The 43,590-nt window shown below is 57.8% G+C and carries 42 protein-coding genes and 2 tRNA genes; 23 read left to right on the top strand and 21 right to left on the bottom strand.

Annotated elements, in window-relative coordinates; all coding sequences use genetic code 11:
* Window positions 1–302: 302 nt before the first annotated feature.
* Window positions 303–845 carry a hypoxanthine phosphoribosyltransferase gene (gene hpt / locus AC2FIR_RS22090; protein WP_170616748.1) on the bottom strand — a complete coding sequence of 181 codons (543 nt, stop codon included), beginning with the start codon at window positions 843–845 and terminating at the stop codon, window positions 303–305.
* A gap of 72 nt (window positions 846–917) precedes the next feature.
* Between hpt and AC2FIR_RS22095 the strand changes: the two genes are divergently transcribed.
* Both AC2FIR_RS22095 and AC2FIR_RS22100 read left to right on the top strand, forming a co-directional pair.
* Complete coding sequence (locus AC2FIR_RS22095) at window positions 918–1,364, top strand: type II toxin-antitoxin system RatA family toxin (protein ID WP_170616917.1); 447 nt, start codon at window positions 918–920, stop codon at window positions 1,362–1,364.
* A gap of 51 nt (window positions 1,365–1,415) precedes the next feature.
* Window positions 1,416–2,711, top strand: a complete 1,296-nt coding sequence (locus AC2FIR_RS22100; RefSeq protein ID WP_496747296.1) for an MmgE/PrpD family protein — start codon at window positions 1,416–1,418, stop codon at window positions 2,709–2,711.
* Here AC2FIR_RS22100 and pyrC read toward each other — a convergent pair.
* Entirely contained in the window at window positions 2,708–3,745 is a 1,038-nt protein-coding gene (gene pyrC, locus AC2FIR_RS22105; RefSeq protein WP_496763171.1) for a dihydroorotase, read from the bottom strand. The two genes, AC2FIR_RS22100 and pyrC, sit on opposite strands and share 4 nt — an antisense overlap.
* A 133-nt stretch (window positions 3,746–3,878) precedes the next feature.
* On the opposite strand from pyrC, the gene AC2FIR_RS22110 reads away from it, so the two are divergent.
* Both AC2FIR_RS22110 and AC2FIR_RS22115 read left to right on the top strand, forming a co-directional pair.
* Complete coding sequence (locus AC2FIR_RS22110; protein ID WP_496747293.1) at window positions 3,879–4,787, top strand: AAA family ATPase; 909 nt, start codon at window positions 3,879–3,881, stop codon at window positions 4,785–4,787.
* A gap of 58 nt (window positions 4,788–4,845) precedes the next feature.
* Window positions 4,846–6,108, top strand: a complete 1,263-nt coding sequence (locus tag AC2FIR_RS22115; RefSeq protein ID WP_496763176.1) for a vWA domain-containing protein — start codon at window positions 4,846–4,848, stop codon at window positions 6,106–6,108.
* Here the strand turns inward: AC2FIR_RS22115 and AC2FIR_RS22120 are convergent.
* Window positions 6,105–6,605 carry a hypothetical protein gene (locus AC2FIR_RS22120; RefSeq protein WP_170616759.1) on the bottom strand — a complete coding sequence of 167 codons (501 nt, stop codon included), beginning with the start codon at window positions 6,603–6,605 and terminating at the stop codon, window positions 6,105–6,107. The genes AC2FIR_RS22115 and AC2FIR_RS22120 overlap by 4 nt on opposite strands.
* A gap of 242 nt (window positions 6,606–6,847) precedes the next feature.
* On the opposite strand from AC2FIR_RS22120, the gene AC2FIR_RS22125 reads away from it, so the two are divergent.
* The 5 genes from AC2FIR_RS22125 to AC2FIR_RS22145 all read left to right on the top strand — a co-directional run bounded on the left by AC2FIR_RS22125 (window position 6,848) and on the right by AC2FIR_RS22145 (window position 12,753).
* Window positions 6,848–7,816, top strand: a complete 969-nt coding sequence (locus tag AC2FIR_RS22125; protein ID WP_496763179.1) for an XdhC family protein — start codon at window positions 6,848–6,850, stop codon at window positions 7,814–7,816.
* Window positions 7,813–8,814 (top strand): molybdopterin-binding protein, encoded by a 1,002-nt coding sequence (locus tag AC2FIR_RS22130; protein WP_496747289.1) that lies wholly within the window; start codon window positions 7,813–7,815, stop codon window positions 8,812–8,814. The genes AC2FIR_RS22125 and AC2FIR_RS22130 overlap by 4 nt, the downstream gene beginning before the upstream one ends.
* A gap of 151 nt (window positions 8,815–8,965) precedes the next feature.
* Window positions 8,966–9,451: a (2Fe-2S)-binding protein gene (locus tag AC2FIR_RS22135; protein WP_170806253.1), complete on the top strand. Its 486-nt coding sequence runs from the start codon at window positions 8,966–8,968 to the stop codon at window positions 9,449–9,451.
* A 54-nt stretch (window positions 9,452–9,505) separates the two neighbouring features.
* A complete protein-coding gene (locus tag AC2FIR_RS22140; RefSeq protein WP_496747287.1) occupies window positions 9,506–11,866 on the top strand; it encodes a xanthine dehydrogenase family protein molybdopterin-binding subunit in 2,361 nt (786 codons plus the stop codon).
* Between the two features lie 95 nt (window positions 11,867–11,961).
* On the top strand, window positions 11,962–12,753 hold the full coding sequence (locus AC2FIR_RS22145) for an FAD binding domain-containing protein (protein ID WP_496747286.1): 792 nt from the start codon (window positions 11,962–11,964) through the stop codon (window positions 12,751–12,753).
* 31 nt (window positions 12,754–12,784) lie between these two features.
* Here the strand turns inward: AC2FIR_RS22145 and AC2FIR_RS22150 are convergent, their stop codons facing one another.
* Window positions 12,785–13,696, bottom strand: coding sequence for a MurR/RpiR family transcriptional regulator (locus AC2FIR_RS22150; RefSeq protein WP_496747284.1), 912 nt, complete (start codon window positions 13,694–13,696; stop codon window positions 12,785–12,787).
* A gap of 97 nt (window positions 13,697–13,793) precedes the next feature.
* Here AC2FIR_RS22150 and AC2FIR_RS22155 point away from each other — a divergent pair, with 97 nt between their 5' ends.
* Together AC2FIR_RS22155 and AC2FIR_RS22160 are read left to right on the top strand one after the other, a co-directional pair.
* A complete protein-coding gene (locus AC2FIR_RS22155) occupies window positions 13,794–14,564 on the top strand; it encodes a beta-keto acid cleavage family enzyme (RefSeq protein WP_496747283.1) in 771 nt (256 codons plus the stop codon).
* The gene (locus tag AC2FIR_RS22160; RefSeq protein WP_496747282.1) at window positions 14,561–15,883 is read left to right on the top strand and encodes an aspartate aminotransferase family protein; all 1,323 of its coding nucleotides are present in this window, start codon (window positions 14,561–14,563) and stop codon (window positions 15,881–15,883) included. Before AC2FIR_RS22155 ends, AC2FIR_RS22160 begins: the two co-directional genes overlap by 4 nt.
* A gap of 16 nt (window positions 15,884–15,899) precedes the next feature.
* Here AC2FIR_RS22160 and AC2FIR_RS22165 read toward each other — a convergent pair whose 3' ends face one another.
* From AC2FIR_RS22165 to cobA, 8 genes are all read right to left on the bottom strand, one after another.
* A complete protein-coding gene (locus AC2FIR_RS22165; RefSeq protein WP_496747280.1) occupies window positions 15,900–17,009 on the bottom strand; it encodes an aromatic ring-hydroxylating oxygenase subunit alpha in 1,110 nt (369 codons plus the stop codon).
* Window positions 17,010–17,249: 240 nt separating this feature from the next.
* Window positions 17,250–17,840, bottom strand: a complete 591-nt coding sequence (gene infC, locus AC2FIR_RS22170; protein ID WP_480440513.1) for a translation initiation factor IF-3 — start codon at window positions 17,838–17,840, stop codon at window positions 17,250–17,252.
* A 116-nt stretch (window positions 17,841–17,956) separates the two neighbouring features.
* Window positions 17,957–18,790 (bottom strand): ferredoxin--NADP reductase, encoded by an 834-nt coding sequence (locus AC2FIR_RS22175; protein WP_170616777.1) that lies wholly within the window; start codon window positions 18,788–18,790, stop codon window positions 17,957–17,959.
* Window positions 18,791–18,898: 108 nt separating this feature from the next.
* Complete coding sequence (locus tag AC2FIR_RS22180; protein ID WP_170616778.1) at window positions 18,899–19,306, bottom strand: DUF934 domain-containing protein; 408 nt, start codon at window positions 19,304–19,306, stop codon at window positions 18,899–18,901.
* Window positions 19,303–20,064 (bottom strand): phosphoadenylyl-sulfate reductase, encoded by a 762-nt coding sequence (locus AC2FIR_RS22185; RefSeq protein ID WP_496747279.1) that lies wholly within the window; start codon window positions 20,062–20,064, stop codon window positions 19,303–19,305. Before AC2FIR_RS22185 ends, AC2FIR_RS22180 begins: the two co-directional genes overlap by 4 nt.
* Window positions 20,054–21,718, bottom strand: coding sequence for a nitrite/sulfite reductase (locus AC2FIR_RS22190; RefSeq protein WP_496747278.1), 1,665 nt, complete (start codon window positions 21,716–21,718; stop codon window positions 20,054–20,056). Before AC2FIR_RS22190 ends, AC2FIR_RS22185 begins: the two co-directional genes overlap by 11 nt.
* Window positions 21,719–21,784: 66 nt before the next feature.
* On the bottom strand, window positions 21,785–22,099 hold the full coding sequence (locus tag AC2FIR_RS22195; protein WP_170676885.1) for a DUF2849 domain-containing protein: 315 nt from the start codon (window positions 22,097–22,099) through the stop codon (window positions 21,785–21,787).
* On the bottom strand, window positions 22,099–22,875 hold the full coding sequence (gene cobA / locus AC2FIR_RS22200) for a uroporphyrinogen-III C-methyltransferase (RefSeq protein WP_496763183.1): 777 nt from the start codon (window positions 22,873–22,875) through the stop codon (window positions 22,099–22,101). Before cobA ends, AC2FIR_RS22195 begins: the two co-directional genes overlap by 1 nt.
* A 144-nt stretch (window positions 22,876–23,019) precedes the next feature.
* On the opposite strand from cobA, the gene AC2FIR_RS22205 reads away from it, so the two are divergent.
* Window positions 23,020–23,499 carry an Lrp/AsnC family transcriptional regulator gene (locus AC2FIR_RS22205; protein ID WP_170616790.1) on the top strand — a complete coding sequence of 160 codons (480 nt, stop codon included), beginning with the start codon at window positions 23,020–23,022 and terminating at the stop codon, window positions 23,497–23,499.
* Window positions 23,500–23,653: 154 nt separating this feature from the next.
* On the opposite strand, the gene AC2FIR_RS22210 is transcribed toward AC2FIR_RS22205, so the two are convergent.
* A complete protein-coding gene (locus AC2FIR_RS22210; RefSeq protein ID WP_496747334.1) occupies window positions 23,654–24,829 on the bottom strand; it encodes a cytochrome P450 in 1,176 nt (391 codons plus the stop codon).
* Window positions 24,830–24,876: 47 nt separating this feature from the next.
* Between AC2FIR_RS22210 and AC2FIR_RS22215 the strand changes: the two genes are divergently transcribed.
* The 6 genes from AC2FIR_RS22215 to AC2FIR_RS22240 all read left to right on the top strand — a co-directional run bounded on the left by AC2FIR_RS22215 (window position 24,877) and on the right by AC2FIR_RS22240 (window position 31,841).
* Complete coding sequence (locus tag AC2FIR_RS22215; RefSeq protein ID WP_496747275.1) at window positions 24,877–26,610, top strand: sensor histidine kinase; 1,734 nt, start codon at window positions 24,877–24,879, stop codon at window positions 26,608–26,610.
* Window positions 26,607–27,836 (top strand): sigma-54-dependent transcriptional regulator, encoded by a 1,230-nt coding sequence (locus AC2FIR_RS22220; RefSeq protein ID WP_496747273.1) that lies wholly within the window; start codon window positions 26,607–26,609, stop codon window positions 27,834–27,836. Before AC2FIR_RS22215 ends, AC2FIR_RS22220 begins: the two co-directional genes overlap by 4 nt.
* 371 nt (window positions 27,837–28,207) lie before the next feature.
* Window positions 28,208–29,209: a DctP family TRAP transporter solute-binding subunit gene (locus AC2FIR_RS22225; RefSeq protein ID WP_170616796.1), complete on the top strand. Its 1,002-nt coding sequence runs from the start codon at window positions 28,208–28,210 to the stop codon at window positions 29,207–29,209.
* Between the two features lie 112 nt (window positions 29,210–29,321).
* On the top strand, window positions 29,322–29,999 hold the full coding sequence (locus tag AC2FIR_RS22230) for a TRAP transporter small permease (RefSeq protein ID WP_480523892.1): 678 nt from the start codon (window positions 29,322–29,324) through the stop codon (window positions 29,997–29,999).
* Complete coding sequence (locus AC2FIR_RS22235; protein ID WP_496747271.1) at window positions 29,999–31,375, top strand: TRAP transporter large permease; 1,377 nt, start codon at window positions 29,999–30,001, stop codon at window positions 31,373–31,375. Before AC2FIR_RS22230 ends, AC2FIR_RS22235 begins: the two co-directional genes overlap by 1 nt.
* Window positions 31,376–31,529: 154 nt before the next feature.
* Window positions 31,530–31,841, top strand: a complete 312-nt coding sequence (locus AC2FIR_RS22240) for a DMT family transporter (RefSeq protein WP_496747269.1) — start codon at window positions 31,530–31,532, stop codon at window positions 31,839–31,841.
* Here the strand turns inward: AC2FIR_RS22240 and tpiA are convergent, their stop codons facing one another.
* Complete coding sequence (tpiA, locus tag AC2FIR_RS22245; RefSeq protein ID WP_496747267.1) at window positions 31,842–32,591, bottom strand: triose-phosphate isomerase; 750 nt, start codon at window positions 32,589–32,591, stop codon at window positions 31,842–31,844.
* A gap of 196 nt (window positions 32,592–32,787) precedes the next feature.
* Complete coding sequence (locus AC2FIR_RS22250) at window positions 32,788–33,153, bottom strand: HesB/IscA family protein (RefSeq protein ID WP_170616808.1); 366 nt, start codon at window positions 33,151–33,153, stop codon at window positions 32,788–32,790.
* A 213-nt stretch (window positions 33,154–33,366) separates the two neighbouring features.
* Here AC2FIR_RS22250 and AC2FIR_RS22255 point away from each other — a divergent pair, with 213 nt between their 5' ends.
* A complete protein-coding gene (locus tag AC2FIR_RS22255) occupies window positions 33,367–33,705 on the top strand; it encodes a hypothetical protein (protein ID WP_496763186.1) in 339 nt (112 codons plus the stop codon).
* Between the two features lie 236 nt (window positions 33,706–33,941).
* On the opposite strand, the gene AC2FIR_RS22260 is transcribed toward AC2FIR_RS22255, so the two are convergent.
* The 3 genes from AC2FIR_RS22260 to AC2FIR_RS22270 all read right to left on the bottom strand — a co-directional run bounded on the left by AC2FIR_RS22260 (window position 33,942) and on the right by AC2FIR_RS22270 (window position 35,568).
* Window positions 33,942–34,304 (bottom strand): SUF system Fe-S cluster assembly protein, encoded by a 363-nt coding sequence (locus AC2FIR_RS22260; RefSeq protein WP_170616812.1) that lies wholly within the window; start codon window positions 34,302–34,304, stop codon window positions 33,942–33,944.
* A gap of 95 nt (window positions 34,305–34,399) precedes the next feature.
* Window positions 34,400–34,678, bottom strand: a complete 279-nt coding sequence (locus AC2FIR_RS22265) for an NfeD family protein (RefSeq protein WP_170616814.1) — start codon at window positions 34,676–34,678, stop codon at window positions 34,400–34,402.
* Window positions 34,678–35,568 carry an SPFH domain-containing protein gene (locus AC2FIR_RS22270; protein WP_170616816.1) on the bottom strand — a complete coding sequence of 297 codons (891 nt, stop codon included), beginning with the start codon at window positions 35,566–35,568 and terminating at the stop codon, window positions 34,678–34,680. Before AC2FIR_RS22270 ends, AC2FIR_RS22265 begins: the two co-directional genes overlap by 1 nt.
* 174 nt (window positions 35,569–35,742) lie before the next feature.
* On the opposite strand from AC2FIR_RS22270, the gene AC2FIR_RS22275 reads away from it, so the two are divergent.
* The 3 genes from AC2FIR_RS22275 to lon all read left to right on the top strand — a co-directional run bounded on the left by AC2FIR_RS22275 (window position 35,743) and on the right by lon (window position 40,471).
* Complete coding sequence (locus tag AC2FIR_RS22275) at window positions 35,743–36,654, top strand: nucleoside hydrolase (RefSeq protein ID WP_496747264.1); 912 nt, start codon at window positions 35,743–35,745, stop codon at window positions 36,652–36,654.
* Window positions 36,655–36,718: 64 nt separating this feature from the next.
* Window positions 36,719–37,849, top strand: coding sequence for a tRNA guanosine(34) transglycosylase Tgt (gene tgt / locus AC2FIR_RS22280; protein ID WP_496747262.1), 1,131 nt, complete (start codon window positions 36,719–36,721; stop codon window positions 37,847–37,849).
* Window positions 37,850–38,062: 213 nt separating this feature from the next.
* Window positions 38,063–40,471, top strand: coding sequence for an endopeptidase La (gene lon / locus AC2FIR_RS22285; protein WP_496747261.1), 2,409 nt, complete (start codon window positions 38,063–38,065; stop codon window positions 40,469–40,471).
* A 98-nt stretch (window positions 40,472–40,569) separates the two neighbouring features.
* Here the strand turns inward: lon and AC2FIR_RS22290 are convergent, their stop codons facing one another.
* From AC2FIR_RS22290 to AC2FIR_RS22300, 3 genes are all read right to left on the bottom strand, one after another.
* On the bottom strand, window positions 40,570–42,156 hold the full coding sequence (locus tag AC2FIR_RS22290; RefSeq protein ID WP_496747260.1) for an APC family permease: 1,587 nt from the start codon (window positions 42,154–42,156) through the stop codon (window positions 40,570–40,572).
* Between the two features lie 278 nt (window positions 42,157–42,434).
* Complete coding sequence (locus AC2FIR_RS22295; protein WP_496747258.1) at window positions 42,435–43,055, bottom strand: hypothetical protein; 621 nt, start codon at window positions 43,053–43,055, stop codon at window positions 42,435–42,437.
* A gap of 161 nt (window positions 43,056–43,216) precedes the next feature.
* Window positions 43,217–43,291 (bottom strand) — tRNA-Val (locus AC2FIR_RS22300).
* Window positions 43,292–43,513: 222 nt separating this feature from the next.
* Here AC2FIR_RS22300 and AC2FIR_RS22305 point away from each other — a divergent pair.
* Window positions 43,514–43,590: transfer RNA gene (locus AC2FIR_RS22305), tRNA-Asp, on the top strand.

Raw genomic sequence — 43,590 nt, forward strand, 5'->3', positions numbered from 1 at the left:
GTCACCAACACCATGATTTATATCGGAAATAACACGATCACGACAGCGGAAACAGCGACTTACTTGGGGAATGTGGGCTGAGGGTAGTCTGCGGTTGAGCACATTGTCCATTGATATTCGGTTGCTTGAATTTATTGACTTTTCGTACAGTAGACATTTCAGGGGTTAGTCACGGACTACCTGACCAACAAGCCAAGCACGCAATACAGCGATTGAAAGACCCTGAAATATTACGCCGAATACTCGCTTGTAGGCCCCACCTGAACTGCGCAGAACACGGCGAGGGTCCGTACGGTCCTCGGTCAGTTCTCGACAAAACGAACCTTGCCGATGAAAGGCAGGTTGCGGTTACGCTGTGCGTAGTCGATTCCGTATCCCACGACAAATTCATCCGGAATTTCGAACCCGATCCAGTCCGAGCGGAAGTCAACCTCGCGCCGGCTGGGCTTGTCCAGCAAAGCAATAGATTTCAGTCGTTTGGGTTTCCGGCTCAGCAGCAGGTGGGTGACATGGTTCAGGGTGTGGCCCGTGTCGACGATGTCTTCGACAACCAACACGTCCCGGCCTTCAATTGCGCCGCGCAAGTCTTTGAGAATGCGTACTTCCCGGCTGCTTTCCATCGAGTCTCCATACGAGGATGCCTCGAGAAAATCGACCTCGATCGGCAAGTCCAGTTCCCGCACCAGGTCGGCGATGAACACGAAGCTGCCGCGCAGCAAGCCAACAACGACAAGTTTGTCCGTACCGCCAAACTCATCGGTGATCTCGCGACAGAGCTCTTCGATCCGCGCGGCAATCGCCTTGGCTGAGATCATCTCATCTATCACATATGCGCGGTCGCTCATTGCTGCCCCCTTGATCTTTGGCGCGCAACATACGACATGACGCGCCATTGTCACCTGCAAATACCGGACGCCATGCCCATTCATTCGGAAAACCGCCACCTGCCTTACACCGCTCAGCAGATGTATGATCTGGTTGCCGATGTGGCCAAATATCCGGAATTCCTGCCATGGTGTGCCGCGGCGCGGGTCCGCAAGACCTTTGCTGTTGGAGAAGCGCAGGTGATGGAGGCCGATCTGGTCATCTCTTTCAAAGTCTTTCGCGAGCGTTTTGGTAGCCGCGTGACTTTGTTTGCGGATCAGAAAAGGATCGATACCGAATACCTGGATGGTCCGTTCAAATACATGAAGTCCGACTGGCAGTTCGAGGACGCCCCGGATGGCGGCTGCAATATCGCTTTCCATGTGGACTTCGAATTCAAGAATGCCATCCTGCAAGGCATCATTGGCGTTGTATTCAACGAAGCAATGCAGCGGATCGTGCGCGCGTTCGAAGCCCGGGCCGCCGAACTTTACGGCTAGTGTCCCAATCCTGAGGCTTTACCGGAGACGGGCGCACGCTAGACTGCGCTCATGACTGATTTCACTACCAAGATTGCCGCTTTCGCCGCTGGCCCCGTTTCGACCTCATCCCAGACCCGGATCGTAACATCCCTGTCCGTGCTCGACTGGATCGCGGTAGGGCGGGCGGGCGCGGACGAACCTGTGTCGAAAATCGTCCGCGCAATGGTTCTGGCCGAGGCCGGCCTACAACAGGCCCGCTTGTTCGGCGGCGGTTCGGCGCCCTTGCGCGCGGCCGCGTTGGTCAACGGTACGGTCTCACATGCGCTGGATTACGACGACACGCATTTTGCCCATATCGGACACCCTTCGGTGGTTGTTGTGCCTGCTGCGTTGGCCTTGGCAGAATGGGACGACCGCATTGTCGTCGACCTTCTTGAGGCCGCGCTGGTTGGTATGGAGGTCTCCATCCGCATCGGGCTGTGGCTGGGACGCGGTCATTATCAAGCTGGGTTTCACCAGACCGCAACGGCGGGCGCGTTTGGTGCGGCCGTTGCCGCCGGGCGGATATTGGGCTTCGATGCCGGGCAAATGGAAAGAGCCCTGGGGCTTACTGCGACACGCGCCGCCGGGCTTAAGGCGCAGTTTGGAACCATGGGTAAACCATATAACGCCGGTATGGCATCATCTACCGGAGTCGAGGCGGCGCTGCTCGTTCAGCGCGGGTTCGAACCGAACTCTGCCGCGCTTGAAGGGCAGTACGGGTTTGGCGCCACTCATCACGGAGAGGGCGACATCGTCTCTGCACTCGATGGTTTGGGCGATGAATGGCTGTTCGAGTCCGTCAGCCACAAGTTCCATGCCTGCTGCCACGGGTTGCACGCCGCGCTGGAAGCGGCGCGTGACCTTGACATCGCGGAACCCGAAGTGGCCGAGATCAAGATCAAGACGCACCCGCGCTGGATGAGCGTGTGTAACCAGATGTCGCCGGACACCGGATTGGGTGCCAAGTTTTCCTATCGAACGGTGATTGCGATGCAGGCGCTGGGATTCGATACCGCATTGCCGGAAAGCTATTCGGCCAGAACCTGCGCCGACCCGCGCATTGTGTCCCTGCGAAACCGGATTTCAGTCGATGCCGATGACAGCCTGTCTGAAACGCAAGCGCAGATATCTCTTCTGCGCCGCGATGGCGTCCGGCGTAAGGCGAAGCATGATCTGCTGACGCCCATGGCTCTGTCGGACCGCGAAGACCGCGTCCGCGGCAAGGCCGCCAAACTTATCGGACACGAAGACGCGGACGCGGTCTGGTCGATGCTGCGCACCGGGGGCCGCGCCCGCGAATTGCCAATCAATCCTGTAGGTTAATCAACCCGCCAGTGCAGCGGGAAGCCCGGGTCGAACACGGTCACAGGGCCATCCCCTGTCTCAATTTTGGACGGGTAGGTCACCGCGTCACCCTTCGTCAGGGTGAGGCTGTCCTCATTCACAGGCAAGCCATAGAATGCCGGACCGTTGAGCGAGGCAAACCCTTCCAGCTTGTCCAGCGCGTTTTCACGCTCGAACATTTCCGCCAGCAGCGACATGGTGTTTGTCGCCGTGAAACACCCGGCGCAGCCGCAGGCCATTTCCTTGTTAGCATCCGTATGCGGCGCGCTGTCCGTGCCCAGGAAATACCGCGCATCGCCCGAGGTCGCTGCGGCCAGCAATGCAAGGCGGTGTTCTTCCCGTTTTGCGACAGGAAGACAATAATAATGTGGTTTGATGCCGCCAACCAGAATGTGGTTGCGATTGATGATCAGGTGATGCGCCGTAATCGTTGCGCCCAGTCCGGCCTCATTCGATTTGACATAATCGACACCGTCTTTCGTCGTAATATGCTCCATCACAACACGCAGTTCGGGCGTCGCCTTGCGGATCGGATCCAGAACGCGGTCGATGAACACAGCCTCACGGTCGAAAATATCGATCTCTGCATCGGTTACTTCGCCGTGCACACAAAGCGGCAAACCGATGCTCGCCATTTTTTCCAGTACATGGCGGACCTTGTCGAAATCGCGCACGCCCGAGGCAGAATTCGTCGTCGCGCCTGCCGGGTACAGCTTGACAGCCTTGATCAGACCGCTGGCATGGGCGGCGGCCAGATCATCCGGGTCCGTATCTTCAGTCAGATACAACGTCATCAACGGCTCGAAACTCATTCCTTCCGGCAGCGCGGCCAGAATACGCTCCCGATAGGCTGCGGCCTGTGCGCCGGTGACGACAGGGGGCACAAGGTTCGGCATGATGATGGCGCGCGCAAAATGGCGTGCTGTTTCGGGCAAAACGGCCTGCAACATAGCGCCATCGCGCAGATGCAGATGCCAGTCGTCGGGGCGGCGGATCGTGATGCTGTCTGTCATGTGCCCCGGCTAGCACAAGGGTCGCAATCGTGAAAGACCTTGTCGAACCATCTGATCGCAGTAAGTCCAGAAAGACCGGTGGGGTTGACGCAAGACCGGCACCATGCCCTTGTGTGCGAAAGGAGATTGGCTGATGAACCACCCCCAATCCATTGATGCGGTTCAGAAGATGTTGGGCGCGCAGGGATACGTCTGCGGCCGGTCTCTGGCGACCGTTGTGTTTTTGTCTCTCAAACTGGGTCGCCCGCTGTTTCTGGAAGGCGAGGCCGGGGTCGGCAAAACCGAGATCGCCAAGGCGCTGGCTTCCGGTCTGGGGCGGCGGCTCATCCGGTTGCAGTGCTACGAGGGGCTGGATGCCGCATCGGCCGTTTACGAGTGGAACTTTCCTGCGCAAATGGTAGCAATCCGGACGGCCGAAGCGGCAGGTGATGCCGACAGATCCGCCCTGCAGGCCGAACTGTTTTCCAAAGACTACCTCGTGGAACGCCCCTTGCTGCAGGCCATGCAGCCCGATGAAAACGGCGCGCCTGTACTTCTGATTGACGAACTGGACCGGACGGACGAGCCATTCGAAGCCTTTCTGCTGGAAGCCCTCAGTGATTTTCAGGTGACGATCCCGGAGCTCGGTACGATCAAAGCGCCGGAACCGCCAATTGTGATCGTCACGTCGAACCGAACGCGCGAGGTCCACGACGCGCTCAAACGACGGTGCCTGTATCATTGGGTCGACTATCCGGATTTCGACCGTGAAATCGAAATCCTGCATGCCCGCGCGCCCGAGGCTGCCGACGCCCTCAGTCGTGAAATTGTGGCCTTTGTCCAGCATCTGCGGACCGAGGACCTGTTCAAGAAGCCCGGCGTCGCCGAAACGATCGACTGGGCCAAGTGCCTGTTGGCGCTGGATGTCATCAATCTCAGCCCCGAAGTGATCGGCGACACACTGGGCGCAATCCTGAAATACCAGGACGATATCCAGAAACTGCAGGGGTCCGAGGCGAAACGCATTCTGGATCAGGCCAAAGCCTCACTCGAACCGGCGTGATGCTTCATCTTTTCCGAAATACTCCAGGGGTATGGGGGCAGCGCCCCCATGCATTGTGATGGCCGAGCAACTGCCGATCGACATTCCCGATGATCCCAAACTGGCGCAGAATATCACCCATTTTGCCCGCGCTCTGCGCAAGGCCGGGTTGCCGATAGGAACCGGCCGCGTCATTGATGCCATCCGCGCCGTTGAAGCCGCCGGTTTTACCCGCAAGCAGGATTTCTACTGGACCCTCCACGCCTGTTTCGTCAGTCGTCCGGAACACCGCACCGTGTTTGCACAGGTGTTTCGCCTGTATTGGCGGGATCCACGCTATCTCGAACACATGATGTCCATGATGCTGCCGGCCATTCGCGGTGTTCAGGAGGAGCGCAAAGCGGATGCAGCCGAAAAGCGGGCAGCCGAGGCCCTGCTGGGTAGTGTCGAAAAGGATCTGCCGGAAGTCGAGGATCAGGGTGAGGAAACCGAACTCGACATTGATGCCTCTCAGACTGCGTCGTCCGAAGAACGACTGCGAAATCTGGATTTCGAACAGATGAGCACCGACGAAATCGCACAGGCCAAACGGATGCTGTCGCGCTTGTCTCTGCCGGTCAAACCCATTGCTTCACGCCGTGGTCAGGTCAGCCATCTGGGTCATCGTATCGACCGGGCCCGAACGTTGCGGGCCGCGATGCGGCAGGGTGGGGACATGCGGGACATCGCCCGGCAACGGCCCAGACCGCGCTGGCCCAACCTTGTCGTTCTTTGCGATATATCGGGCTCGATGAGTCAATACAGCCGGATCATCCTGCATTTTCTGCACACCGTCTCGAATGCGCGCGGCGCGGGCTGGGCCAGGGTTCATGCTTTCACTGTCGGAACCCGACTGACGAATATCACCAGACACCTGCATCAGCGCGATGTCGATGCAGCGCTGGCCGCCGCCGGGGCCGAGGCGCAGGACTGGGAAGGAGGAACCCGTATCGGGGAATGCCTTCACGCTTTCAATCGGGACTGGTCCCGACGGGTCATGGGGCAGGGCGCGGTGGTTCTGCTGATCTCAGACGGGCTGGATCGCGGTGAGCCGGATGCACTGGCGAAGGAAATTGAGAGGCTGCATCTCTCTGCAAGGCGCCTGATCTGGCTGAACCCCCTGCTGCGATGGGATGGCTTTGCACCCAAAGCCAAGGGAATTGCGGCCATGCTGCCCCATGTCGACAGCTTCCGGGCGGGTCATTCCATCGCTTCGCTTGAGGAACTGGCCCAGGTCATATCGCGGACCGACGACAATGGTGAGAAAGCGCGGCTGATGACCGCGCTTTCAGAGCAGTCTTAGCCTAGCTGCTTTTCATTGCACTCTCGTGCCATTTCCATGGCTTTGTAGGTGCCCGTCAGATCGACGGTAAAGGCGAATTCCTTTTCCGGAAAAACGACCATGACCTTCTGTTTGGCCAGATCGTCGGCGAATTGCGGGTTGTCCGACAGGACATAGCCACCGGAATAACCCTTGGTGATGTTCCCTTTCATGCCAGTACCTTCGCCGACATACAGGTTGTCACCCAGCATGATTGCGACCGCACCTTTTTCACCGCGTTTGATATCGGTTTTTTCCTTGGTGAATATGCCGACGTAGCCAACCCCGCGGTCTTCGGTCAGCCCCATCTGAACCACGTTTTCAGCGCTGTCCACGGCTTCAATCAGACAGGACTTCTTTTCCTTGTCCACAAAGACTTTCCAGCCCTCGACTTCTCCATACCGTTCGAATGTATCAGCCCATACAGCAGTCGAGGCCATCAGCCCCAATGCGGTCCCCAGTGAAAGAATACGTTTCAATTTTCTCTCCGATTCAAAAAAAAGTGGCAGAGCATCAGGCAACTTGCCAGATGCGGGGTCAGGCTAAAACCTGCGCCCAAAACAATCAATCCTAGGGTTTTTTGAATATGATGAAGCCGTCAGGTTGCCCCAAGGATCCGTTCGTCTTCCAGCAATGGGTTTCTTGCTGACCTCGCCGCAGGGCTGACTTTTCATTGCAGCAAACCTGCCTATGTTGGAACGGGAAACGCCAGGAGGTTTCGATGGATCGATTCGACAATAGCCCGGAGACAGCACTGAACTGGTTCCGCAAGGGCCGTGGCGCGGCCCTGGCGACCGTTGTCGATACCTGGGGCAGTGCGCCGCGACGGGTCGGATCGCAGCTTGTGATCGGGGGCGATGGCCGGATCGAAGGGTCGGTCTCCGGTGGATGTGTCGAGGGTGCAGTAATCGTCGAAGCAATGGAAGCCATCGATGAAGGCGAGGCGCGCCTGCTGGAATTCGGTGTCAGCGACGAGGACGCCTTTGCCGTCGGTCTGGCCTGTGGCGGCACGATACGTGTTCTGGTCGAGCCTGTCGGCACGGTTCTGACGGAAAACATGCTGACCAATCTGGTTGCGGCGCGCGCAGCGCGTGAAGCCGTCGCGTATGAAGTCAATATCGACACAGGGCACCGGGCTTTACGCCGGAACGCGTATCACGAGAGGCTCCGCATGGACCGGTCCGGTTTTGAAGCGGACGGCAAGACCTTTGTGGCTGTCCACAACCCTCCGCTGCGGCTGATCATCGTGGGTGCGGTCCACATTGCGCAGGCGCTTGTGCCAATGGCGCGGATCGCCGGGTATGATCCTGCAATCATTGATCCGCGAGAAGCCTTCGCATCCAGCGCGCGGTTTCCCGGTGAAACCATTCTGACGGAATGGCCAGACGAGGCGGTCGCTCAACTGGGGCTGGATGCGCGGACCGCAGTGGTTTTGCTGACCCACGATCCCAAACTGGATGATCCGGCGTTGCAGGCCGCGTTGCAGGCTGATGTGTTCTATATAGGCGCACTTGGTTCTACACGCACACACGCCAAACGAGTGGACCGGATGAAGCAGGCTGGTTTTACAAATGCGCAGATTGCCAGAATCCACGGTCCGATCGGACTGGATATCGGCGCTGCGGATCCTTCGGAAATAGCGGTTGCCATACTGGCGCAAATGACCGCCGTATTGCGGGGCAAGGCGTGAAATTCGGGCCGGTTCTGGTGCCCGAAGCAGAAGGGGCGGTACTTGCGCACTCGGTTCAGGCTGGCACAGTCAAACTGCGCAAAGGCGTGATCCTGTCGCGTGAACACCTTGAACAACTGACACAAGCCGGCCATTCCGAGGTTATCGTGGCCGGGCTGGAACCCGGGGATTGCCACGAGGACGAAGCCGCCCGAATGCTGGCCGAGGCTCTGGCGCCAGACCCGGCCGCTGCCGGTCTTCGGGTAACGCAGCCATTTACCGGGCGCGTCAACCTGCTGGCGGACGGGCCCGGCGTCGTGGTTCTGGATACGGATGCTCTGCGGCAGTTCAATCTGGTCAATCCAATGATAACGGTCGCCACTGTCCCCCAGCACCAGCAGATGGAAGCCGGTGGGATGGTCGCAACGATCAAGGTGATCTCGTATGCGGTTCCCGGCGGTGACGTCTTGCAGGCATCGCGACTGGCCGAGAACTCGATCCGGCTGGCCGTACCCGTCCACCGCACAGCCGGATTGATCGTGACCGACATTCCCGGCGGTCCACCGAATGAAAAGGGTATTGCTTCGATGCGTGGGCGTGTCGAAGCGCTTGGGATGGAGTTGAACGATATCCGCATCGTGCCGCATCGAACGCCAGATCTGGCCGAAGCCATTGCCGCCATGCAAGAGGATATCGTGATGATTCTGACAGGGTCTGCGACATCGGATCCCGCCGACGTGGCCCCCGAAGCCGTGCGCTCGGCTGGGGGTCAGGTGGACAGGTTTGGTATGCCGGTCGATCCCGGCAACTTGCTGTTTCTTGGTAGCTTGTCGGATCGTCCCGTCATTGGACTGCCGGGATGTGCGCGTGCGCCTGCCTTGAACGGGGCCGACTGGGTGTTGTCCCGCGTGGCCTGCGGCATCCCGGTGACCAGTGCGGATATCGCCGGGATGGGGGTTGGCGGATTGCTCAAGGAAATTCCGACAAGACCGCAGCCCCGGGCCAGAAAGAAGGTGTGACGTAGGGGCATTTTGCCCGGTCGCCATTGCGGGCTAAGCTGTTGTGTTTGGCCAATCCCCCTGTTCGTGCACCTGCCAAAGATTTTTGTTCTCAAACGAAAATTCCCGTGTTTAACTCGGCACAAGCAAAAAAACGAAATGGGAGGAACTTATGACACAGGTCTCAATGACCGTGAACGGAAAACCCGTGAGCGGTGATGTCGAAGGCCGGACCTTGTTGTCCAGCTTTCTGCGCGATCACCTGTCGCTGACCGGGACACATGTTGGTTGCGACACCGCGCAGTGCGGCGCGTGCGTCGTTCACGTGAACGGGGACGCGGTGAAATCCTGCAACATGCTGGCGCTTGAGGCGGACGGTGCCGACGTCGGCACGATTGAGGGGCAGGCCAACCCGGACGGTTCGCTGAACGTGATCCAGCAGGCGTTTCAGGATCACCATGGCCTTCAGTGCGGCTTTTGCACGCCCGGCATGGTGATGAGTGCCGCCGCGCTGCTGAAAGATAACCCGCGTCCGACCGAGGCCGAGATCCGGAAATATCTGGAAGGCAACCTGTGCCGCTGCACCGGGTATCACAACATCGTCAAGGCGATCATGGCCGCATCGGGCCAGGACGTTTCCAGCATCGCCGCCGAATAAAGCGGTCGCAAAGAATTTTCAGCGAAAATTCTTTCCCAGGGAGGAGAACAAGCAATGCCCAAAGACAGTGGCATCGGAGCCAGTTCCAAGCGGCGCGAGGACGTGCGCTTTCTGACCGGAGCGGGCAATTACACCGACGACATCAACGTACGTGGACAGGCCTATGTACATTTTCTGCGGTCCGACATCGCACATGGCCGGATCAAATCCATAGACACATCTGCGGCGGAAGCCATGCCAGGTGTGGTCAAAGTGTTCACCGGTAAGGACTTCGAAGGCGTGGGCGGGATGCCCTGCGGCTGGGAAGTCACCGACAAACACGGCGCACCCATGCAGGAGCCGCCGCACCCCATTCTGGCGCAGGGCAAAGTGCGTCACGTTGGCGATCCCATCGCCGCCGTTGTGGCCGATAGCCTTGAACAGGCGCGCGACGCGGCCGAGGCAATCGACGTGGAAATCGATGAATTGCCAGCCGTTATGGATATGAAGGCCGCAGCGCAAGATGGCGCGACGCTGGTTCATGACGACCTCAAGAACAACATCTGCTATGACTGGCAGCTGGGCGAAGCGGACGACGCCAAGGTCAACGAGGTCTTTGCCAACGCGGCTCATGTGACCTCGCTGGATCTGGTCAACAACCGTCTGGTCGCCAACCCGATGGAGCCGCGCGTGGCCGTGGCCGAGTACAGCCGCGCGACCGAAGAGTATACTCTGTACACGACGTCGCAGAACCCGCACGTGATCCGTCTGCTGATGTGTGCCTTTGTTTTGGGTCTGCCCGAACACAAGGTCCGCGTGGTGGCCCCGGATGTGGGTGGCGGCTTTGGCACCAAGATCTTCCACTATGCCGAAGAAGCGTTCTGTACCTTTGCGGCAAAAGCCTGCGGGCGTCCGGTCAAGTGGACCGCCAGCCGGTCCGAGGCATTCATGTCGGATGCGCAGGGTCGGGATCACGTCAGCAAGATCGAGCTGGCGCTGGATGCGGACAATAATTTTGTCGGCCTGCGGACCAACACCTATGCCAATCTGGGCGCGTATCTGTCGACCTTCTCCAGCTCGGTTCCGACCTGGCTGCACGGCACACTGATGGCGGGCAACTACAAGACGCCGGTCATTCAGGTAAACGTGAAAGCGATGTTCACCAACACGGTGCCGGTGGATGCCTATCGCGGTGCAGGCCGCCCCGAGGCGACCTTCCAGTTGGAGCGCGTCGTGGACAAGGCCGCACGTGAGCTGGGCGTCGATCCGATTGCACTGCGCCGTCAGAACTTCATCACTCAGTTCCCCTATGACACGCCGGTGGCGCTGACTTATGACACTGGAAACTACAACGGGACGATGGACAAGCTTGAGGCCGCTGCCGATTTGGCGGGCTTTGCTGCACGTCGGTCGGCGAGTGAGGCCAAAGGCAAGCTACGCGGTCTTGGGATCAACTGCTATATCGAGGCCTGCGGCATCGCGCCCTCTAACATCGTTGGGATGCTGGGGGCCCGCGCGGGTCTCTATGACGCTGCGACGGTGCGCGTGAACGCGACTGGGTCGATCAGCGTCATGGTCGGTGCGCACAGCCACGGGCAGGGGCATGAAACCGCCTTCCCGCAGGTCGTGGCGGACATGATCGGCATCGACGAGTCGATGGTCGAGATCGTGCATGGGGATACGTCCAAGATCCCGTTCGGGATGGGCACCTACGGCTCACGTTCGCTTGCGGTCTGTGGGTCGGCCATGGTCAAGGCGACCGAGAAGGTGATCGATAAGGCGAAAAAGATCGCTGCACATCTGCTTGAAGCGTCCGAGGCCGATATCGAGCTGAAGGATGGTCAGTTCAGTGTCGCGGGCACCGATAAATCGGTTGCCTGGGGGGATGTGACCCTGACGGCATATGTCCCGCACAACTATCCGCTGGAGGTCGAGCCGGGGCTTGAGGAAACCGCCTTCTATGACCCTGCCAATTTCACCTTCCCGGCAGGTGCTTATGCCTGTGAGGTCGAGGTTGATCCGGACACCGGTCAGGTCAGCATCGAGAAATTCACGGCCGCGGATGATTTTGGCAATATCGTCAATCCGATGATCGTTGACGGCCAGGTCCATGGCGGTATCGGTCAGGGCATCGGTCAGGCCCTGCTGGAGAACTGCGCCTATGACGAGAACGGCCAGTTGCTGAGTGCGTCCTTCATGGATTACGCCATGCCGCGTGCCGATGATGTGCCATTCTATGGTGTCGACCATTCCAGCCAGACGCCGTGCACGCATAACCCATTGGGTGTGAAGGGCTGTGGCGAAGCGGGCGCGATCGGATCGCCGCCGGCAGTTGTCAATGCGGTGCTGGATGCGCTGAATTCGGGCGGGAAGGCGGTGGACCACATCGACATGCCGGTCAGCCCGTCGCGCGTCTGGGCAGCCATGAACGGCTGAGTTGAGAAGGTGGACCGGGGGCCAGCCCCCGGACCCCCGGAGTATTTCCAAAAAGATGAAGGGCCGGGAAACGCCCTTCGGAAAGGAAAAGCGAAATGTACAGTTTCGAGTTTGAAAAACCCTCGACCATAGCCGATGCGGTTGCCGCGTTGGCGGCCGAGGATGCACAGGCGTTGGGAGGAGGGCAGACCCTTATCCCGACGCTGAAACAGCGACTGGCGGCGCCATCATCCCTGGTATCCCTGAGCGGAATTGCCGAGATGAAGGGTGTTTGCATTGAAGACGATGGCTCGGTTGCGATCGGTGGGGCGACGACTCATGCCTCGGTGGCGCGTGATGCGGCGGGGTCGTACCCGGCACTGGCGGCGCTGGCTGATCAGATCGGCGATCCGGCAGTGCGCAACCGCGGCACAATTGGCGGGTCGGTGGCAAACAATGATCCTGCAGCCTGTTATCCTGCGGGTGTTCTGGGATCAGGTGCGACCATCGTTACCAATACACGCCAGATTGCGGCAGATGACTTTTTTCAGGGCATGTTCACCACTGCGCTGGATGAAGGTGAAATCATTACGTCTGTCCGCTTTCCGGTGCCACAGGCGGCGAGTTACCAGAAGTTTCTGCAACCGGCGTCGCGTTTTGCGTTGGTGGGTGTGTTTCTTGCCCGTTTCGCTGACGGTGTTCGGGTTGCCGTAACCGGGGCCAGCGAAGATGGCGTGTTTCGATGGGGTGAGGCTGAGCAGGCCCTGAACAAGGAGTTCCGGCCGGATGCGTTGATGGACCTGAGGGTCAACCCCGCGAACATGATTGGGGACTTGCATGGCAGCAAGGAGTATCGCGCACATCTGGTGAACGTGATGACCAGACGGGCTGTCGAAGCGACGATGTAAACAGCTCAATGAACAGGGGCAGGCCCCGGGTTTACCGGGGGCTGTTCTTTTGACGCACTCTGGGCGGTTTTGAAGGGCGCCAGTAAGCGCCGGTTTCCTCACGAGCCCTTTGATATTCTTCCACGCGAATTCGTGCGGCGTCGCCGCCGGCGTCAAAGAGATGACCAAGCAAGCATTCCAGAACGGCCATTGCGCCCGAAAAGCTTGAGAAGTGGTGCAGGGATCGGGTGCTGACTGCCAGGACAACGTCGGGTTTGACGCCCGGGGCGATGACGTCACTGTCCGACAAAAGTATGATCTTCATTCCCATGTCGCGGGCATACCGCATGGCCTGAATCGTGTCCGCTGAATAAGGTTGGACGGTTATCGCGAACAGACAATCCTGCGTGTCCCCTTCGATCAGATCATCAATCGCGGAGCCCATTTGCCGAGGGATAAGCTGCATTCCGGGTTGTGCCATGCGTCCGGCGTAGCAAAAATAAGACGCCAGTGCATGGCTGGCCCGTGTGGCCGTCACAAAGCAACGCTTTGCATTGGATATGATGTCCGTGGCCATCTGCATTTTCTTGGGGTCTATCTGCCGCAACGAACGGGTGACGACGTTCAACTCATTCCGTGCAAATTGGGATTGAGCCGTAGCGAATTGCCCTTCTTGTCTGAGGCTGGACAGCCAGTCCTGTCCCAACTGTTCCTCTCGGTCTGTGGCCAGAGCGTGCCGAAATGGCTGACGAAAGGCGTCAAAGCCGTCAAAGCCCAGCCTCTGTGCTAATCGGACCAGAACGTTGGAACTGACGCCGATCTTTTGGGCGGTAACTCGAACCGGGTCGATACCGAAATCTGCTGGATGATCGATAATGTATTTTGCGGCTGCCTGAAGCTGTGTCGGCAGGTCATCGATGGTGCGGCGTAGGCGGTTGGTCAGTTGGGTTGGAGATTCAGTCATACGAAAAGAAAAACATATGTAATGAAAATGGCAAGTTGAAAACATTCGGTCGACAGGTAAATGGGGTGCAGGAACGCGGCTGGGGTTGGAGCAGGGAATGCAACGTCCGGAAAATGAAACAATCAGACCTTACGTAATGGTCGCGCCCAATGGCGCGCGGCGCGGTCACACTGATCATCCGAAGCTGCCTGTTTCGCTGGATGAAATATCGGCCAACGCCCGATCCTGTTTTGATGCCGGTGCACAGGGGCTGCATTTGCATGTCCGTGACGATCAAGGTGCCCATTCTTTGGATGCTGGGCGATACCGAGAAGCGATTGCCGAGTTGAGCCGCACTGTGCCGGAGATGGACATTCAGATCACAACCGAGGCCGCGGGCGTTTTTGATGTCGCGGCGCAGTTTGAATGTGTGAAGCAAGTCCAACCTGGCTGGGCTTCGATTTCCGTCCGTGAAACTGCCCGCGCGCCGGAGCTTGCGGAGCGGCTATATGGACTTTGTGCGGAACAGGGTACACGGGTTCAGCACATCCTTTATGATGCAGAAGATGCGGCTTTGCTGGACCAGTGGCGGGACAAAGGGATTGTGCGACAGGAGCAGGCGGATCGCCTGCTGGTTCTGGGCCGCTACACAACAGGTGGAGAATCGACACCTGAAGATATTGATGGTTTCCCGCAAAATCCGGCGCCGTGGATGATCTGTGCCTTTGGGAAACAGGAACATATGTGCCTTGCCGAAGCCGCAAAGCGAGGCGGTGATGTGCGGGTTGGTTTCGAAAACAGCCTGACCGACGCACAAGGTCGAACATGGACAGACAATGCGGCATCGGTAGCAGCGCTGGTCGCAAAAATTGAGAGGATTTTGATATGAGCCATGTATTTCCACGTCACACCAAGGCCGAACTGCCGGTCGCAGCAGGCGGTGACGGATGTTACCTGATTGACGCTGACGGGCGGCGCTATCTGGATTGCGGGGATGCGGCGGTTTCCTGTCTGGGGCACTCCAACCCGGCCGTGATCAAGGCGGTACAGGAACAGGTTGAAAAGATCGCCTTTGCCCATACAGGCTTCATGACCTCGGAACCGGCAGAGGAATTGGCGGATTTGCTGATCGAACACGCGCCGGGTGATCTGGACCGGGTGTACTTCGTTTCCGGGGGGTCTGAGGCCACCGAAGCCGCGATCAAGCTGGCGCGCCAGTATTATCTTGAAATCGGTCAGCCCGAACGCCGGCATGTGATCGCTAGGCGGCAGAGCTATCACGGCAACACTCTGGGTGCGTTGTCGGCAGGTGGAAACGCGTGGCGGCGGGCGCAGTTCGCGCCGATGCTGATCGAGATGACCCATATCGCGCCCTGTTTCGAATACGCTGAAAAACCCGATGGCGAGAGTAGCTTTGACTATGGTCAGCGCGTCGCCAATGAGTTGGAAACCGAGATTCTACGGCTTGGTCCCGATACCGTGATGGCTTTCATGGCAGAGCCGGTTGTAGGCGCGACATTGGGTGCAGTTCCTGCGGTTGAGGGGTATTTTAAACGCATTCGTGAGATCTGCGACAAGTATGGCGTGTTGTTGATTCTGGACGAAGTGATGTGTGGCATGGGCCGGACAGGGCATCTGTTTGCCTGCACCCATGATGGGGTGGCGCCGGACATCCTGTGCATTGCCAAGGGTCTGGGCGCGGGGTATCAGCCGATCGGTGCGATGCTGTGTTCCGGTGCAATTTATGATGCGATCCGGGATGGGTCCGGGTTCTTTCAGCATGGACACACCTACATCGGGCACCCGGTTGCGACGGCTGCTGCCTTGGCTGTTGTAAGGGAGCTGACTAACCGCGATTTGCCGACCCGAGCTGGCGTGATGGGTGAAAAGCTGCAATCAGCGCTTGAGGCTGCGTTTGGACAGCATCCGAATATTGGCGATATCCGCGGCCGGGGGTTGTTCCGCGGGGTGGAACTGGTGGCCGATCGGGAAAGCCGCACGCCTTTTGACCCTGCGCTGGGTGTCGCGGGAAAGATCAAGAAGGCCGCTTTGGCCGAAGGGCTGATCTGTTACCCTATGTCCGGAACGCGCGACGGCAGGAAAGGTGACCACGTCCTGCTGGCACCACCCTTTATCATCGAGGACGAGCAGATTGACGAACTGGTCGCAAAACTAAGCAAAGCCATCCAGGTTTCGCTGCCGGCCTGATCAAGTCAGAGAATTCTCAGAGGGCCGTATCTTCCATGGCTCTCTGGTAATGCGCATTGAACGCCATGATCGGGTGTTCTGATTGCGATGAACACGCGTCATCGACCACCAGTGCCCCAAACCCGATCGCGCCACTTTCCAACCCTTTTTGAACCGAATCCACAATCGGGCCATCTTCGGCAAAGGTGGTGTTGCGGTGTTGCAGGATGATCTCTTGTTCAACGGCGTTCGGTTCGGATTCGGGCAACCACCAGTCAACTTCGATCTTTGTTTTGTTCACACTGACCGGGGTCCAGCGATAGGTGTTCACAATCCCGCCGGGGTAAACTTGCAGGGCAAAAAGCGGAAAGAACCACCATGTCAGGAACTTGTCCGTGCGCGCTTCGGGGTCGGCGACGTAGCTGTAGGATTTCTGGCTGTCCGGGCGGGCCGGGCTGGCATGGCGAATGCCGTAATCATGGCCGCGTGTCCGGTATTGATCCGGATCGACCACACCAGTTGTCAGAGTCTTGTGAACCACAGCGCAGTGATAGCATTCGTTGAAATTCTCGGCGACCACTTTCCAGTTCGCGCTGGCCAACCGTTCCGTCCGGTCCGCTCGTTTATAGTTGGGAAGGTTGGGCGCGTATTCAGCGATTTCGCCAAACGCGCTTTCGGCCAGTTCGGCCATTGGCCGGGCGTCCGGGTCCAGGTTCAGCAGAATGAGTCCGAAGAACAGTTCAACCTGAACCGGGCGCAGCTTGTACTGGCTTTTGTCAAAGCCCGGAAACGCGGTGGCATTCGGCGCGGCGCGCAACTGTCCGGTCGTGTCATAGGTCCATGCGTGATAGGGGCACGTCATCTTTTTGGTGCAACCCTTGCCATTCAGCAATTCATGGCCGCGATGAACGCAGACGTTGTAAAAGGCTCGGATTTCGCTGTCCTGGCCCCGAATCACGATCACTGAGACGCCGCTGATGTCTTCGACAACATAGTCACCGAAGTTGGGGATGTCGGTTACATGGCCTACCAAATGCCAGGACCGCCTGAATATCCGGGTGCGTTCTTGGGAAAAAACGGTCTCATCGCAATAGGCCTGCGTCGGCAGCGATTGATAAACGCCGCCCGCGAATGACATTTCACCCATCGCTACCTCCCCTTTATCCGGCATTTCACGCTTAACCGCATCGCGATTCCGCGCATTCCAGTTTGCGCCAGCGCGCCGTCGAAATCAGAGTGCCTGAAATCGACCCATGGTCGCTTTCAGACCTCTAAGATGTGCGGACGGGGACAGGTGTATACAAATCGCGAGGATTGAATTTTTGGTGAACAAAAAAACCCTGCCAGAGCAACTCTGACAGGGTTCGGAATTGGTTATTTGCAAGGCTTATTTCTGCGGAAGCGGGCCGATCATCATGATCATCTGACGGCCTTCCATCTTCGGCATGTTCTCGACCTTGCCGATTTCCTTGATGTCTTCGGCAACACGCTCCAACAGTTCGCGACCCAGGTTCTGGTGCGCCATCTCACGGCCACGGAAGCGCAGGGTGACTTTGACCTTGTCGCCCTTTTCCAGAAACTTGACGACGTTCTTCATCTTGACGTCGTAATCATGCGTGTCGGTGTTGGGCCGGAACTTGACCTCTTTCACCTCGATGATTTTCTGCTTCTTGCGGGCTTCGCTTTCGCGTTTCTGCTGTTCGTACTTGAACTTGCCGAAATCCATGATTTTGCAAACCGGAGGATTGGCATTGGGCGAGATCTCGACCAGATCAAGTCCGGCATCAGCGGCCATCTGCATAGCTTTGGCGGGATGAACCACCCCTACGTTATCACCGTCAGCGCCGATCAGGCGGATTTCAGGGGCACGGATCTTTTCATTGACGCGCGGTCCGGTGTCTCTCTGCGGCGGCGCGTTGTGGGGTCTGCGGGCTATGGGTTCATTCCTTTGATGATTGCAGAATTTCGAGACCGGAATTTAGACCGGTGCGAAAGGCGTTTCAAGCAGCATAAAGGCCGGAAAACACGAAAAACCCGCCTTTGTTGGCGGGATTGAGCTGGCCGGGTTGTCAATTACCCGGCCAGCCCCAAAGATCAGCCGACAAAGGCTTTTTCGATGACGAATTCCTTGGGGTCGGAATTTGCGCCTTCGCGCAGTCCAAACTCTTCCAGAATTTCCTTGATATCGAGGTTGAAAGCCAGGCTGCCGCAAACCATCGCGCGGTCGGTTTCGGGTTTGATTCCGCCATCGATGCCCAGATCGGCAAATACGGTGCCGTCTTTCAGCAGGTTGGTGATGCGGCCCATCTTGGGGCTCTCTTCCCGGGTGGTGGTCGGGTAGTAGCGGATCTTGTCTGCAAAACCTTCGCCGATCAGTTCTGCCAGCAGTTCGTCCTGGCGGATGCTTTCGATCAGCTGGCGGCCGTACTCCAGTTCAGCCACTTCACGGCAGGTGTGCGTGATGATGACCTCATCATAATCCTCATAGGTCTGCGGCTCGCGCAGCAGCGAAGCGAAGGGCGCGAAACCAGTGCCGGTGGCAAAGAACCACAGGCGTTTGCCGGGCAGCAGCGCGTCGTGCACCAGGGTACCAACGGGCTTGGGGCGAAGGATGATCTGGTCGCCGGGTTTGATGTGTTGCAGCTTCGAGGTCAGCGGACCGTCCTGCACCTTGATCGAGTAGAACTCGAGTTCCTCGTCCCACGAAGGCGAGGCGATGGAATAGGCGCGCAGCAGCGGCTTTCCGTTATCGCCCAACAACCCGATCATCACGAATTCGCCCGAACGGAACCGCAGCGAGGCAGGGCGCGACACCTTGAAAGAAAACAGGCTGTCGGTCCAGTGTTTCACGTCAATTACAGTTTGCGCGTCCGGCAGGACGGGGGCCTTTACGGCAGTTACTTCGCTCACGGGCTTCATCTCTGTCATCGTTTACCTGCCGGTCTGCTAAACCGACATCTCCGTTTAATCGTTGATCCAAGTCAGGAAAAGGGGACAGATTGCCCCCTTTCTGTCACAAGCTGGCGATGTGCGGCCTTAACCGCGCAGGCGGGCCTGATAGTTGTTCTCATTCCAGTTGGCGCGGGCAAGCCACTGATCTTCGGGCTGACGGGTGGCAAGGCCATCATCAATCTCGACCTCGTCAAAGCCACTGCGCCGCGCCATCGCGTATTGGTCTGCCAGAACGTGCCCCTTGGCGCGCAGACGCCCGGTATAGCCTTTCAGGCGCAGGGTGCGGGCGATGGTAAAGCCGCGGCCATCTGCGAAGGACGGGAAATCGACCCGCACCAGTTCGGCTCGGCCAAGACGATCGTAGAGTTCATCCGGGTCGGTGTCTGAACTTACATCCAGGGCAACCACGTCATTGGCGGCATCATCCAGCGAAACAAAGCCGTCGGTCCAATCATCGGGGGAAAACCCCTGATCCGTTACGATTACATTCATTGCTTTTCTCCAACACGCACCATCTTGCCGTCGACAAAATGGATGCCGCATTCTTCCTTGTTCTGATCGCGCCAGCGTCCGGCGCGGGGGTCTTCGCCCTCTTTGACCGGCGAGGTGCAGGGCGCACAGCCGATCGAAGGATATCCTTTTGCCACCAGCGGATGCCGGGGCAGGCGGTTTTCGTCCATGTAGGCGCGCACATCTTCAGATGCCCAATGCGCCAGCGGGTTGACCTTGATCCGGCCTGTTCCGTCCTCGACCTCGAAAAAGTCGAGCGCGGCGCGGGTGCCGGCCTGAAACCGTTTGCGCCCGGTGATCCAGCCGCAATAGCCCATAAGAGCCTTTTGCAGCGGGAATGTCTTGCGTAGGTTGCAGCACGCATCTGTGTCGCGCAGGCGCAAGGCGCCATAGGGGTCATCGCGCAGGATGTCTTCATCGTCCGCCCTGACGATCCGAACGTTTCTCAGTCCAAGACGCTCGCTGACCTCCTGCTGATATTCCAGCGTTTCGGTGAACAGCATCTGAGTGTCGATGAACAGGACAGGCGTTGCCTTGTCGACAACAGCCGCCATGTGCAGCAACACCACCGATTCCGCCCCAAAGCTTGACACAAGGGCAAGCTCATCGATCTCTTCAATCGCGCCATGCATCACGTCGTGTGCACTGTGGTGGCGGAATCGGGCGTTGAGGTCCTCGACCCGTTCAGTCAGTTCACTTCGGTCTTTACCCAGTTCCGTCTGGATCAGGTCAAGCGGCATTGGCCTGTGCCTCGGGGTAAAGCGCCGCCTTGAACGGCGCCATGCCAACGCGGCGGTATGTTTCCAGGAACGTCTCCTCTGCGCTTTCACGCTGGTTCAAGTAGGTTTCAACGATGCGTTCCACGGCGGGGACGATCTCATCGTAAGCAAAGCCCGGACCAGTTCGATCGCCGATGGCCGCGCTTTCGGTGGCATCACCGCCCAGAGTGATCTGGTAGTTTTCGACGCCGGCACGATCCAAACCCAGGATGCCAATATGACCCACGTGGTGGTGACCACAAGCGTTGATGCAGCCCGAGATCTTGATCTTCAGGTGGCCGATATCATGCTCGAGCTTCAACTCGTCGAAGCGGGTTGCAATCTCTTGCGCTACCGGGATGGAACGAGCGGTCGCCAGCGCACAGTAGTCCATGCCGGGGCAGGCGATGATGTCGCTGATCAGGCCAATATTGGCGGTGGCCAGTTCGTGTTCCTTCAGCTTCGCGTGGACCGCAGGCAGGTCCGATTTATGGACATGCGGCAGGATCACGTTCTGCTCATGGCTGATGCGCAGTTCGTCATAGGCGAACTCTTCGGCCATATCGGCCATGACCCGCATCTGCTCGGCCGTTGCATCGCCCGGCGTCTGGCCGTGCTTCTTGATCGAGATGGTGACAATCGCGTGGTCTGCGTTCTTGTGCGACGCGATGTTGGTATCGACCCACGAGCGGAAGACCGGATCGTTGGTGTAGGCGGATTCAAACGACGCAACCGAACCCTCTCGGAAGGCAGGGGCAGCGAAGTGGGTCTTGATTTCGTCCAGCAGCGACATGTCGGCGCCTTTGAACTGGGGGCGGACCTTCAGGAAGCGCTCGTTCACCTTAGCGCGGATAGCGTCGATGCCATGCTCATGCACGGTGATCTTGATACGCGCCTTGTATTTGTTGTCGCGGCGGCCGATCTGGTTCCACACGGAAACGGTGGCTTCGAGATAAGCCAGCAAGTCGTCGAAGGCGACGAATTCGGACAGTTCCTTGCCAATCATCGGCGTACGGCCCAGACCGCCACCCACGATAACGCGGGCACCCAGAACGCCGTCACGCTCGACCAGTTGCAGGCCGATGTCATGCGCCTTGATCACGGCGCGGTCGTTTTCCGAGCCGGTGATGGCGATCTTGAACTTGCGGGGCATGAACTGGAATTCCGGGTGGTCGGTCGACCACTGACGCAGCAGTTCGGCATAGGGGCGCGGGTCGGCGACCTCATCCGCGGCGGCACCGGCGAAATGGTCGGCGGTCACGTTGCGGATGGTGTTGCCCGAGGTCTGGATGGCGTGCATGCCAACCTCGGCGAGCGCATCCAGCATATCTGGCACGTCGTTCAGCTTTGGCCAGTTGTACTGGATGTTCTGACGGGTGGTGAAGTGGCCATAGCCCTTGTCCCACTTTTCGGCCAGTAGGGCCAGCTGACGCATCTGAGCGCTGTTCAGCGTCCCGTAAGGGATCGCTACGCGCAGCATGTAGGCGTGCAGTTGCAGATACAGGCCGTTCATCAGGCGCAGGGGTTTGAATTCGTCTTCGGTGAGCGAGCCGTCGATGCGACGCTCGACCTGCGCGCGGAACTGCGCGTTGCGTTCTGCCAAAAATGCTGTGTCGAACTCGGAGTAGCGATACATGATTAGCTGTCCTTAGTTGCAGCCCCGAACCTTGGGGCCTTGTAGGGGAGAGTGAGGGGCCAGAGGTCAGGCCCGGGGCTGCGGGGAAGTTTCCTGTTTGCCGTGGGCATAGTTGGACGGACCAGTCCGGCGGAAGTCTTCCCGAAAATGAGTGGGCTCGGGGCCGCGTTTGCCAGCGACCGCGTCGGCCAGATATGCGCCAACGATGGTATTCGCCTGACGTGCGGCATCCAGCAGACGCACCTGCGCGTGAGCTTCGTCAGTAATCAGTTCAGCCTCGGACAGATCGCGTGACCAGCGATCGTCTTCGGTCAGATAAATGACGTCTCCTTCCAGCAGGTCGTTGGCTGTAACCACTTTGGGTGTAAAAGCGCGGGCCATCAGGCAAGCTCCTTGTTGAATTCGGTCAGGGCCTCGGCTGCACGGCGCGGTGCAAGGCCAAAAAAGGTCAGTGCGGGGCCGTCCATTGCGGCGGCATGCAGATCGGCGGGCAATTGGTCCAGCGTCGTGGACAGCACCCTTTGGCCTGGGCGCGAAGCGTTTTCGACGGAGGTGACAGGGGTTGCGCGGTCAGCACCGTGCATGATCAGACGGCCCTGAATGAAACGGGCGGATTTCTTGCCCATATAGATTGCAGCCACGGAACCGGGACGCGCCAGTGCATTCCAGTCATGGTCGGCAAAACCCTTCATGTCGTGACCCGTCAGGTACCGCACCGAGGAATTGCGACCGCGGCGCGTCAGGCTTTGACCGATGCCAGCAACAGCGGCAGAGGCGGCAGTGATACCGGGAATGATCTGCCAGGAAACACCTGCAGCCTCAACCGCTTCGATTTCTTCGTCCAGACGTCCGAATACAGTGGGGTCCCCCGACTTCAGACGGACCAAACGCTGACCCTTCAGTGCGTAGTCCACCAACAATGCGTCGATGTCTTCCTGTTTCCATGAGGGTCCGAAGCCGGCCTTGCCAACATCGACCAATTCAGCGGTCTTGCCGGCCAACGCCAGAATTTCGAGGCTGATCAGGCGGTCATGCAGGACGATATCCGCATGCTCAAACGCGTTCAGCGCCTTAAGCGTCAGCAATTCCGGATCACCCGGACCTGCGCCGACGAAATCGACGTGCCCTTTATCCGTATATGTGTGCGATTGCCGCATCTGAGGATCTCGACCTGTGTTTGACTTGATCCTCAATATAGGAAATATTCCCGGAATAACGCCATATAGGCGATAAAATAAGAACGCACGTTCCGCACAGGCTGAGCTTTGGGACGTGGGTTCCGGAAATGGAAGGAAATTGGAATGTCGGTGCGGATTGATGATACGGATCGGAAAATTCTGGTCGAGCTGCAACGCGACGCCAGTCAGTCACTGGATGAAATCGCTGCAAGGGTCGGCAGTTCCAAGACACCCGTCTGGAACCGAATCCGAAAACTCAAAAGTGCAGGGGTCATTGGTCAACAGACAGTGTTGCTGGATGCCGAGGCACTGGGGTTCGAGGCGACGTTCTTTGTTCTGATCCGGACTTCCGAACATGAGGCCGAGTGGCAGCGTAAGTTCCTAAAGGCGCTGCGGGACCGTCCAGAAGTGCAGGAGGCGCACCGCCTTGCGGGGGACATCGATTACATCCTCAAGGTGCGCGTCAGAAATGCCCGCGCCTATGACGATTTTTATCAGACCCTGATCTCGGAAGTGCGGGTGCACAACGTCACGGCTCTTTTGTCGATGGAAGAGATCAAATCGACGACGATGCTGCCGCTGGGTGCGCTGGTTGTTGGTTAACGAAGTGGGGGGGCGCTGCCCCCGCCGCGCTGGAACGCGTCTCCCCCGGGATATTTGGGGCCAGATGAATAAAGGATCCGATTTCATCTGGCTATAAATAATCCCGCCGGAGGCATAGCGCATTATGCGCTATTCAGTCGGCGTGTGCTGGAACTCAGACGTGAACAAGAAGCCTAGTAAGCCCATGAAAGTGATAGCTGTTCGAATATTCCGGCTGTGCCGACAGTCGTAGTTCTGGCGCCCGCTGAAACAACACCTGCAGTGCGATGCGCATCTCGAGACGGGCCAGCGGGGCGCCGACGCAAAAGTGCAGGCCGCCGCCGAAACTGGTGTTTGTGACAATGGGCCGGGTTGGATCGAAGGTGTTCGGTGCATTCCAGACCGCGGGGTCGCGGTTTGCGGCACCCAGCAACAGCGCAACCTCATCGCCACGGCTGAAGCGGTGATCAAAGATCTCCACATCCTCATAGGCATAACGCGTGAACATGTGCAGTGGGGGATCATATCGCAGAATTTCTTCAACGGCGGCATCGTTATCGTCGGGCGCAAGTGGACGGAATCCGGTTTGCAACAGGGTTTTCACCCCGTTCCCCAGGGAGTGAACCGTGGCCTCGTGCCCGGCGTTCAGCAACAGGATGCAAGTGGCAGCCAGTTCGTCGCGGGACAGTTTTTCTCCGTCCTCTTCGGCCGCTATCAGGCGCGTGATCAGATCGTCACGGGGTTCGCTGCGGCGCTGTTCGATATAGCGGGTCAGAAAATCGGTAAACTCCCGTGCGGCCCGGGCCGCGTTGTCCCCGGTCTGGTGGTTCCGGCTGGCCTGATACATCGCGACCATGTCATGCGACCATCGCAGCAACTGTGGTGACATGTCCTCGGGGACGCCCAGAAGACGGCAGATCGTAATGACCGGTACCTGAGTGCAATAGGCGTCCAGAAGGTCGAACTCTGTCGCGGGGAACCGGTCTATCAGGGTGTGGCAAAGCTGCTCGATCGAAGGCGCCAGGGACGCGATTGAACGTGTGGTGAAGGCGCGCATGACGAGGGCGCGCAGCCGCGTGTGCCGTGGAGGTTCAGCTTCAAGCAAGGAATGCGCTTCGACATTCAACCACGGCGCCAGATGGGCGGGGCCGGGTTCTCGCAATTCTGCCGGAACCTCTCGGCCAAACCTCCGATCCTTCAGCAGGGCTTGCACAGCGCGATAAGAAACAGCGGCCACTTTATTGTAGTCGCCCCAATACACAAGGTCGCCGTACTGGCGCGCCTCGTCATAGAATGGGTAGGGGTTTTGCACGAAGCCGGGCTCGACCGGCGATTGAAAAAGCGTCTTCATGCTGCGCAGACTTGCCATGAGGCGCGTCGAATGCAAGACCCTATGTCATGTATCGAGTCTGGGTGATCCTTGGATTTCTGTTTGTCGTCGGACTGTTGTCTGCCGGGGTCTGGTCCTACGCCTATCGTCAAGCCCTGTCGCAACTGAGCGAAAAGGCCGAGGCAGATCTTGAACTTGCAGCAGACCGGCTGAGCACGCAGATGCAGGTGTATCAGGAGCTGGCGGTCCTGATGGCCGATCATCCAGCCCTGCACGAGTTAGAAACCCCGGCAGACAGGCAGGCGGCCCGGTCCCTGCTGCTGGATGTGTCCGACAAGACTGCTGCAGTGAACATGATGTATTTGGATTCCAACGGGCAGGTTCTGGTCGCGGCTCAGCCGGTAAGGCAGCCCGACATGGCCGGATATCCTGCTTTTGAGCGCGCCATGCAGGGGGCCATGGGAAGTGCCCATGGGGCCCTGCCGGAAAGCGGTGATCGGATTTATTCCTATGCGGCTCCGACCTTTGGACCGTCGGGGCAGGTTGAGGGTGCTTTGATGGTTGTCGCGGACGTGCAGGATGTTGAGCAAACCTGGCGCGGCAGCACCGAAGCGGTATTCTTCGTGGATGCGGAAGGCGTTGTCTTCATCTCGAACAGGTCCGATCTTCTGTTCTGGCGGCGCGCAGAGGGACAACAAGGGCTTTCACCGCCGGATGGCGGCACGGTCGATTTCAGCTCGACCCGGGTCGCCGGGCATGAATTGTGGACGCTGAACTGGGGGCGTTATTTGCCCCGTCACGCGCTGCACCTGACGCTTGACCTGCCGGTTATCGATATGACGGCCGAGGTGCTGGTGGACGTAGCACCGGCCCGGCGCTTGGCGGGATTACAGGCCGCCGCAGTTGCCGCAATCTGTCTGGCCTTTGGGGCGTTACTTTTTCTGGCAACTGAGCGCAGGCGCACATTGGCCGAGGCAAACACTGTTCTGGAAAGCAAAGTCGCGCGGCGGACCCGTGATCTGACGGATGCAAACCTGGCCTTGCGGCGCGAAGTGTCCGAGCGGATGGAAGCGGAAGCCGCACTGAAGCGCGCGCAATCTGATCTGGTGCAGGCCGGAAAGCTGAGCGCGTTGGGGCAAATGTCAGCCGGTATCAGCCACGAGTTGAACCAGCCGCTTATGGCCATTCAGCAGTTTGCGGATAATGGCGCCGCGTTCATGGAGCGCGGTCGGAGTGAAAAGGCCCGCGAAAACCTGGGGCGTATTTCAGAAATGGCGGCGCGTATGGCCCGTATCATCAAGAACCTGCGCGCCTTCGCCAGAAATGAAAGCGAACCGATGGGAAAGGTGGATCTTGTTCAAGTCATCAATACAGCCGTCGAACTGACCTCGGCACGGTTGCACGCTGAAGGGGTCACAGTGGATTGGCAGCCCGATGTAGAACCGGTCTTCGCCTGGGGTGGTGAGGTTCGGCTTGTTCAGGTTTTCGTCAACCTCATCAACAACGCCGCAGATGCCATGAGCGAACAGGACGATCGATATATTCGCATATGGATCGACACAGATGCGAGAGTATCCGTCACCGTGCGCGACAACGGTCCGGGAATCGAGGATCCCGAAAAACTGTTTGAACCCTTCTATTCGACCAAGGCCGTTGGTTCGTCCGAGGGTATGGGGCTGGGCCTGTCGATTTCTTATGGGCTGGTTCAGAGTTTCGGCGGCGACATTCGGGGTTACAATTCACAGAGTGGCGCGTGTTTTACCGTCGAGCTGGATTATTACGAGGATGACAAGGCCGCATGATGCACAAAGTCCTACTGGTTGACGACGATGCGGCGGTTCGGGACGCCCTGGCGCAGACGCTGGAACTGGCCGATTACGCTCCGATTCCAGCAGGGTCATTTGTGGCCGCGAAAGACCATATCCAGGCCGAATTTCCCGGTGTCATCATCTCGGACATCCGCATGCCGGGGCGAGACGGGTTTCATCTGCTGAATTACGCGCATGAAATCGACCCCGATCTGCCGGTCATCCTTCTGACCGGAGAGGGCGACATTCCGATGGCGGTGCAGGCCATGGGGCAGGGTGCCTTCGATTTCCTTGAAAAACCCTGTGCCGCTGCCGACCTTCTGGCGGTTCTGAAGAGGGCCATGGAAGCCCGTGCGCAGGTTCTGGAACAGCGCGCATTAAAACGCGAATTGGAACGAGGTGATCCCGCCGCCCGATTGTTGTTCGGACTGTCCCAGCAGGCCGAAGCACTGCGCGAACGTGTCCGCACCGTAGCACCGACCAACGCCGAGGTTCTGGTAACCGGGCCGGCTGGAAGTGGAATATCCAAGGTTGCCGAAGTGGTCCATATGATGTCGCCGCAGGCGCAGGGGCCCTTTGTCAAGCGGCCATCCTCGGGTCTGACCGCGGCGGAGCTGGTGCAGGTCTGTCATGACGCCGCTGGTGGCTCGCTGTTTCTGGATGAAGTGTCGGCAATGCCCGAAGCTACGCAGTATGCCGCGCTTGAGATTGTCGAGCAGGGCGCCGGGGTCCGCATTCTGGCGGGCACCACAGCGGACCTGTCGGCATTGTCTTCGCAGGGCCGTTTTCATGCGGATCTGTTCTATCGCCTTGACGTCATGCGGGTGCGCATCCCCTCGCTGGCAGAGCGTCCCGAGGATATTCCGGTGATCTTTCGCCACTATGTCGCGCAGGCCGCTGAACAGGCGGGGATTGCCGCGCCCGAGATAACCTCGGAACATCTGGCGTCCTTGATGGCCAGCGACTGGCCGGGCAATGCGCGCTCGCTGATGTCCGCTGCGATGCGATTTGTTCTGGGAATGCCCGAAGATGTCGCGCAGGCTGCTGATCTGGGGCTGAGCGAGCAGATGGCGCGTGTCGAACGTTCGCTGCTGATCACCGCCTTGGGTCGGCATAACGGGAAGGCCACAGAAGCGGCGCGTGCACTGAAGCTGCCGCGAAAGACGTTTTACGACAAATTGGCACGCTACGGCATCCGCCCGGAAGACTATCGGCGGTGACGCGACCGCGCGGCCCAGTTTTACCTAAAAATTCTGCGGTTATGCGCGCTTGGCGGAGTATCCCGCCCCAAGGGAGTTGCTACCGGTGCGAATCTCCGGGTGTTTGATTCGGAACTCGTGAGTCGCCGTAGTGCGGAAATCCGCACAGTGCGCCAAAGGCCTGTGCGGATTTCCGCACATGGCTTCTTGGAGATCCTGAAGTTTCAGGTATTAAGTTCATATACTTATTTGATAAAAAACAATAAAATATCAAAAAAACAGCTATGAAACAAAAAGTTGTGAGAAGAGATTTGATTCGGTTCACTTCGCGTCATGGGGCGCTGCAAGAGTGCCCGATGAAGGGTTCTAGGAAGTCTGGGAGGACAATACAGATGAAAATCCTGACAACAGCTGCAACCGCACTTGCGCTGACTGTGACGGCTACTGCCGGGATGGCGGCGTGCGAAGATGGCGAAATTGTCGTTAAGTTTGCACACGTGACCAACACCGACAAGCATCCGAAAGGCATCGCTGCTTCGCTGCTGGAACAACGCGTCAACGACGAGATGCAGGGCGTCATGTGCGTGGAGGTCTATCCGAACTCCACGCTCTACAATGACGACAAGGTTCTTGAGGCGATGCTGCAGGGCGACGTTCAATTGGCCGCGCCGTCGCTATCGAAGTTCGAAAAGTTCACCAAACAGTTCCGCCTGTTCGACCTGCCGTTCATGTTCAAGAATATCGACGCCGTGGATGCCTTCCAGGCCTCGGCGGACGGTCAGGCGATGAAAGACAGTATGCAGCGCCGCGGCCTGCAGGGTCTGGCCTTCTGGCACAATGGCATGAAGCAGATGTCGGCGAACAAACCGCTGGTTGACCCATCTGATGCGGATGGCCTGAAGTTCCGGGTTCAGTCCTCGGACGTTCTGGTTGCGCAGATGGAAGCCATCGGTGGCAGCCCGCAGAAGATGGCATTCTCGGAAGTTTACGGCGCGCTGCAGCAGGGCGTGGTGGACGGACAGGAAAACACCTGGTCGAACATCTACGGCAAGAAGTTCTTCGAGGTGCAGGACGGCATCACAGAAACCAACCACGGTATCATCGATTATCTGGTGGTGACGTCGGTCGACTGGCTGGACAGCCTCGAGCCGGAAGTGCGTGATCAGTTCCTGACCATTCTGAGCGAAGTGACCGAGACCCGGAACAAGGAAGCCTTTGCCGTGAACGAAGCGGCCAAAGCCTCGATCACGGACGCCGGTGGAATTATTCGCGAACTGAACCCTGAACAACGTCAGGCCTGGGTCGATGCAATGAAGCCCGTTTGGGACAAGTTCGCTGACGACGTAGGTCAGGAAAAGATCGACGCCGCTCAGGCAATCAACGCCGGGTTCTGATCCCGGTCCAGGCCGCGCGTCAGGGGACTGGGGAGTTATCGACGCGCAGGCCGGGCGGGCCGAAAAGGCCCGCCCCAATCCTTCTCAACAATAAAAATGTGGGGACAGATAGATGTCTGGTGCGAAATCCGGCCATGGCGGGCTGGTCGACCATATCGAAGAAACCCTGATTGCGTTGCTCCTGGGCCTGATGACGGCCGTTACATTTGCAAATGTGATCGCGCGGTTCTTCTTTAATTCGAACATATTGTGGGCGCTTGAACTGACAGTGTTCATGTTTGGCTGGCTGGTATTGCTTGGCGCATCTTATGCGGTGAAGAAACACGCGCATCTGGGGGTCGACGCCATCCTGAACATGCTGGCCCCGGCGCCGCGCCGGATACTGGCGCTGATCGCCGTAGCGTGCTGTCTGGTGTTTTCGCTGCTGCTGCTGAAAGGGTCGTATGACTATTGGGCTGTGTTTGCCGACCTGCCACCCACATCCGGACGCTGGTTCCCGACAGGGTTCGATAGCGGAGCGCGCAGCCAGAGTTTCTACGAGGTTGACGATATTCCCATGGTCGCGCCGCTGCGCTTTCTTGAGGGCCTCATAAACTATGGCGAGGAATACGAGAAGCTTCCCAAGGTGGTGCCGTATCTGGTGTTGCCAGTTTCCATGCTGCTGCTGGTGATCCGCTTTTCGCAAGTCGCAGTGCAAATCTGGCGCGGTGAAACCGATCGTCTGGTCGCCAGCCACGAAGTCGAGGACGAGATCGAAGAAGTCCGGGCTCAGCAAGGAGAGCATGACTGATGGATGTAGTTCTTCTTTTCTCGATGGTCATTGGCCTGCTGCTGATCGGTGTTCCGATCGCGGTTGCACTTGGCCTCAGCTCGACCCTGTTCCTGCTGATCTATTCCGACAGTTCGCTCGCTTCGGTTGCTGGTACGCTGTTTGAGGCGTTCGAGGGGCACTTCACTCTGCTCGCGATCCCGTTCTTTATCCTGGCGTCGTCCTTCATGACGACGGGGGGCGTGGCGCGCCGGATCATTCGCTTTTCGATTGCCTGTGTGGGCCATTTGCCCGGCGGGCTGGCGATTGCGGGCGTGTTCGCCTGTATGTTGTTTGCAGCCTTGTCGGGGTCATCCCCTGCGACGGTGGTCGCAATCGGTTCGATCGTTATCGCTGGAATGCGACAGGTTGGGTATTCCAAAGAATTCGCGGCCGGTGTGATCTGTAACGCCGGAACCCTGGGTATCCTGATCCCGCCTTCGATCGTCATGGTGGTTTATGCAGCGGCAGTCGAGGTTTCGGTTGGTCGCATGTTCCTGGCAGGCGTCATTCCGGGCCTGTTGGCCGGTTTGATGCTGATGGTCGCAATCTATGTGATGGCGAAGGTCAAGAAACTGCCCAAGGGCGACTGGAAAGGCTGGGGCGAGATATTCGCATCAGCGCGTGAAGCTGGTTGGGGCCTGTTCCTGATCGTGATCATCCTGGGCGGCATTTACGGCGGTATCTTCACGCCGACCGAAGCCGCAGCGGTGGCCGCGGTTTATGCGTTCCTGATCGCCTGCTTCGTCTACAAGGACATGGGGCCGCTTAGCAGCGAGGGTGACGCGCAGAATATCTCGCTGTTGAAGAAACCCTATGCTCTGGTCACGGCGCTCTTTCACCCGGATACCAAGCACACGCTGTTCGAGGCTGGAAAGCTGACCGTCACACTATTGTTCGTGATTGCCAACGCACTGATCCTGAAACATGTGTTGACCGACGAACAGGTGCCGCAGCATATCGCCAGCGCAATGCTGTCGGCAGGCCTGGGACCGGTTACGTTTTTGATTGTGGTCAACGTGATCCTACTGATCGGTGGTCAGTTCATGGAACCCTCTGGCCTGCTCGTCATCGTTGCGCCGCTGGTGTTCCCGATTGCCATCGAGCTGGGCATCGACCCGATCCACCTGGGCATCATCATGGTGGTGAACATGGAGATCGGAATGATCACGCCACCGGTCGGCCTGAACCTGTTCGTGACCTCGGGCGTTGCGGGAATGCCGATGATGGGCGTCGTGAAGGCTGCGCTGCCATTCCTTGCGGTGCTGTTCGTCTTCCTCATCATGGTGACGTACATTCCATGGTTGTCGACCTTCCTGCCCAACACCTTCATGGGGCCGGAAATCGTGACCAATTAGACAGCGTCTAAATGACAATGCAAAAATCCGGGCGGCGCGATCCGCCCGGTTTTATCTTGAAGAACAGAATTGAGTGACTATCTGCCACTCAGAGGACGACCTCCCCAAAATGGGAAATTCTCCGGGACGGCCCGGGCAAAACGAGGTCTCTCATATGCCCTGGATCATTCTGTTAACTGCCGGACTGCTTGAAATCGTCTGGGCCTTTGCCATGAAGCAATCGGCCGGTTTTACCCGGTTTTGGCCCACCGCGATTATGGGCGTGTCGATGTTGGGCTCGTTCGTCCTGCTTGCGCTGGCAATGCGGACGCTGCCATTGGGCACAGCTTATGTCGTCTGGACAGGGATTGGCGCCGTTGGCGCGTTTCTGGTCGGTATAATGTTTCTGGGCGAAGCGGTAACCGCCGCGCGCACTTGCGCGGCGGTTCTGATCGTGGCCGGGATGATCACGATGAAACTTGCCTGATCAGGCGTTTTCCAGTGCCTCGATGATCCCCGAGAAGTCGGCGGCTTTCAGGCTTGCGCCGCCAACCAGCGCACCATCGACATTGGAGACGGCGAAAATATCTGCGGCGTTGCTAGGCTTTACCGAACCGCCATAAAGCAACCGGACCGAACGCCCGACCCCTTCGCCAAAGCGGCGCTCCAGACGCGCGCGGATAAAGTCGTGAACCTCTCCGATTTCGTTCAGAGTGGGTACTTTTCCGGTTCCGATGGCCCAGATCGGCTCATATGCGACGATGAGGTTCTCACCGGTCGACTGATCCGGAATGGACCCCGACATCTGGCCGCCAATAATATCAAGCGTATTGGCGGCTTCGCGTTGTTCCAGACTTTCACCGACGCAGATAACGGTCTTAAGCCCGACGTCCATCGCGACGCGGGCTTTGGCGCGAATGTCCTCATTCTGTTCGGAATGATCCTCGCGTCGTTCCGAATGCCCCAGAATGACGGTCGTTGCGCCAGCGTCGACCAGCATGTCGGCGCTGATATCGCCGGTGTGGGCGCCGTTCGGGGCCGCGTGGCAATCTTGGCCGCCGATAGTAATGCCGGTTCCCTGCGTGGCCTGCGCGGCACGGTGAACCAGTGTGGCAGGAGGGCAGATCAGAATATCGACAGTTGGGGCAGGGTGGGTGCTGGCCAGCACCTCAAGCTCGCCCAGCGCTTCGCTGGTTCCGTTCATTTTCCAGTTTCCAGCCGCCAGCTTGCGCCGCATCCCTGCACCTCTTCATTTTGACATCATTTCATTTTCGGATAGCACCCTACGCCCCACCTGACAATTCCGCGCAAGGGGTGCTGGTCGGTCAATCGCCGGAAATTCCGTCTGCGCCAATACACACGGTTCGCCTGATCAAAAGGTGGCCGGAAACCCGGGAGCTTTGGGGAGAATGTTGATGCGACGCACAAACGCCTTATCGCTGTTCAGTCAGCGCCTCGTCGAACTTGATCGACTCGCCGCAGCCGCATGCATCAACAACATTTGGATTACGGAACTTGAAGCCGGACTCCAACAGAGTGACCTCGTAGTCGATCTCGGTCCCGAACAGGAACATTTGCGCCATGGGCGCAATCATGACCCGTGCACCGTCCTGTTCGACAACCTCGTCGTTAGGGTCCGCCTGATCCACATAGTCCATGGTATATTCCATGCCGGCGCATCCGCCTTTTTTCACGCCGATGCGCAGCCCGGCATGTCCGGCCGAGGCCATCAGACGAGCAATTTGCTCGGCCGCCTTGGGCGTCATGGTTACAGCCTGTTTGCCAGGAATGCCAAACATCAGGGGATCTCCGTCGTCGCGTTGACACTAATTTAGGGCTTTCGATCACCGGGCTCAAGTGAGCGCGGCCTATGATTGCTAAGATTTGCTTTGAAACGGCCGGTATGCGGGCACCGGTCGCCTTGCACCAGCGCAGCTGGCCGGATTAGCCTGTTCCGAAGGGGCAACAGATATCCGTCCTTCGGTTCAACAACAATCACGAGGTTTTCAAATATGGCATCGCGGTCAAAATATCTGAAATTTTATGCGCCGCTGGCGTTGTTGGGGCTGAGTTACGCCGTTTTGGCTGGCACTGCCTGGGCTGCGTCGGACGGGCCCAGACACCCTGTCAATTGCGCAACCGCTAAAGGCGATCTGCGCGCGATTGCGTCAGAAAAGAAGCATGCCGAAGACAAGCAGTTGGAAAGTGTGGCGGCAATTACGCCTGCGGGCGCATTGCTTGGACTGGTAACCGGCACCGAAGGCAAAAGACTGCAAATGCTGTCCGGAGATTACGACAAGCAATTGGACGATAGGGCAGCAGAGATCAAATCGACCTGCGGCAATCAGTAAATTGCAGTTTACCCTGAACGTTCTGGACCGCCCTCGGGCAAGAGCGGTCCAATATTCGGGCCGGAGATTTCAAGGAGGGCAGGCGATCCAGCAGCCCGTGCGAACGACAAATGGAATGCACTATTTCGTCGACACACCGATTTGTTGCGCAGGTGTATGAAAGTTTTGCTACAGCCGTGTAACAGTTGGATGACTTTTTGACGACAACAGATTGTTTTTAGAAGATAATTCTCTGGTTACATAAATCCGAGTTCCAGTCGGGCCTCGTCAGACATCATTTCCATTCCCCACGGTGGTTCCCAGGTCAGTTCGACGTCAACTTCCTTGATGCCAGCAACCGGCTCAACAGCTTCAACGATCCAGCCCGGCATGTCTCCGGCGACGGGGCAGCCCGGTGCGGTCAGGGTCATGATGACTTTGACTGCATTGTCCTCGGCAATCTCGATTGTGTAGATTAGCCCGAGATCATAGATATTCACTGGAATTTCAGGATCATAAACCGTTCGGCATGCCTCGACCACGGCCTCGTACAAGGGGTGTTCGATGGTCGAAGGGGCAATCAGCGGCGTGCCTTCAAACTGTTCACTGGGATGCGTCATTCTTGCCTCGGGTTTGTTACCTGAGAAAATATATAGGGAAAGGCCGGACCAGCGTCCAGTGCGGCAATGGCGCCCGCCTTGGGCGCCACCCCCGTTCAGTCATTGATATCGTGGTTGAACGTTTTGACCTGACCATGGGGCAGCGCGAATATGCGCCGAAGAACCAGCCAGGACACCAGCGACAACACCGCGAAGATCAGCAACAGTATCGGCAGCGAGGGTGTAAGCCCCGGCAAAATCAGCAGGATACCCGTGATTGCGGCACCGATGGCAAAGCCAAGAAAGATGAAACCCGGCAGCACGATTTCAAGGATTCCCAAGGCCAATGCGGCGGCCATCCAGATCCACCAGGTCAGCCAGAAGGGATCTGCCATCATTTTGCTCCTTTCAGCATCTTGAACGCATCACCGAAAGCCTCAAGGGCGTTTGCCGGCACGACGATCGTCTGTTTTCCGGTCCCGTTGCCCAATGCGTTAAGCGATTCGACCTGTTTCAGAGCGACCTGATACTGAGCGGCCTCGATACCGTTGTCCTGAATTGCCTTGGCAACGACACCGGTCGCATAAGCCTCGGCTTCGGCTTGAATACGCCGGGCCTTGGCGGTTTGTTCCGCCGCATAAAGTTCGGCATCTGCCTGCAGTTCAACAGCGCGTTTCATGCCTTCGGCTTCGGTTACCTGAGCCCGGCGCGCGCGTTCGGCATTCAGCTGCTGCAGCATGGCGTCACGGGTCGCTTGGTCCAAATTAACGTCCAGAATTTCGGCGCGGGTCACTTCGATGCCCCAGTCATCGACGGCTGTTTCGACACTTTCCTGGATTTGGGAGATCAACTGGGCGCGGTTCGACTGTACTTCATCCAGATCCATTTTGCCGATCTCAGCGCGCACGATACCTGCCACCGTGGTCGCAATCGCACCGTCGACGTCACGGATTCGGTAGACTGTCTTTTCAGGCTCAAGAATGCGGTAGAACACCGATGTATCGATCTGGACCAGAACGTTATCCTTGGTGATCGCATCCTGCGTCGCGTTTGGAAGCTGACGTTCAAGAATGGATATCTTGTGGCGCGCAACATCTAGGAAAGGAACGATAAAATTTATCCCGGGTCCCAAAACCGAGTGCAGCCGACCGAAGCGTTCAATCACGAACTTTTCGGATTGAGGGACGATCTTAATGCCCTTCAGGATGACGATTACGATTAGGGCCGCCGCCAGCAGGTAAATGATGTTCGATGAAAGCAATCCGATGATCTGATCTTCGGTCATTTCTGTCCTCTTTATTGTGTACTATGGTATACACTTGGGGGTTGAGTCGCCCGATTTCAACTCTGGTATGGACAGATTGGCCTCGGATGCAAACCAGTGAAGGCGTCGAAGTTCGAGGGAAGACAACAGATGTGTCCGCTTTGCATCCCGTCATGATTGCGGTATCGGGCGCATATGAAACTGATTATCGACACAGATCCGGGAATCGACGATGCGATGGCTATTGCCTACGCCGCCGCCGCGCCGGAAATTGACCTGATTGGTCTGACGACCATTTTCGGAAACACGCATGTGCATCAATCCAGCCGTAATGCGCGGTTTTTGCTGCACAAACTCGGCCTTGATGCTGCAGTCGCGGAAGGCGCAGCCTTTCCGCTTGAGACGGACGCACATGTGCCGTCCGAACATGTCCACGGGCCGGAAGGGTTCGGAGACCTGACGGAAATCCCGCAGATCGGCGAAAACCATCACCTGCTAGCGGCGGAATATCTGGTCGAAATGGCACGCGAACACAAAGGCGAACTGGTCGTGTGTGCAGTTGGTCCGTTGACCAACATCGCGGATGCGATGCGCTTGGACCCGGAGTTTTCCCAAAATCTGGGTCGGCTGGTGATCATGGGGGGCGCCGTGTATTGCCCCGGAAACATCACCGCCCACGCAGAAGCCAACATTTACCACGATGCCCGAGCGGCGGATTTCGTTTTTGCGGCCCCACCGAATACGGTTCTGGTTGGATTGGACGTCACGCTGAAGACCTTGTACCGGGGTGCGGATTTCGATGCGTTGGCCGAAAAGTCAACAGATATGGGCGCTTTTTTGCGCGACATTTCAAAGTTTTACCTCAAGTTCTATAAGGAAGTCGGTGGGCTGGAAGGATGCGGCTTGCACGACTCGACCGCCGTAATTGCATGCTCTCACGAACCGATGTTCGACATGGTCGAGACAGGCCTGCGCGTGATCGTCGGTGGGGAGGAAAACGGTGCCACGCGGCCGGATCCCTCGCGTCCCGCAATTCGCGTTTGCAGTGATGTCGACGGCGAAGGGGTTGTGGCGTTGTTCACGGAGCGCGTTGTCACTTTGCCCTGACGGGTTGCAAAGGGCAGGCGGATCAGGCAAATCCTGCCCGGTTCAGCGACCCCGAGGCGACACAATGACAGACCGTTTTTCCTTTGATCTGAAGGCCACCGACGGCAAGGCCAGAACCGGCGTGATCTATACCCCGAGGGGTGAGGTTCGCACGCCTGCTTTCATGCCGGTCGGGACAGCCGCGACCGTCAAGGCGATGATGCCGGAAAGCGTTCGCGCCACAGGGGCCGATATCCTGTTGGGCAATACATACCACCTGATGTTGCGCCCCACCGCTGAGCGGATCGATCGCTTGGGCGGATTGCACAAATTCATGAACTGGGAGCGGCCGATCCTGACGGACTCGGGTGGATTTCAGGTCATGTCGCTGGCCGGGCTGCGCAAGCTTACGGAAAAAGGCGTGACCTTCAAATCCCATGTCGACGGATCAAAACATGAACTGACGCCCGAGCGGTCAATGGAAATCCAGCGGCTCTTGGGATCGGACATCGTCATGTGTTTCGATGAGTGCCCAGCGTTGCCAGCCGATCGGGAACGTATCGCAGAATCCATGCGCCTGTCGATGCGATGGGCCGACCGGTCGCGCGAGGCGTTTGGGGACCGTCCGGGCCATGCACTGTTCGGGATCATGCAAGGCGGGCTGGAACGCGACCTGCGCGAGGAAAGCGCCGAGGCATTGAAGAAAATCGGTTTCGAAGGCTATGCCGTCGGCGGTCTGGCAGTGGGCGAGGGGCAGGAAGCCATGTTCGACTGCCTTGAATACGCGCCGGACTATCTTCCCTCGGACAAGCCCCGTTACCTGATGGGTGTTGGCAAGCCTGACGACATCGTGGGTGCCGTCGCACGCGGGATCGACATGATGGATTGCGTGTTGCCGTCGCGGTCTGGGCGAACAGGGCAGGTTTTCACCCGTCGCGGTGTGGTCAACATCAAGAATGCCCGTCACACGGACGACCCGCGCCCGCTGGATGAAGCGTGCGGTTGCCCGGCCTGTTCAAACTATTCGCGCGCTTACCTTCACCATGTTTTCCGTTCGAACGAGATGATTTCGGGTATGCTGCTGACATGGCACAATCTGCACTATTTTCAAGAGATTATGCAGGGAATGCGAGACGCGATTTCCGAGGGTCGGTTTGCGGCTTGGCAAGGTGACTTTCACGCGCAGCGTGCGGAAGGGGATATTGAGCCTGTTTAGGCGGCAAATCCGGTTGGGTTTCAACAAAATTCGTGGATATGTCCGCGCGACGCCTTGCAGTCGGTAAATCATCCGGTCATTCTGATTGACGACAAACGGCGATGAGGTTGAAAACAGGCGGTCAGCGCCCCACCTTTATCGTCCAAGACAGGAGATGGCCAAAGGTTGCCTTTCTAGGGACCAGTGCCGTCTTGCCAATGATAAGGATTGAGCATGCAAGAGCCTCTGAATTCCTCATACCCCGTACTGCCTTTGCGCGACATCGTGGTTTTTCCGCACATGATCGTGCCGCTGTTCGTGGGGCGGGAAAAATCCGTCCGTGCACTGGAAGAAGTGATGCAGGACGACAAGCAGATATTGCTGTCCAGCCAGATTGATCCGGGTGACGACGATCCCACCATCGAAGGGATTTACCAGTCCGGTGTTCTGGCGAACGTGCTGCAACTGCTGAAGCTGCCCGATGGCACCGTCAAGGTGCTGGTTGAAGGGCAGGCACGCGTGCAGATCACCGAATTCCTCGAAAACGACGATTTCTTCGAAGCCCGTGCGGAGTATCTGACCGAGATACCCGGCGATGTGACCACGACCGAGGCGCTGCTGCGCACCGTTGCGGACGAGTTCGAGCGCTATGCCAAAGTGCGCAAGAACATTCCCGAAGAAGCGCTTGCAGCAGTTGGCGAGACAACTGAGCCCGCCAAGCTGGCTGACCTCGTGTCGGGTCATCTGGGCATTGAAGTCGAGCAAAAGCAGGAGTTGCTGGAAACTCTGTCCGTCAGCGAACGGCTCGAGAAGGTCTACGGCCTGATGCAGGGCGAAATGTCGGTTCTGCAGGTCGAGAAAAAGATCAAGACCCGCGTCAAATCCCAGATGGAGAAGACGCAGCGCGAGTATTATCTGAATGAGCAGATGAAGGCCATTCAGAAGGAACTTGGCGATGGCGAAGACGGCAGCAATGAAGTTGCCGAACTGGAAGCCAAAATCGCCGAGACCAAGCTGTCGAAAGAGGCGCTGGAAAAGGCGGAAGGCGAGCTAAAGAAGCTCAAGAACATGTCGCCGATGTCCGCCGAAGCGACCGTCGTGCGCAACTATCTGGACTGGATTCTGTCGCTGCCGTGGGGCACCAAGTCCCGTGTCAAAAAGGATCTGGGCCGGGCGCAGGACATTCTGGATGCCGATCACTACGGCCTTGAAAAGGTTAAGGAGCGGATCGTTGAATATCTGGCGGTTCAGCAGCGGTCGAAAAAGCTGAAAGGCCCGATCCTGTGCCTTGTTGGCCCTCCGGGTGTGGGTAAGACCTCGCTCGGTAAATCCGTTGCCAAAGCCACGGGGCGCGAGTTCATTCGAATCTCGCTGGGTGGCGTACGCGATGAATCCGAAATCCGCGGTCACCGTCGCACCTATATCGGTTCGATGCCCGGCAAGATCATCCAGGCGCTGAAAAAGGCGAAGACCACGAACCCGCTTATCCTGCTCGATGAAATCGACAAGATGGGGCAGGACTTCCGTGGCGACCCGGCTTCGGCAATGCTGGAAGTGTTGGACCCGGAACAGAACAGCACGTTCATGGACCACTATCTTGAAGTGGAATATGACCTGTCGAACGTGATGTTCCTGACCACGTCGAACAGCTACAACATGCCCGGGCCTTTGCTGGACCGGATGGAGATCATCCCGCTGGCCGGCTACACAGAAGAGGAAAAGAGCGAGATCGCCAAACAGCACCTGATCGGCAAACAGGTCAAGAACCATGGTCTGAAAACCAAGGAGTTTGATCTGACTGACGAGGCGCTCCAAAAGATCATTCGCATCTACACCCGTGAAGCCGGGGTGCGGAACCTGGAACGTGAAATCGCCAAGGTGGCGCGGAAATCGCTGACCAAGATCATCAAGAAAGAGGCTGAATCCGTCACGGTGACGCCGGACAATCTTGATGAATTCCTGGGCGTGCCGAAGTTCCGCTATGGTCTTGCTGAGCAGGACGATCAGGTTGGTGTTGTTACCGGTCTGGCTTGGACCTCGGTAGGGGGTGATCTGCTGCATATCGAGGCGCTGAAACTGCCCGGCAAAGGGCGGATGAAGACCACCGGCAAGCTGGGCGACGTGATGAAGGAATCCATCGACGCGGCCTCGTCTTACGTGCGGTCGATTTCACCTCAGATCGGTGTGAAACCGCCCAAGTTCGACACGTTGGATATTCACGTGCACGTTCCGGATGGGGCAACCCCCAAGGACGGTCCTTCGGCCGGTTTGGCGATGGTAACGTCGATCGTATCGGTCCTGACCGGAATTCCGGTGCGCAAGGACATTGCCATGACGGGCGAGGTGTCGCTTCGCGGGAATGCAATGCCGATTGGCGGTTTGAAAGAAAAGCTGCTAGCTGCCCTGCGGGGAGGCATCAAGACGGTGCTGATCCCGGAAGAGAACGAGAAGGATCTGGCGGACATTCCGGATAACGTTAAGGAAGGTCTTAAGATCATTCCGGTCAAGCATGTCTCGGAAGTTCTGGAACAGGCACTTGTTCGCGCGCCAGATCCCATCGAATGGGACGAAGCGGCCGAGGAAGCAGCGGCAGCCGCCGCCAAGGCACCCGACAGCACCGGACCGTCGGCGACTGCACATTAAGTTACCGGAAGTCAGGGCCGGGATACTGGCCACCTAAGAGAATATGGAGAAGCCTGCGGCAATTGCGGCGGGCTTTTTCATTTGGGTCACTCGGTTATTCAGAACCCGACAACGGGTTCCTTGGGATCCAGTATTTCTTCTTCGGCGATGTATTCCTGAAACTTTTCAGGGGATAGGGCTGAACGGACGGCAAGACTGAAGATCACGGCGGAAAACAGGATACACAGCAGAATATCCCAACCAAAGGGGATCTGCTTTTGCGCGCCTTCGCCGAATTGCCCAAGGAAAGAGATCAGCCCGATACCGGCAAAATAGGGCGCCAGCCACAAAGCTTCGGTCACGTCCATTTCGTCAAGACGGTTGCGGAACCGCAGCAGCAGAAGAACCATTCCAACGATCAATGCAATGCCAAGTCGCCAGACCGTGTCCCAACCGCTCCAGTAGACGACCAATGTGGCAACGGCAAAGGCCGTGACGGCGACCACCTTGACGGCCGGGATGCGGATCGAACGCGGGTGATCGGGCATGAGGTGGCGCAAGCAGACCACGGCGATTGGGCCGACGGCGAATGACAGGACGATGGCCGCTCCGTTCAACGCGATTACTGTGGCGAAAGGTACGGTCAGCAGGAAGAGCGTTCCGATCAGAAAATTCAGCGCCAGTGCCCAAAGCGGCACGCCGAACGAAGACAGCATTTGCAGGCGTTGCGGCAGGAAGCCGTTTTTGGACAACGCCATGGCAATACGCGCGTTCGAGCCAGTGGCCACCAATCCGTTGCCAAAAGGTCCGATCACCGAGCCGACGTTGAGCAGGCTGAAAAACCAGATGATCCCCACGGACATGATTATTCCGTCCAGCGGACCCTGACCGCCAAAGTTCAATTGTGCCCAACCGTTTTTCAGCATTTCGGGATCAAGCGCGCCGATGAATGCGATCTGAAGTCCCAGATACAGGGCCGCGCACAGAACGATGGATAGAACCAGGGCTGCAGGGATGGCGAATTTGGGATTTCGAACTTCACCGGCCATGTCGACGACGTGGCGAAATCCGATGAATGAGAATATCACGCCTCCGGTCGACACCGCTGCCATGATGCCCTGTAATCCATAGGGCGCAAAACCACCTGGTTGAGTGAAGTTTTCGGTGTTGAACCGTGTCGCGATCAGCAGGATCGACAGAACGATAGGAATAGCGATTTTGGCCCACGTCAGCGCGGCGTTGACCTGAGTGAAAAACTTCACCCCCAATGCGTTGACCGCGACGAACAGAAGCATGAAAACCAGCGCAACCGCAATGCCAGCCCCGGTCAGATCGCCGGTATCCGCAGCATGCAGCCAAGGCGCATAAGGCGCGAGGTATTTTAACATCGCCTCAACTTCGATTGGTGCGGTGGTGTTATATCCGATCCAGGCTGTCCACCCCATGGCCATCGAGACTATGTTGCCATGTGAAAACTGAGGCACCCGTGCAATTCCGCCGGATATCGGCAGCATGGCCGAGATTTCGGCGAATGTTATGGCCAGAACAAACATGGCAACCGCGCCGATAATCCAGGAAAGGATGGCCGCAGGACCAGCATGTTGCACGGCCAACATAGGCCCGAACAGCCAGCCCGAACCAATAATGCCACCAACCGAAATGAAGGTCAGGCCAACAAGACCAATATCGCGCTTCAATTCAGCCATAAACAATCCTGAAAACAATGCCCGGAATTACCGATCAATTCCGGTCAGGATAGGCGGGGGAAACGCGCTGTGACAAGCTTGCTCTCGAGCAACCCTCAATCAGCTCGACTTGTTGGTATTTAGGCAGCTCTGGCAGCACGCGTAAGCCAGCCTTGGTGTCACCGGGCTCCCAGCCAGACTCTAGTAGGCGGTTATTCTACGTCGCTTGATTCCAAACAGCCCAGCTATTGCGCCTATCAGTAGCAGTCCGCTGGCGGGCCGGGGAACGGCTGATACTTTTAGATTGTCCACCCGATAACTGGCACACCAATCGTTACACCAAACCGTGTTGGGTCCGAACGGGTCGTACAAGTCATTCCAATAGGGCCACTGATCGGGTTGTTCACGGTAAGTATCAACTGATCGATATGAGAGAACCCGCTAGATAACCTAAGCTTCTTTAGTTTCGGTATGACACTGTCCGACGTAAATTGTGTCTGCGTCGGGCCGATCGACTGCGTAGCCACCGTAGCCCCGTTTCGTACCCCAGTGAAAGTCAGAGTTGCCACCGGCGCAATTCCTGACGTTGCCCACTGGAAGTAGGCTTGGCTGTTATCGTCTGCCGGCCTAGGCCCCGATCCGGACATGAAAATCCGCAATGCGCCCCAAACATCAATAGATTTTGCCGTGAATGTTGTTCCGCTTATGGCTCTGATTGTTGACGTCAGAATGCCGCTATCGGAATGCAGGTACAGGTAGTTCCCGCCCAAATAGGTAAAGCTGGCGTTATAGGCAAATCCCTGGGACGTTCCGACAAAGTTCGACCCCGATGTACTTTGAATGTTGTGATCGAACGTAACCGTCAAAGCACTGGCTGCATTGGCCAAGCATACGGCTAACGCCGCAAATATATGTTTCATCGCAATACCCTCTATCAATGTCTCCAGATTAGTTAGAGAAGTATCACTTTGTAACTAGTCGTAGAGGCGGTTCTTTTAGAGAAATGAGGCTTGGACGCCCGGCCGCGTTTTGGCTTCTGGCACCCATTCCTGTCGCCAGATCCGACAAGTCATTGAAAAGATGGTGGGTGATAAGAGATTTGAACTCCTGACATCTTCGATGTGAACGAAGCGCTCTACCACTGAGCTAATCACCCGTGAGGCCGCCTCTTACAGTGTGTCAGTCCGGTTCGCAAGATCAGATGCAGGTGGCGCAGAAACTTTGCTTGCCCTCAGCGCATTTCACGCAGAACCCGGCGCCTGTTCAAAGGGTGGGTTCGGGAAAAAATCAGGATAAGGCAAAAAACTTGAAAACGCCGCTTGACGATGCCGGGGCGTGGCCATAATACACCCCAACGTTCAGAGCGAACGGGCAGCGGGCGGTTGTAGCTCAGTTGGTTAGAGTACCGGCCTGTCACGCCGGGGGTCGCGGGTTCGAGCCCCGTCAACCGCGCCA

The organism is Ruegeria sp. CDSB136 (assembly GCF_059610965.1).

Excerpts from the sequence above, each read along its gene's own strand:
- hpt (WP_170616748.1), bottom strand. The coding sequence starts at position 845 with ATGAGCGACCGCGCATATGTGATAGATGAGATGATCTCAGCCAAGGCG.
- AC2FIR_RS22095 (WP_170616917.1), top strand. The coding sequence starts at position 918 with ATGCCCATTCATTCGGAAAACCGCCACCTGCCTTACACCGCTCAGCAG.
- AC2FIR_RS22100 (WP_496747296.1), top strand. The coding sequence starts at position 1,416 with ATGACTGATTTCACTACCAAGATTGCCGCTTTCGCCGCTGGCCCCGTT.
- pyrC (WP_496763171.1), bottom strand. The coding sequence starts at position 3,745 with ATGACAGACAGCATCACGATCCGCCGCCCCGACGACTGGCATCTGCAT.
- AC2FIR_RS22110 (WP_496747293.1), top strand. The coding sequence starts at position 3,879 with ATGAACCACCCCCAATCCATTGATGCGGTTCAGAAGATGTTGGGCGCG.
- AC2FIR_RS22115 (WP_496763176.1), top strand. The coding sequence starts at position 4,846 with ATGGCCGAGCAACTGCCGATCGACATTCCCGATGATCCCAAACTGGCG.
- AC2FIR_RS22125 (WP_496763179.1), top strand. The coding sequence starts at position 6,848 with ATGGATCGATTCGACAATAGCCCGGAGACAGCACTGAACTGGTTCCGC.
- AC2FIR_RS22135 (WP_170806253.1), top strand. The coding sequence starts at position 8,966 with ATGACACAGGTCTCAATGACCGTGAACGGAAAACCCGTGAGCGGTGAT.
- AC2FIR_RS22140 (WP_496747287.1), top strand. The coding sequence starts at position 9,506 with ATGCCCAAAGACAGTGGCATCGGAGCCAGTTCCAAGCGGCGCGAGGAC.
- AC2FIR_RS22145 (WP_496747286.1), top strand. The coding sequence starts at position 11,962 with ATGTACAGTTTCGAGTTTGAAAAACCCTCGACCATAGCCGATGCGGTT.
- AC2FIR_RS22150 (WP_496747284.1), bottom strand. The coding sequence starts at position 13,696 with ATGACTGAATCTCCAACCCAACTGACCAACCGCCTACGCCGCACCATC.
- AC2FIR_RS22155 (WP_496747283.1), top strand. The coding sequence starts at position 13,794 with ATGCAACGTCCGGAAAATGAAACAATCAGACCTTACGTAATGGTCGCG.
- AC2FIR_RS22160 (WP_496747282.1), top strand. The coding sequence starts at position 14,561 with ATGAGCCATGTATTTCCACGTCACACCAAGGCCGAACTGCCGGTCGCA.
- AC2FIR_RS22165 (WP_496747280.1), bottom strand. The coding sequence starts at position 17,009 with ATGGGTGAAATGTCATTCGCGGGCGGCGTTTATCAATCGCTGCCGACG.
- AC2FIR_RS22175 (WP_170616777.1), bottom strand. The coding sequence starts at position 18,790 with ATGACAGAGATGAAGCCCGTGAGCGAAGTAACTGCCGTAAAGGCCCCC.
- AC2FIR_RS22180 (WP_170616778.1), bottom strand. The coding sequence starts at position 19,306 with ATGAATGTAATCGTAACGGATCAGGGGTTTTCCCCCGATGATTGGACC.
- AC2FIR_RS22185 (WP_496747279.1), bottom strand. The coding sequence starts at position 20,064 with ATGCCGCTTGACCTGATCCAGACGGAACTGGGTAAAGACCGAAGTGAA.
- AC2FIR_RS22190 (WP_496747278.1), bottom strand. The coding sequence starts at position 21,718 with ATGTATCGCTACTCCGAGTTCGACACAGCATTTTTGGCAGAACGCAAC.
- AC2FIR_RS22195 (WP_170676885.1), bottom strand. The coding sequence starts at position 22,099 with ATGGCCCGCGCTTTTACACCCAAAGTGGTTACAGCCAACGACCTGCTG.
- cobA (WP_496763183.1), bottom strand. The coding sequence starts at position 22,875 with ATGCGGCAATCGCACACATATACGGATAAAGGGCACGTCGATTTCGTC.
- AC2FIR_RS22205 (WP_170616790.1), top strand. The coding sequence starts at position 23,020 with ATGTCGGTGCGGATTGATGATACGGATCGGAAAATTCTGGTCGAGCTG.
- AC2FIR_RS22210 (WP_496747334.1), bottom strand. The coding sequence starts at position 24,829 with ATGAAGACGCTTTTTCAATCGCCGGTCGAGCCCGGCTTCGTGCAAAAC.
- AC2FIR_RS22215 (WP_496747275.1), top strand. The coding sequence starts at position 24,877 with ATGTATCGAGTCTGGGTGATCCTTGGATTTCTGTTTGTCGTCGGACTG.
- AC2FIR_RS22220 (WP_496747273.1), top strand. The coding sequence starts at position 26,607 with ATGATGCACAAAGTCCTACTGGTTGACGACGATGCGGCGGTTCGGGAC.
- AC2FIR_RS22225 (WP_170616796.1), top strand. The coding sequence starts at position 28,208 with ATGAAAATCCTGACAACAGCTGCAACCGCACTTGCGCTGACTGTGACG.
- AC2FIR_RS22230 (WP_480523892.1), top strand. The coding sequence starts at position 29,322 with ATGTCTGGTGCGAAATCCGGCCATGGCGGGCTGGTCGACCATATCGAA.
- AC2FIR_RS22235 (WP_496747271.1), top strand. The coding sequence starts at position 29,999 with ATGGATGTAGTTCTTCTTTTCTCGATGGTCATTGGCCTGCTGCTGATC.
- AC2FIR_RS22240 (WP_496747269.1), top strand. The coding sequence starts at position 31,530 with ATGCCCTGGATCATTCTGTTAACTGCCGGACTGCTTGAAATCGTCTGG.
- tpiA (WP_496747267.1), bottom strand. The coding sequence starts at position 32,591 with ATGCGGCGCAAGCTGGCGGCTGGAAACTGGAAAATGAACGGAACCAGC.
- AC2FIR_RS22250 (WP_170616808.1), bottom strand. The coding sequence starts at position 33,153 with ATGTTTGGCATTCCTGGCAAACAGGCTGTAACCATGACGCCCAAGGCG.
- AC2FIR_RS22255 (WP_496763186.1), top strand. The coding sequence starts at position 33,367 with ATGGCATCGCGGTCAAAATATCTGAAATTTTATGCGCCGCTGGCGTTG.
- AC2FIR_RS22260 (WP_170616812.1), bottom strand. The coding sequence starts at position 34,304 with ATGACGCATCCCAGTGAACAGTTTGAAGGCACGCCGCTGATTGCCCCT.
- AC2FIR_RS22265 (WP_170616814.1), bottom strand. The coding sequence starts at position 34,678 with ATGGCAGATCCCTTCTGGCTGACCTGGTGGATCTGGATGGCCGCCGCA.
- AC2FIR_RS22270 (WP_170616816.1), bottom strand. The coding sequence starts at position 35,568 with ATGACCGAAGATCAGATCATCGGATTGCTTTCATCGAACATCATTTAC.
- AC2FIR_RS22275 (WP_496747264.1), top strand. The coding sequence starts at position 35,743 with ATGAAACTGATTATCGACACAGATCCGGGAATCGACGATGCGATGGCT.
- tgt (WP_496747262.1), top strand. The coding sequence starts at position 36,719 with ATGACAGACCGTTTTTCCTTTGATCTGAAGGCCACCGACGGCAAGGCC.
- lon (WP_496747261.1), top strand. The coding sequence starts at position 38,063 with ATGCAAGAGCCTCTGAATTCCTCATACCCCGTACTGCCTTTGCGCGAC.
- AC2FIR_RS22290 (WP_496747260.1), bottom strand. The coding sequence starts at position 42,156 with ATGGCTGAATTGAAGCGCGATATTGGTCTTGTTGGCCTGACCTTCATT.
- AC2FIR_RS22295 (WP_496747258.1), bottom strand. The coding sequence starts at position 43,055 with ATGAAACATATATTTGCGGCGTTAGCCGTATGCTTGGCCAATGCAGCC.